Annotated in this window: 44 protein-coding genes, 2 tRNA genes and 3 rRNA genes (1 of these 49 running past the window's edge); 24 read left to right on the forward strand and 25 right to left on the reverse strand. The window is 56.5% G+C overall.

What is annotated here, in order from left to right:
- Positions 1-229: 229 nt before the first annotated feature.
- From AC0L6S_RS00005 to AC0L6S_RS00030, 6 genes are all read left to right on the forward strand, one after another.
- Positions 230-1,763 (forward strand): 16S ribosomal RNA (locus tag AC0L6S_RS00005).
- A gap of 235 nt (positions 1,764-1,998) precedes the next feature.
- Positions 1,999-2,075: transfer RNA gene (locus tag AC0L6S_RS00010), tRNA-Ile, on the forward strand.
- A 124-nt stretch (positions 2,076-2,199) separates the two neighbouring features.
- Positions 2,200-2,275: transfer RNA gene (locus AC0L6S_RS00015), tRNA-Ala, on the forward strand.
- Between the two features lie 468 nt (positions 2,276-2,743).
- Positions 2,744-5,755: ribosomal RNA gene (locus AC0L6S_RS00020) — 23S ribosomal RNA — on the forward strand.
- Between the two features lie 233 nt (positions 5,756-5,988).
- Positions 5,989-6,104, forward strand: a 5S ribosomal RNA gene (gene rrf, locus AC0L6S_RS00025).
- Together the 16S, 23S and 5S rRNA genes with 2 tRNA genes alongside form the textbook arrangement of a ribosomal RNA operon.
- Positions 6,105-6,439: 335 nt before the next feature.
- A complete protein-coding gene (locus AC0L6S_RS00030; protein ID WP_473426363.1) occupies positions 6,440-7,081 on the forward strand; it encodes a DVUA0089 family protein in 642 nt (213 codons plus the stop codon).
- A 279-nt stretch (positions 7,082-7,360) separates the two neighbouring features.
- On the opposite strand, the gene AC0L6S_RS00035 is transcribed toward AC0L6S_RS00030, so the two are convergent.
- Both AC0L6S_RS00035 and AC0L6S_RS00040 read right to left on the reverse strand, forming a co-directional pair.
- Positions 7,361-8,233: an oxygenase MpaB family protein gene (locus tag AC0L6S_RS00035; protein ID WP_473426364.1), complete on the reverse strand. Its 873-nt coding sequence runs from the start codon at positions 8,231-8,233 to the stop codon at positions 7,361-7,363.
- 17 nt (positions 8,234-8,250) lie between these two features.
- On the reverse strand, positions 8,251-10,578 hold the full coding sequence (locus tag AC0L6S_RS00040) for a TonB-dependent receptor (RefSeq protein WP_473426365.1): 2,328 nt from the start codon (positions 10,576-10,578) through the stop codon (positions 8,251-8,253).
- A gap of 492 nt (positions 10,579-11,070) precedes the next feature.
- Between AC0L6S_RS00040 and AC0L6S_RS00045 the strand changes: the two genes are divergently transcribed.
- Complete coding sequence (locus AC0L6S_RS00045) at positions 11,071-12,360, forward strand: isoprenylcysteine carboxylmethyltransferase family protein (protein WP_473426366.1); 1,290 nt, start codon at positions 11,071-11,073, stop codon at positions 12,358-12,360.
- Here AC0L6S_RS00045 and AC0L6S_RS00050 read toward each other — a convergent pair.
- Complete coding sequence (locus AC0L6S_RS00050) at positions 12,357-15,509, reverse strand: HD domain-containing phosphohydrolase (RefSeq protein WP_473426367.1); 3,153 nt, start codon at positions 15,507-15,509, stop codon at positions 12,357-12,359. The genes AC0L6S_RS00045 and AC0L6S_RS00050 overlap by 4 nt on opposite strands.
- A 295-nt stretch (positions 15,510-15,804) precedes the next feature.
- Positions 15,805-18,279, reverse strand: coding sequence for an Ig-like domain-containing protein (locus AC0L6S_RS00055; RefSeq protein ID WP_473426368.1), 2,475 nt, complete (start codon positions 18,277-18,279; stop codon positions 15,805-15,807).
- A gap of 361 nt (positions 18,280-18,640) precedes the next feature.
- On the opposite strand from AC0L6S_RS00055, the gene AC0L6S_RS00060 reads away from it, so the two are divergent.
- From AC0L6S_RS00060 to AC0L6S_RS00075, 4 genes are all read left to right on the forward strand, one after another.
- Positions 18,641-19,489: a glycosyltransferase family 2 protein gene (locus AC0L6S_RS00060; protein ID WP_473426370.1), complete on the forward strand. Its 849-nt coding sequence runs from the start codon at positions 18,641-18,643 to the stop codon at positions 19,487-19,489.
- A 61-nt stretch (positions 19,490-19,550) separates the two neighbouring features.
- Positions 19,551-20,273 (forward strand): hypothetical protein, encoded by a 723-nt coding sequence (locus tag AC0L6S_RS00065; RefSeq protein ID WP_473426372.1) that lies wholly within the window; start codon positions 19,551-19,553, stop codon positions 20,271-20,273.
- Complete coding sequence (gene rimI / locus AC0L6S_RS00070; protein ID WP_473426373.1) at positions 20,237-20,749, forward strand: ribosomal protein S18-alanine N-acetyltransferase; 513 nt, start codon at positions 20,237-20,239, stop codon at positions 20,747-20,749. The genes AC0L6S_RS00065 and rimI overlap by 37 nt, the downstream gene beginning before the upstream one ends.
- On the forward strand, positions 20,736-21,143 hold the full coding sequence (locus tag AC0L6S_RS00075; protein ID WP_473426374.1) for a hypothetical protein: 408 nt from the start codon (positions 20,736-20,738) through the stop codon (positions 21,141-21,143). The genes rimI and AC0L6S_RS00075 overlap by 14 nt, the downstream gene beginning before the upstream one ends.
- On the opposite strand, the gene AC0L6S_RS00080 is transcribed toward AC0L6S_RS00075, so the two are convergent.
- The 7 genes from AC0L6S_RS00080 to metG form a co-directional block, all read right to left on the reverse strand.
- Positions 21,140-21,853, reverse strand: coding sequence for an electron transport complex subunit E (locus AC0L6S_RS00080; RefSeq protein WP_473426375.1), 714 nt, complete (start codon positions 21,851-21,853; stop codon positions 21,140-21,142). The genes AC0L6S_RS00075 and AC0L6S_RS00080 overlap by 4 nt on opposite strands.
- 2 nt (positions 21,854-21,855) lie before the next feature.
- Complete coding sequence (gene rsxG / locus AC0L6S_RS00085) at positions 21,856-22,500, reverse strand: electron transport complex subunit RsxG (RefSeq protein ID WP_473426376.1); 645 nt, start codon at positions 22,498-22,500, stop codon at positions 21,856-21,858.
- Entirely contained in the window at positions 22,500-23,531 is a 1,032-nt protein-coding gene (gene rsxD, locus AC0L6S_RS00090) for an electron transport complex subunit RsxD (protein WP_473426377.1), read from the reverse strand. Before rsxD ends, rsxG begins: the two co-directional genes overlap by 1 nt.
- Before the next feature lies 1 nt (position 23,532).
- Positions 23,533-25,554, reverse strand: coding sequence for an electron transport complex subunit RsxC (gene rsxC / locus AC0L6S_RS00095; RefSeq protein ID WP_473426378.1), 2,022 nt, complete (start codon positions 25,552-25,554; stop codon positions 23,533-23,535).
- Positions 25,551-26,180: an electron transport complex subunit RsxB gene (gene rsxB / locus AC0L6S_RS00100; RefSeq protein ID WP_473426379.1), complete on the reverse strand. Its 630-nt coding sequence runs from the start codon at positions 26,178-26,180 to the stop codon at positions 25,551-25,553. The genes rsxC and rsxB overlap by 4 nt, the downstream gene beginning before the upstream one ends.
- 6 nt (positions 26,181-26,186) lie before the next feature.
- Positions 26,187-26,765 carry an electron transport complex subunit RsxA gene (rsxA, locus tag AC0L6S_RS00105; protein WP_473426380.1) on the reverse strand — a complete coding sequence of 193 codons (579 nt, stop codon included), beginning with the start codon at positions 26,763-26,765 and terminating at the stop codon, positions 26,187-26,189.
- Between the two features lie 140 nt (positions 26,766-26,905).
- The gene (metG, locus tag AC0L6S_RS00110; protein WP_473426381.1) at positions 26,906-28,966 is read right to left on the reverse strand and encodes a methionine--tRNA ligase; all 2,061 of its coding nucleotides are present in this window, start codon (positions 28,964-28,966) and stop codon (positions 26,906-26,908) included.
- Positions 28,967-29,277: 311 nt separating this feature from the next.
- On the opposite strand from metG, the gene AC0L6S_RS00115 reads away from it, so the two are divergent.
- The 3 genes from AC0L6S_RS00115 (at position 29,278) to dcd (ending at position 32,660) form a co-directional block, all read left to right on the forward strand.
- A complete protein-coding gene (locus AC0L6S_RS00115; protein WP_473426382.1) occupies positions 29,278-31,098 on the forward strand; it encodes a choice-of-anchor I family protein in 1,821 nt (606 codons plus the stop codon).
- A 151-nt stretch (positions 31,099-31,249) separates the two neighbouring features.
- A complete protein-coding gene (gene apbC / locus AC0L6S_RS00120) occupies positions 31,250-32,065 on the forward strand; it encodes an iron-sulfur cluster carrier protein ApbC (RefSeq protein WP_473426383.1) in 816 nt (271 codons plus the stop codon).
- A gap of 28 nt (positions 32,066-32,093) precedes the next feature.
- Positions 32,094-32,660, forward strand: coding sequence for a dCTP deaminase (dcd, locus tag AC0L6S_RS00125; RefSeq protein ID WP_473426384.1), 567 nt, complete (start codon positions 32,094-32,096; stop codon positions 32,658-32,660).
- A gap of 57 nt (positions 32,661-32,717) precedes the next feature.
- Here the strand turns inward: dcd and purN are convergent, their stop codons facing one another.
- Positions 32,718-33,371: a phosphoribosylglycinamide formyltransferase gene (gene purN / locus AC0L6S_RS00130; protein ID WP_473426385.1), complete on the reverse strand. Its 654-nt coding sequence runs from the start codon at positions 33,369-33,371 to the stop codon at positions 32,718-32,720.
- Complete coding sequence (purM, locus tag AC0L6S_RS00135) at positions 33,368-34,408, reverse strand: phosphoribosylformylglycinamidine cyclo-ligase (protein WP_473426386.1); 1,041 nt, start codon at positions 34,406-34,408, stop codon at positions 33,368-33,370. Before purM ends, purN begins: the two co-directional genes overlap by 4 nt.
- A gap of 165 nt (positions 34,409-34,573) precedes the next feature.
- Here purM and AC0L6S_RS00140 point away from each other — a divergent pair, with 165 nt between their 5' ends.
- Together AC0L6S_RS00140 and hda are read left to right on the forward strand one after the other, a co-directional pair.
- On the forward strand, positions 34,574-35,635 hold the full coding sequence (locus tag AC0L6S_RS00140; RefSeq protein WP_473426387.1) for a DUF2066 domain-containing protein: 1,062 nt from the start codon (positions 34,574-34,576) through the stop codon (positions 35,633-35,635).
- The gene (gene hda / locus AC0L6S_RS00145; RefSeq protein WP_473426388.1) at positions 35,626-36,357 is read left to right on the forward strand and encodes a DnaA regulatory inactivator Hda; all 732 of its coding nucleotides are present in this window, start codon (positions 35,626-35,628) and stop codon (positions 36,355-36,357) included. The genes AC0L6S_RS00140 and hda overlap by 10 nt, the downstream gene beginning before the upstream one ends.
- A 9-nt stretch (positions 36,358-36,366) precedes the next feature.
- On the opposite strand, the gene AC0L6S_RS00150 is transcribed toward hda, so the two are convergent.
- The 3 genes from AC0L6S_RS00150 to AC0L6S_RS00160 all read right to left on the reverse strand — a co-directional run bounded on the left by AC0L6S_RS00150 (position 36,367) and on the right by AC0L6S_RS00160 (position 39,112).
- Positions 36,367-37,137 (reverse strand): amidohydrolase, encoded by a 771-nt coding sequence (locus AC0L6S_RS00150; protein WP_473426389.1) that lies wholly within the window; start codon positions 37,135-37,137, stop codon positions 36,367-36,369.
- A complete protein-coding gene (locus tag AC0L6S_RS00155) occupies positions 37,125-38,267 on the reverse strand; it encodes a methionine aminotransferase (RefSeq protein ID WP_473426390.1) in 1,143 nt (380 codons plus the stop codon). The genes AC0L6S_RS00150 and AC0L6S_RS00155 overlap by 13 nt, the downstream gene beginning before the upstream one ends.
- 89 nt (positions 38,268-38,356) lie before the next feature.
- The gene (locus AC0L6S_RS00160) at positions 38,357-39,112 is read right to left on the reverse strand and encodes an SDR family NAD(P)-dependent oxidoreductase (RefSeq protein WP_473426391.1); all 756 of its coding nucleotides are present in this window, start codon (positions 39,110-39,112) and stop codon (positions 38,357-38,359) included.
- A gap of 62 nt (positions 39,113-39,174) precedes the next feature.
- Here AC0L6S_RS00160 and AC0L6S_RS00165 point away from each other — a divergent pair, with 62 nt between their 5' ends.
- Positions 39,175-39,657: a 6-pyruvoyl trahydropterin synthase family protein gene (locus tag AC0L6S_RS00165; protein ID WP_473428528.1), complete on the forward strand. Its 483-nt coding sequence runs from the start codon at positions 39,175-39,177 to the stop codon at positions 39,655-39,657.
- Between the two features lie 13 nt (positions 39,658-39,670).
- On the opposite strand, the gene AC0L6S_RS00170 is transcribed toward AC0L6S_RS00165, so the two are convergent.
- Positions 39,671-40,993 (reverse strand): aspartyl protease family protein, encoded by a 1,323-nt coding sequence (locus AC0L6S_RS00170; protein ID WP_473426392.1) that lies wholly within the window; start codon positions 40,991-40,993, stop codon positions 39,671-39,673.
- Positions 40,994-41,250: 257 nt separating this feature from the next.
- On the opposite strand from AC0L6S_RS00170, the gene aqpZ reads away from it, so the two are divergent.
- Positions 41,251-41,943, forward strand: coding sequence for an aquaporin Z (gene aqpZ / locus AC0L6S_RS00175; protein ID WP_473426393.1), 693 nt, complete (start codon positions 41,251-41,253; stop codon positions 41,941-41,943).
- Between the two features lie 7 nt (positions 41,944-41,950).
- Here the strand turns inward: aqpZ and prlC are convergent, their stop codons facing one another.
- The 4 genes from prlC to AC0L6S_RS00195 all read right to left on the reverse strand — a co-directional run bounded on the left by prlC (position 41,951) and on the right by AC0L6S_RS00195 (position 47,259).
- Positions 41,951-43,984 (reverse strand): oligopeptidase A, encoded by a 2,034-nt coding sequence (gene prlC / locus AC0L6S_RS00180; RefSeq protein WP_473426394.1) that lies wholly within the window; start codon positions 43,982-43,984, stop codon positions 41,951-41,953.
- Between the two features lie 74 nt (positions 43,985-44,058).
- Positions 44,059-45,306, reverse strand: coding sequence for a cation:proton antiporter (locus AC0L6S_RS00185; RefSeq protein ID WP_473426395.1), 1,248 nt, complete (start codon positions 45,304-45,306; stop codon positions 44,059-44,061).
- A complete protein-coding gene (thpR, locus tag AC0L6S_RS00190) occupies positions 45,299-45,856 on the reverse strand; it encodes an RNA 2',3'-cyclic phosphodiesterase (RefSeq protein ID WP_473426396.1) in 558 nt (185 codons plus the stop codon). The genes AC0L6S_RS00185 and thpR overlap by 8 nt, the downstream gene beginning before the upstream one ends.
- Complete coding sequence (locus tag AC0L6S_RS00195) at positions 45,856-47,259, reverse strand: DEAD/DEAH box helicase (RefSeq protein ID WP_473426397.1); 1,404 nt, start codon at positions 47,257-47,259, stop codon at positions 45,856-45,858. The genes thpR and AC0L6S_RS00195 overlap by 1 nt, the downstream gene beginning before the upstream one ends.
- A 176-nt stretch (positions 47,260-47,435) precedes the next feature.
- On the opposite strand from AC0L6S_RS00195, the gene AC0L6S_RS00200 reads away from it, so the two are divergent.
- On the forward strand, positions 47,436-48,410 hold the full coding sequence (locus AC0L6S_RS00200; RefSeq protein ID WP_473426398.1) for a quinone oxidoreductase family protein: 975 nt from the start codon (positions 47,436-47,438) through the stop codon (positions 48,408-48,410).
- Positions 48,411-48,424: 14 nt separating this feature from the next.
- Positions 48,425-49,024 carry a GNAT family N-acetyltransferase gene (locus AC0L6S_RS00205; protein ID WP_473426399.1) on the forward strand — a complete coding sequence of 200 codons (600 nt, stop codon included), beginning with the start codon at positions 48,425-48,427 and terminating at the stop codon, positions 49,022-49,024.
- On the opposite strand, the gene cysK is transcribed toward AC0L6S_RS00205, so the two are convergent.
- From cysK to AC0L6S_RS00220, 3 genes are all read right to left on the reverse strand, one after another.
- Positions 49,025-50,005, reverse strand: coding sequence for a cysteine synthase A (gene cysK / locus AC0L6S_RS00210; RefSeq protein WP_473426400.1), 981 nt, complete (start codon positions 50,003-50,005; stop codon positions 49,025-49,027). It lies immediately after the preceding gene.
- 398 nt (positions 50,006-50,403) lie between these two features.
- Complete coding sequence (locus AC0L6S_RS00215) at positions 50,404-50,811, reverse strand: TlpA family protein disulfide reductase (protein ID WP_473426401.1); 408 nt, start codon at positions 50,809-50,811, stop codon at positions 50,404-50,406.
- A 62-nt stretch (positions 50,812-50,873) separates the two neighbouring features.
- Positions 50,874-52,103 (reverse strand): YihY family inner membrane protein, encoded by a 1,230-nt coding sequence (locus AC0L6S_RS00220; RefSeq protein ID WP_473426402.1) that lies wholly within the window; start codon positions 52,101-52,103, stop codon positions 50,874-50,876.
- A gap of 185 nt (positions 52,104-52,288) precedes the next feature.
- Between AC0L6S_RS00220 and arsC the strand changes: the two genes are divergently transcribed.
- From arsC to sppA, 4 genes are read left to right on the forward strand one after another with little or no spacing between them, the layout of a single operon-like run.
- Positions 52,289-52,639: an arsenate reductase (glutaredoxin) gene (gene arsC / locus AC0L6S_RS00225; RefSeq protein WP_473426403.1), complete on the forward strand. Its 351-nt coding sequence runs from the start codon at positions 52,289-52,291 to the stop codon at positions 52,637-52,639.
- Positions 52,639-53,238 carry an NAD(P)H:quinone oxidoreductase gene (gene wrbA, locus AC0L6S_RS00230; protein WP_473426404.1) on the forward strand — a complete coding sequence of 200 codons (600 nt, stop codon included), beginning with the start codon at positions 52,639-52,641 and terminating at the stop codon, positions 53,236-53,238. Before arsC ends, wrbA begins: the two co-directional genes overlap by 1 nt.
- Positions 53,235-53,609 (forward strand): DUF2069 domain-containing protein, encoded by a 375-nt coding sequence (locus AC0L6S_RS00235; protein ID WP_473426405.1) that lies wholly within the window; start codon positions 53,235-53,237, stop codon positions 53,607-53,609. The genes wrbA and AC0L6S_RS00235 overlap by 4 nt, the downstream gene beginning before the upstream one ends.
- A gap of 3 nt (positions 53,610-53,612) precedes the next feature.
- The gene (gene sppA, locus AC0L6S_RS00240) at positions 53,613-55,460 is read left to right on the forward strand and encodes a signal peptide peptidase SppA (RefSeq protein WP_473426406.1); all 1,848 of its coding nucleotides are present in this window, start codon (positions 53,613-53,615) and stop codon (positions 55,458-55,460) included.
- A 15-nt stretch (positions 55,461-55,475) separates the two neighbouring features.
- Here sppA and AC0L6S_RS00245 read toward each other — a convergent pair whose 3' ends face one another.
- Positions 55,476-57,671 carry the 3' portion of an efflux RND transporter permease subunit gene (locus tag AC0L6S_RS00245; RefSeq protein ID WP_473426407.1) on the reverse strand. Its footprint extends 942 nt past the window's final position, so the window shows 2,196 of its 3,138 coding nt (coding positions 943-3,138); its start codon lies beyond the right edge, outside the window; it ends in the stop codon at positions 55,476-55,478.

The following is a 57,671-nucleotide window of genomic DNA, read 5'->3' on the forward strand; positions in this document are numbered from 1 at the left end:
CGGATATCTGAACCCCGGCGGTATCAGATGTTGTTTAACAATCAGATGAAGACAGATGTGTGGGCACTTGTTGGGATAGTTGTCGCAACTATTCAGATACAACAAGTGACTCATTAATTCATTGTAATTTTTGATTTTCGAATTGTATCTGAGCCTTAGATTTGGGTGTTGAAGTGGGGTTAACCACGTAAACATCCCCTCTTGTCTCTTGAGGCAGAGGTAAAAGATTAAACTGAAGAGTTTGATCATGGCTCAGATTGAACGCTGGCGGCAGGCTTAACACATGCAAGTCGAGCGCGAAAGCACTTCGGTGTGAGTAGAGCGGCGGACGGGTGAGTAACGCGTAGGAATCTACCTGGTAGTGGGGGACAACTTGTGGAAACGCAAGCTAATACCGCATACGACCTAAGGGTGAAAGTGGGGGACCTTCGGGCCTCACGCTATCAGATGAGCCTGCGTAGGATTAGCTTGTTGGTGAGGTAAAGGCTCACCAAGGCGACGATCCTTAGCTGGTCTGAGAGGATGATCAGCCACACTGGAACTGAGACACGGTCCAGACTCCTACGGGAGGCAGCAGTGGGGAATATTGCGCAATGGGCGAAAGCCTGACGCAGCCATGCCGCGTGTGTGAAGAAGGCCTTAGGGTTGTAAAGCACTTTCAATTGGGAAGAAAAGCTAAACGTTAATAGCGTTTAGCCCTGACATTACCTTTAGAAGAAGCACCGGCTAACTCCGTGCCAGCAGCCGCGGTAATACGGAGGGTGCGAGCGTTAATCGGAATTACTGGGCGTAAAGCGCGCGTAGGCGGTTTGTTAAGTCAGCTGTGAAAGCCCTGGGCTCAACCTGGGAACTGCAGTTGATACTGGCCGACTAGAGTATGAAAGAGGGAGGTAGAATTCCATGTGTAGCGGTGAAATGCGTAGATATATGGAGGAATACCAGTGGCGAAGGCGGCCTCCTGGTTCAATACTGACGCTGAGGTGCGAAAGCGTGGGGATCAAACAGGATTAGATACCCTGGTAGTCCACGCCGTAAACGATGTCTACTAGCCGTTGGGAGACTTGATTTCTTAGTGGCGCAGCTAACGCAATAAGTAGACCGCCTGGGGAGTACGGCCGCAAGGTTAAAACTCAAATGAATTGACGGGGGCCCGCACAAGCGGTGGAGCATGTGGTTTAATTCGATGCAACGCGAAGAACCTTACCAGGTCTTGACATCCTGAGAACTTTCTAGAGATAGATTGGTGCCTTCGGGAACTCAGAGACAGGTGCTGCATGGCTGTCGTCAGCTCGTGTCGTGAGATGTTGGGTTAAGTCCCGTAACGAGCGCAACCCTTGTCCTTAGTTGCCAGCACATAATGGTGGGAACTCTAAGGAGACTGCCGGTGACAAACCGGAGGAAGGTGGGGACGACGTCAAGTCATCATGGCCCTTACGACCTGGGCTACACACGTGCTACAATGGAACGCACAGAGGGCTGCAAAGGCGCGAGCTGGAGCGAATCCCACAAAACGTTTCGTAGTCCGGATTGGAGTCTGCAACTCGACTCCATGAAGTCGGAATCGCTAGTAATCGTGGATCAGAATGCCACGGTGAATACGTTCCCGGGCCTTGTACACACCGCCCGTCACACCATGGGAGTGGGTTGCAAAAGAAGTGGGTAGACTAACCTTCGGGAGGTCGCTCACCACTTTGTGATTCATGACTGGGGTGAAGTCGTAACAAGGTAGCCCTAGGGGAACCTGGGGCTGGATCACCTCCTTAAACGATAGTGACACTACCTGATGAGTGTCCACACATTTGTCTTCATCTAATCGGTTGATGCGAAAGAAATCACGAGCGGACCTGTGACCCACTGATGAATATCGGCGGGTTTTGGCGCAGGATGCTGGTGGGCTGGCAAGGCGCGATGCGAGAGAGGGAGGGAGCGTACATGAGTACGTGACTGACTGAACGAGTATTGCAACGCGGCCAGGCCGGCAGGCAGACAAGTCAAAACAGGCCTGTAGCTCAGTTGGTTAGAGCGCACCCCTGATAAGGGTGAGGTCGGCAGTTCAAATCTGCCCAGGCCTACCAAATCGCTCCAGCTCTTCGTTGCCGCAACGCTCATGTGCTGTTCGCACACTACGCGTCACGGCGCCTCGATCTGAAACGATTTGGTTTACTTGGCAGGCTTTGTGGTTGCTGGTGACGCTTTTGAGGGGCTATAGCTCAGCTGGGAGAGCGCCTGCCTTGCACGCAGGAGGTCAGCGGTTCGATCCCGCTTAGCTCCACCACTTCTTTTAGGTAACACCAGCACGTCTTCATTTGAATGTTCGTCTCGCATCACTGAGATCAGAACGAAGTCCATTGGATTGAATGGACTTCGTTCTGGTTTTAACAACCGGAAAGTTCTTTAACAAGGTAAATTAAGCTGATTCTTTGAATTGTAGCTTGGCAGTCGGAAGTCCTTCGGGGCTGATGGGTGACAAGAGCGATTCATAGATAAATTGTTCTGTAGTAGCGGGTTTCAATTCCCCGTTGCTACAACGAGTTGTAATAAACACTGTGACTTAAGCGTCACAAACATCCGGCGGGCAAAGACTTTGATCGGTCTTTGTCTACTAAGTACCTGGCCTGTGTTAAGGGGGTCGGGGAACTGTCTTCTTGGCGTTTGATTTGGTTTTGCAGTTTGAAGCCAAAGTGAGCGATCCGAAGGATCTTGCAGTTTGAGGTCTGAAGGGAACAGATAACTTCGGTTATATGGTCAAGTGACTAAGCGTATACGGTGGATGCCTTGGCAGTCAGAGGCGATGAAGGACGTAGTAGCCTGCGAAATGCTTCGGGGAGGTGGCAAACAACCTTTGATCCGGAGATGTCCGAATGGGGAAACCCACCTGGTGTAAGCCAGGTATCCTGCACTGAATACATAGGTGTAGGAGGCGAACGAGGGGAACTGAAACATCTAAGTACCCTTAGGAAAAGAAATCAATTGAGATTCCCCCAGTAGCGGCGAGCGACCGGGGAGTAGCCTGCAAGTGATAGCAGTTGTGTTAGTGGAACGGTCTGGAAAGTCCGGCGATAGAGGGTGATAGCCCCGTACACGAAAACACGATTGTGGTACTGAGCTTGCGACAAGTAGGTCGGGACACGTGTTATCCTGATTGAAGATGGGGGGACCATCCTCCAAGGCTAAATACTACTGACTGACCGATAGTGAACCAGTACCGTGAGGGAAAGGCGAAAAGAACCCCGGAGAGGGGAGTGAAATAGAACCTGAAACCGTATACGTACAAGCAGTGGGAGCCCCATCACTAAGCGATTTGGTGATGAGATTGTCACGAAGTAATTTGTTAGGGTTAGCGTCGCGTAGCGACGATCAACCGCCCTAAAGAAGCAGATTGCTTAGTGATGGGGTGACTGCGTACCTTTTGTATAATGGGTCAGCGACTTATTGTCTGTAGCAAGCTTAACCGTTTAGGGGAGGCGTAGGGAAACCGAGTCTTAATAGGGCGACATAGTTGCAGGCAATAGACCCGAAACCGGGCGATCTAGCCATGGGCAGGTTGAAGGTGCCGTAACAGGCACTGGAGGACCGAACTCACGTATGTTGAAAAATGCGGAGATGACCTGTGGCTCGGAGTGAAAGGCTAATCAAGCCCGGAGATAGCTGGTTCTCCTCGAAATCTATTTAGGTAGAGCCTCGCGTCTTACCCTGGGGGGTAGAGCACTGTTTGGGCTAGGGGGTCATCCCGACTTACCAACCCCATGCAAACTCCGAATACCCAGGAGTACAATCGCGGGAGACACACGGCGGGTGCTAACGTCCGTTGTGAAAAGGGAAACAACCCAGACCGCCAGCTAAGGTCCCTAATACCAGTTAAGTGGGAAACGATGTGGGAAGGCTTAGACAGCTAGGAGGTTGGCTTAGAAGCAGCCATCCTTTAAAGAAAGCGTAATAGCTCACTAGTCGAGTCGGCCTGCGCGGAAGATATAACGGGGCTAAATTGGTAACCGAAGCTGCGGATGCTTACTTCCTTCGGGTTGTAGGCATGGTAGAGGAGCGTTCTGTAAGCCGTTGAAGGTGAACCGGGAGGTTTGCTGGAGGTATCAGAAGTGCGAATGCTGACATGAGTAACGATAAGGGGGGTGAAAAACCTCCCCGCCGGAAGATCAAGGTTTCCTGTCCAACGCTAATCGGGACAGGGTGAGTCGGCCCCTAAGGCGAGGCAGAAATGCGTAGTCGATGGGAAGCGGGTTAATATTCCTGCACTTCTTATTATTGCGATGGAGGGACGGAGTAGGCTAGGCCATCAGGGCGTTGGTTGTCCCTGTTTAAGGTTGTAGGCTGGGGTTTTAGGTAAATCCGGAACCCCCAGGCTGAGAGCTGATGACGAGTGTCTTCGAAAGGAGACGCGAAGTGGTCGATGCCATGCTTCCAAGAAAAGCTTCTAAGCTTCAGATAATGAGGAACCGTACTGTAAACCGACACAGGTGATCAGGTAGAGAATACCAAGGCGCTTGAGAGAACTCGGGTGAAGGAACTAGGCAAAATGGTACCGTAACTTCGGGAGAAGGTACGCCGGCTTTGGTGATGGGACTTGCTCCCTGAGCTGAGGCTGGTCGAAGTGACCAGGTGGCTGCGACTGTTTATTAAAAACATAGCACTGTGCAAACACGTAAGTGGACGTATACGGTGTGACGCCTGCCCGGTGCCGGAAGGTTAATTGATGGGGTTATCTTCGGAGAAGCTCTTGATCGAAGCCCCGGTAAACGGCGGCCGTAACTATAACGGTCCTAAGGTAGCGAAATTCCTTGTCGGGTAAGTTCCGACCTGCACGAATGGCGTAACGATGGCCACACTGTCTCCACCCGAGACTCAGTGAAATTGAAATCGCAGTTAAGATGCTGTGTACCCGCGGCTAGACGGAAAGACCCCGTGAACCTTTACTATAGCTTCACAGTGGACTCTGACTTTACTTGTGTAGGATAGCTGGGAGGCTTTGAAGCAGTGGCGCCAGCCATTGTGGAGCCAACCTTGAAATACCAGCCTGGTAACGTTGGGGTTCTAACCCAGGTCCATTATCTGGATCGGGGACATTGTGTGGTGGGTAGTTTGACTGGGGCGGTCTCCTCCCAAAGAGTAACGGAGGAGCACGAAGGTTGGCTAATCCTGGTCGGAAATCAGGAGGTTAGTGTAATGGCACAAGCCAGCTTGACTGCGAGACTGACAAGTCGAGCAGGTACGAAAGTAGGTCATAGTGATCCGGTGGTTCTGTATGGAAGGGCCATCGCTCAACGGATAAAAGGTACTCCGGGGATAACAGGCTGATACCGCCCAAGAGTTCACATCGACGGCGGTGTTTGGCACCTCGATGTCGGCTCATCACATCCTGGGGCTGAAGCCGGTCCCAAGGGTATGGCTGTTCGCCATTTAAAGTGGTACGCGAGCTGGGTTTAGAACGTCGTGAGACAGTTCGGTCCCTATCTGCCGTGGGCGTTGGAGAATTGAGGGAAGCTGCTCCTAGTACGAGAGGACCGGAGTGGACGAACCCCTGGTGTTCGGGTTGTGTCGCCAGACGCATTGCCCGGTAGCTACGTTCGGACAGGATAACCGCTGAAAGCATCTAAGCGGGAAGCCCCTCCCAAGACTAGTTCTCCCTGAGACTTTACGTCTCCTGAAGGGCCGTCCAAGACCAGGACGTTGATAGGCTGGGTGTGTAAGCGTTGTGAGGCGTTGAGCTAACCAGTACTAATTGCCCGTGAGGCTTGACCATATAATCCAAGTTATTTGCTGTTGCAGGGCTTGTGTTATCAGGCAACGGACGCGAAAGCGCCGCTGCTGAAGTAATGCGAGGCTACGAGCAACACGCAAGAGAAGACAGCGGATGTTGTGACAAGTCCAGTGTAGCAACTCAGAAAGACAGAACAGACAGCTTGATTTACCACCCTATTTGTTGAGACGAGGCAGTCCCCCGGGACGTGAGACCGACGACGACAAGCCAGTTTGCCTGGCGACCATAGAGCATTGGAACCACCTGACCCCATCCCGAACTCAGAAGTGAAACGATGCATCGCCGATGGTAGTGTGGGGTTTCCCCATGTGAGAGTAGGTCATCGCCAGGCTTTAATACCAAACCCTGTAGTACATCGTGCTGCAGGGTTTTTTATGGAACACGGAAACGCATACACGTACTACAGTAACCGTCTGGTAATTTCAGCTTGAGCTTCCCGCAGGGTGAGTTGGCATAGAGTCCACTCCAAACTACGTGAACAGGACAAATGCATGCGAGATGCATAGGGCTAGGCAGCGTCAGGATTATTTACACAGTAGGGTCGCTTATGCAGAACAGAACTAGTAACCCTTTAATTAATATAACTAATATCTTGTTTGGCATAGCACTTGCTAATTCTTGTGCGTACAGACGTACAAATGGAATATTTAAAAAGGGTTATGGAATATGCGCAACTTACTTAGTGCGGCAGTTTTTTCAGGATTGATGACTACAGCGGGCACTGCGCTCGCGGTTCCTGCGGATTTCGATTTCAGCGGGACCTTCACAAACGACAATGACATTGTGCTTTTAGACTTCTCAGTCAATAGCGCAAGTAACATCACGATCTTTTCGTCTTCATGGCTCAGTGGGGATTCAGGGCTCGGTTTTGATCCCATCCTGGCGATTTGGGATGCCAGTGGAAACCTGGTGCAGGAACAGGATGATGGCAATAATACTGGCAGTACCCTGTCAAACGGCGTGTCATACGATCACGGCGAGTGGGATACCTATTTCAGTGTTTTCTTAGCCGCAGGTGACTATACAGCGAGCATTGGACAATTTGACAACTTCTCGAACAGTGCCCTCTTGTCCGATGGCTTTATGCATGACGGCAATCCCAATTTTACTTTTGACGAGGGGTATGGGCCGCAGGCCATGTTCAACGGCGTATGGAGCAATACTGATGCTCGATCAGCAAACTGGGAGTTCCATATACTCAATGTCGATCAAGCGTCAGGCCCTGGTACTGTACCCGCGCCGGCTTCGCTCGCACTATTCGGTCTGGGGCTCGCGGGCCTGAGCTGGTCACGGCGTAAGAAAGTATAGAGTGACGCCTGGTTTGGTAAGTAGCCCGCCCAGTGCGGGCTTTTTATATTCTGGATCCGCAAGCTTCTATTATTCACACCTGTCATGAGATGACGATACAGTTTCCCCCTGTGAGAGCAGGTCATACCCGGTGACGCGGGGTGGTGCCCACCCATATGCAGGGGCACGCTGTGCCCATAAAGAGGGGCAGGCTCTACCCATAAAGAGGGGCAGGCTCTACCCATAAAGCGGGGCACGCTGTCGCCAGACTTTAGTATCAAGACCCTTTAGTACATCGTGCTACTGGGCTTTTTTGTACAGGTAATTTGCCGGGAGTCCCATTCGTTGGCTGGCCTGAGCAGGTGGAGCAGAGCGCAGCGTGATTCGATCGGTCAACGCGCCGAGAGTACGAACGAGTAAGCGCTGCCAGCCACTGAGTTTATGGTAGCCGTCAAGATCGAGCCGACTGCGGACAGCGGGCGGGAGAATGGCAATGGCGGCTCGCAGAAATATAGGCTGCAGTGGCCGCAGTAAAAAGGGCAGGGCCTTGGTGCGTTTCATGATGTCCAGAAACTCGAACACAATGTCTGAGGCTTCCAGCCGCGGTAGCATGCGCTGGAACAGGGCTTCTTGCTGTGCCTCATTCTTTGGCGCTCCGGGAGCACCATACAACTCAGCGCTGGACTGTGCTTCAGAATAGAACCTGTCTCGTTCAGAGTCGGACAGGGGGGCAACGAAGTGGTGGTATGCCTGAACAAAGCCAAATGATGCAGTGACTTGCACCCAGTCCATCAGTTCCGGCTCCAGCGCCGAGTACGTGCGCCCGTCCGGTGTTTCGCCGCGAACCTTGCTATGCATGCGTGTAATACCTGCAATCATCTGCTCGGCCACACTACGGGCACCGTACACAGTGACCATCGCCGCCAGTCCGGTGCGTTGCATGCGCGCCAGTGGATCGGTGCGAAAGGTTGTGTGATCCCATACACCGGAGCGTACGCGAGGCTCCGCCAGTTCCAGCAGCACAGCGGTAGTTCCGCCGATATACAACGCAACCGGGTTCTTGAATACCCGCCAGGAAAGCGAGTCCGGCGGTGTCAGTGCTTGTTCACCCACTGGTTGCGTGAAATCGATGGTTGGCGTTACCCGGTTGCCAGATGTGGCTGCGCTTGTCATGGTGTGCCCCCTCAAGCTTAAAAGCGGTAGGTGAGGGAGGCGCCGTAAGTGCGCGTTTTGCCCGCAAAGCGCACGATGGTATTGGCGTTCTGGGAGACAGAGGGCCAGTAATATTCGTCCGTGATGTTATTGCCCCAGAGCGTGAAATCCCAGTGACCATCGAGCGTATGGATGCCAAGTGTGGCATTTGTCGTGGTGTAGCCGTCAACCTCTCCTACGGTAGTGTCGGTGAGATCAGCCTGTGATTTCGATTGGTAGTGCACATTCAAACTTGCGGTCACACCAAGCCCACTGCTGATAGGCCTGTTGTACATGAGCGTCATGTTGCCGGAGCGTTTGGGGCTGTAGAGAAATTCGGCGCCGTCAAAATCCTGTGGCTCTCCTTCAGCATTGATGCCCTGATAATTTTTCACTTCTGTATGCAGCAGTGTGCCAGCGAGAATTGCAGTCAGTTCGGGCGTGAGCGCCCAGGTCAACTGGGTATCAAGCCCATACGCTTCTGACTTTGGTACGTTATCCAGGCGGGCCAGCGTAGTGAAGATCGGGTCAGCAAAATACACAGCTAGTTGCTTGTCCTTGTAATCATAGTAAAAGGTGGACACGTTGAACTGCATACTCTGCTGCATCAGGGTGGCTTTAAGGCCCAGTTCGTAGGCCAGTAGTTGCTCCTGCTTCACCGGTGCATTCTGCACGGCCAGGTTCGCAGCGTTCACGGGTGTGGTGCCTGACTTGAAGCCCTCTGAAATGGACGCGTACATCAGAGTATCAATGTTGTACTGCCAGTTAAGTGCGACCCGCCAGGGCACATTGTCCTCGTCCAGGTGCGAGCGAACTTCACCAAACTGGCCGGTATTGGTATCGAAGGTATTGCACTCGCCCTCGGTGATTGGCTCCGCCAGTTGGCCGTAGAATGAATTGAACAGGAAGCGATTGGTGACATTGACGTTGGGCAACATATTGGTATTGAAGTCCGCGGAGCAGCCTTTGTAATCCTGCTGATCGCGGGTATAGCGCACACCAGTGGTGAGGCTGAGTTCGTCGCTCAATGTCCAGTCAGCGTTTGCGTACACGCTCCATGAATCTGAGTCGATATCAGCGTGGTCGCGGAACGTGCGAAATGACTGGTTGGCTTGTGTCTCGGTATAGCCGCCAGAATTGAAAGGTGAGCCGAGTAAGCTTACCGTGGTTGCTCGCACCAGGCCGACATTGGCGTTCTGCCCCAGCAGCGTGCGGTTGGAGTCGTATACCTGATCGTTAGTGTAATAGACGCCCACCAGCCAACGTACTTTGTCTGCTGCGCCTTCAAGTCGCAGTTCCTGGGAGAAACTCTCTATCTTGCCGTCGAGGTTCTGTAGCAGGATCTCATAGGGCGCCCCACTGAAATCGGTCAGGCCCTTGCGCTTCATGTCCTGGTAGCCGGTGAGGGATATCAGCGACAGTTCATCGTTGAATGCATAGTTTGCATGCAGCGCATAGGCATTGAGGTGGCTGTTCTCATCCAGATCGCCGGGCAGGCCGAGGCCGGTGCCGATGTCAGCGCCACGGACTGAGGCGGGTGCCCAGTCTGCTTCCTCTGCCCTGTCGGGCTGATTGTTTGCCAGGTAGTCGGTGAGGCCAGCGGCATTGTAGGGGCTGTTCTCGGTTGCCGGACTAAGGCCAATTGCCTGGGCTGCCAGCGTATCGGATTTAATTTTCCAGCCGTTGTACGACAGGCTGAGGTCGAGTTGATCCATTGGCCTGAACGAAAGCATCGCGCGATAGCCGTAGCGGTGCACCTCGCCGAGGTCATCGCTTCGCGTATTGGATTTCTGCCAGCCCTCATTGCTGTCTTCCGTACGAAATGCGAGTCGGCCAGCCAGTGTTTCGCCCAACGGACCACTGACCATGGCTTCGGTATTAACGGTCTCGTAGTTGCCACCCTCGGCGCGCACCATCGCTTCAAACTCGTCAGTCGGCTTGTTGGTGACCAGGTTAATCAGCCCACCGGTGGTGTTCCGTCCGAACAACGTACCCTGTGGCCCCTGTAGCACCTCGACACGCTGCATGTCATAGACGGGGCCGGCATTCAACACCGGGTAGGGGTAGGCCACTTCATCCAGATAGATACCGACAGTAGAGGTTGCTGACATGTTGACGGTATTGAAACCAATGCCTCGCAGCGTATAGGTTGGCACACCTTGATAGCTCTGAGACAGTGTGAAGGAGGGTACCACTGAAGTGAGGTCTGCCACGCTTGTAATACGTAATCTGTCGAGCTGCTCGGCGGTGAAGACCTGAATATCCATCCCGACTTCGTTGGCAGTTTGTTCTACGCGCTGCGCAGTCACCACTACGTTTTCAAGCACAGGCTGTTCCGCAACTCGACTCTCATTTGCCGTTTGTGCCCATACCGAACACGACAGCGCAAGCAGGCTAAAGGTACACCCATTTTTCAGACAGGATTTTGCATAAAAATTTGGTAATAACTCCATGTTATTCTCTCCATCTTATTAGCGTTATTAGATGTTATGAGTCCATTTTGCCAAGTGCATCAGTGGGAGTATTGAGGGCAGTCGCTACACTGTCAATTGCCCTGATGCCGAGCCGGTAGAAATTGACCGTAACCCTTATGATGCATTAACGTCTAGCACTATAGATGCAATTGGCAATGTCAGCCAATGGGCAGTGCAGTTGTATTGCCCTCTGCTCCATCGAATAATGTCTAGAGTTGGGCAGCGGAGTGGCTTCGCACCACCTACTAATGTGGGGCAGAACCCACACACCCAATCAAACTCAGGTGATAGTGTTGATGCTGCAGTATTACCAATTACTACCACAAACTGTTTGAGATGCGTTCTATGAAGGGCTCCAGCGCGCCCCCGGCTTCAGCCACCAGCATGACGATTAATGCCATCGGTCTGGTACTCTCCCTGCTTACCGGCTGGTGGTTGTTGGGTGCTGGAAAGGGCGTCGATGAACTGTTTGCCGTGGTGCTGCTTGGGGCATCCTATGCGCTACCTGTGATAGTGCTGGAGGCGATCTGGCTGAAACCCGGGCGCACAACCCTGGATAAACAACCTCGTGCGGCACTGAATGTGCCGCGCGTGTTGGTGAAACTGCTTGGGCTGGCCGCCACCCTGTGGTTGATTGTCGGTATCTATTCGCTGTTTCCCGAGTACCGGGGCGCGTTTTATGCCAAATATTATGCCGCCCTGCGCACGCTGGCGCCGTGGTGGTTGGCACTGGCAGTACCGTATTTTTTCTGGATGGATAGTCGCAGCGGTGGCGAGCGCGATGGCTATTGGCATGCGGGGCAGGTGGTGTTGCTGCGTTGGCAGCACGTCGATCGTGGGATACTTGGGCAGCACATGCTGGGCTGGTTGGTAAAGCTGTTCTTCCTACCCCTGATGTTTGTGTTTTTAGCCGGCAAAGTGCATTACTTTCGCGCGTATCACTTTGAAATCATTTTCCTCAATTTCCGATTCTTCTATGACTTCCTCTTTGATTTCCTCTTCTATATCGATTTGCTGATCGCATTTACCGGCTACCTGTGCACGTTCAAGGCGACGGACTCACATATCCGCTCAACCGAACCCACACTGCTGGGCTGGGCTGTCGCGATTATGTGTTACCAGCCATTCTGGGCGTTCTTTTCCTCGCATTACATCGACTATCAATCCGGCGGCGCCTCGTGGGGGAAGTGGTTGGGGGATTACACTGCGGTGTACATTGCGTGGGGCAGTACAATTCTGGTATTGGTTGCTATTTATGCGTGGTCCAGTCTCGCCTTCGGTATTCGATTTTCCAATTTGACACACCGCGGTATCCTTACCAACGGGCCGTACCGCTATTGCAAACATCCTGCTTATGTCTGCAAAGGCTTATCGTGGTGGCTGATCTCCATGCCGTTTATGCTCAACTCCACGGCCGATGAGTCGTTGCGTCATTGTATATTGTTGTTGCTGCTGAATATTATTTACCTGTTGCGGGCGCGCACAGAAGAGCGCCACCTGTCGCAGGATCCGGACTACTGTGCCTATGCGCGCTATGTCGAAGAGCACGGCGTATTGCGCAAGCTGGGTCAGTGGATTCCTTTGCTGAAATTCAAGCCCGGGCATCTGTTCAACGTATCAACCATTAAGGATTAACCCGCGAGGTACTGCTCCACGTCCACATGGTCAATCTGGCTCTCCGGCAGAAATTCCCTGGCGTATTGCAGATATACCTCGTCGCGTAAAAACAGTTCAAAGCAGTCCTTGTCGATATGGTTGTCCAAAACCATTCTGTGCAAGATCGCTATCGCCTCGCTCACTGGCTTGGCTTTTTTGTAGGGGCGGTCAGATGCTGTCAACGCCTCGAAAATATCGGCGATCGCGAGTATGCGCTCGGGAATACTCAGTGTTTCTCCGGGCAGCTTGCGGGGGTAGCCGGTGCCCTTTAATGTTTCATGGTGCGTAGAAGCATAGCGCGGTACGTTTTTCAGTTCTTCGGGGAAGGGTAAGCTTTCCAGCATCTTGATCGTGCTGATCATGTGCTCGTTGATTTTGAAACGGTCCTCTTCGGTCAATGTGCCGCGCGACACAGACAGGTTGTAAATCTCACCCTGGTTGTAGAGGTGCTCTGGAATAGACATATCGATACCGTATTCCGCTGGGTAGATGGCGGGGTGTTCACGGTCGATAATGTGTTCCGGCCTGTCACTTAAGAGCTGTTCTGTCGCTGGCAGCGTCGGTGCCGGGCCCGATGCGCGCAGTTCTTCCAGCGGGGAAAGGCCGATGCGGTTGTCGAAATGTCGCTGCCAGGTCTGGCGGGCGACTTCTTGCAGTCGATCGAGCTTATCCTGATCCAGGAATTCCCCGCCCACGTTGCAACTGGCAACGAAGGCAAATTGATCGAGCAACTCTCTCTGCCTGCGCTGGAGCGTTTCCAACAGTGTTGCGTCCATTTCGGGTGTTTGCAGGCGTTGTTTCCAGTAGGCAATTTCGGCATCACGCCACAGCACTTCAAAACGCATTCGAACTTCGTGCAGGCGATTGTAGATCACCTCCAGCTTACTGCCCTTGTCGACGATATGTTCAGGCGTGGTGATCTTGCCACAGTCGTGCAACCAGGCGGCTATGCGGTATTCGCGCCACTGGTCATCCGTCTCGAGTTTAAAATCACGGAACGCTGGTAAATCGCTCACTACAGCATGTTCGGCGAGCATCAGCGCCAGCTCCGGTACGCGTTTACAATGGCTGCCGGTGTAGGCGGATTTATCGTCGATGGCCTGTGCAATTAATTCGATGAAGGCATCCATCAACGCCCGTTGTTCCAGTTCATGCCTCTGTATGGCGGCAACCATACTAACCATGGAGCTGGACAACTCATGCAGCTCTTTCACATTCGAGTTCACATGCTTTACTTTGGCAAACTCACGCCGCTGAACTTTATCATTTTCACGTGCCAGTTGCCGGATTGGGCGGACAATCGGTCGAGCGAAAACCCAGGACAGCGGTAGCAGTATGAGCAAAAATAAAGCAGTGAGTGCGATGGAGATTTTTACCTGGTCCAGAAAGGGGGCTACCAACTCATCGCGTGGCGTGAGGATGCCGATATACAGGGGATTTTTGCCCTGCCCTGTGCGAGCGGCATAGGCGAGATAGGTTTCACCATTGAGCGGTGTCTCCAGAAGTTGGCCGTGCAGAGCGGGTTCCGCAGCAATCCGCGTAAGCATGTCACTGGGAACGGTATTGGATTGACCGGAGCCGGCGCTTCCATCGGATTCCAACCACTTGTCGGTCAGGTATCTACGCTGTTCTTCACCCAGCGCAGCAATGGCTTTGTCTATCAACTGTCGAAGCTGTGGCCGATCTTCGGGTACGACGATATGCAGCGTATCGGGCAGTTGGTTTTCGCCCAGGATAGCTTCTCCATGAAACTGTAAGCCGGGCAACGAATAGGTGCGTTCGAGGAATCGCATAATCGCCGCCGTATCCAGCGCGGCACTTGCACCTCCGGCCAGTACCATTTCCATCGCCTTTAATGTGGAGGCAGCCTCCACAATGTGAATCTGTGGGTAACGGGCACGCATAACAGGTATTGTTGACCAACCTGCAGGAATGGCCAGCCGTTTGCCATTGAGTTCGGTTATGCTGCTGATCGTGCCAAAGTTCTCGCGTGTCGCCAGGGCATAGGGGACTTTGGCATAACCCAGGCCGAACAGCCCCAGTGACGTATTGGTCTCGGTGGCTATCACCGATTGCAGTAGATCGATCTCGCCTTCCTGATAAAGGGCAACTAACTCCGGCCAGGTGAAACCATTGCTGAATCTGATTTTCAGGCCTGTCATCTGTGCAATCAGTTTGACCACATCAATGGAGTAACCGTTGGGCTGCCCCGCTTGCGCGTAATCGAACGGCGGCCAGTTCAGTTCATTGGATACTCTAAGCACTGGCTGTGCGGCAACAAACTGCTTCTCCTGCTCGGTAAGTACCAGGTTGGGAACCGGGAGCCGCCCCTCCTGTTTTTGCCGGTGGAGGCTGGAGGCGATAACATCACCCGACGCATTGAAGAGGTAGACATCCCCGTGCTGTGAGATCTTGTGCTCATTCAAAAACTCGGAGATTGTCGCCAGCGTCATATCGATAGCTACGACTGTGTCCGAGTTTTTCAGCCGCTTTGACATGGTGCGACCCGGTGCCCCCAGTTGAGCGAAAATATATGGCTCCGTCATTTGCACTTCATCAGACGCCATGGCACTGGCGTACCAGGGCCTGGTGCTTACCTCATAATCGGTGGGTTCAGAGCGTGAAAGCCGCGTTTGCATCTGCTCATCCAGGTACTGGTAGTGACGTTGCGGCCCATCCGCCGAGTTCTGCAGGGAGATGATGAGCCAGCGATCGTGGGGATGTGCTCGCAGTTGCGTGCGCGCAGTGTCACTGGTTTCAAGATTGATGACCTCGAAAAAACTGCCATCGTCGCCGCCCAGATAGATGCCGTAGTACAGTGGGTTTTTCAGCAACACCTGCGTAAATATCTCCAGGTGCGCTGCGCCCTGCTTGGGATCAGCGAGGACAGGGTTGTCAGCGAGCAAATCGATAACATTGGCATTGATCTGCGCGATATTGCGCAGTTCGCTGGCAATGCCGGAAGAGCCGGTTTCATAAAGGTCGGCGGCGACAGTTCTGGCCATGGACTGGCCGAAATAATACTGCAGGCCAATGGCAAGGGAGGCCGTCAGCGCCGTCGCAATCACAAACGCAATAACGACCGTGAGCTGTATTGATGTGCGCATATTGCCAAACAATGATTTCATTGACGGTTTGGACCCTCAGTCCTTGGCGCTTGCCTTGGTGGAGCATAGCATGCTCAAACCCGCGTGTGTGGGTGCCCGCGTGGCCCCCCATGGATGGGCTGGTGCAATGAGTTTGAATACGGCTTGACCCTGTTTGCCGGAGGATCGGTGGCAGAGGCGTAGGTAAGGAATCAACTTGGGGATTGGCGGCTCATTCCATTGGCGAATGCTGTCGATCGGGCGCATCCATTCTTTGCCGCTTGTTGCGAGAAGAGGGTTTGAGGCGCGTCCAAAAGACGCGCCTCGTGCGGCATTGCTAGTAGCAGTCTCGGGGCCAGGTCAAAGTGGATTCTGGAGTGGAGAGTGTCACATTCACTGTACCCGTCTCAGGTGGATCCTTGACTTCACGGGAAGTTTTGTACGTGAATTGGAAGGCGCCACTCCCTGACTGGTTAAAGACATCGGAACTCGAAGGCCCTTCTATTTTACAATTATCTACGGCTGCCACCGTTACGGTGGAACCTGCAGGTGGCGGATTGTTGTAATAGTCCGCAAAATAGACAGTGACGGTCTCTGTATTTCCAGTTTGGTTTTCGATGACAAAACGAGGGGGGGTGAAGTTGGGTCCATCACCCAAAGTGATAACCTGCGAGCCCCTGACATTGATCAGGGTTCGGCTACACCATATGCCGTCGCCTTCAACTGGGCAGAGTAGGCCATTGTACCACTCGGGGTCATCATTGTAGTCATAGACACCGTTCGAATTGAAGTCGACAAAAGTCTCTTCCTGACCCGCGATGCAGCGCAGCGGGCCGGAATTCAGCTCTGGAGGGCAAATATTCAGCGCAGGTGTGTAAACACCGTCCTCATTTTCATCAAGAAAGGCTTCAGGCATATTCTCAAATAGAGTCGACTCATCCTGATCCATCACGCCATTTCCGTTGCGGTCGATGAAAGACTCTTCGCCAAGCGCTGTTACCAGAATCGTTGAGCGCCCACCTCGAATCCATCCCAGATCATCGGGGCAAGGAATAGGACCAGAGTTAGAGTTTGGAAAGCTGGGGCAGGTGACAGATGAGTTTATGCCTACAACATAAGTTTGCCCTGTGAGCGTCGGAAACCGGGGCTCCTGACTGCTCCACTCGACAGAGCATGTACCCCCGACTGTTGTACAAGAGCTCTCGATTGAACCGTACTCTGTGGTGAACACGGCAGCCGTGCCATCTACCACCGGATTGTTGAACTTGTCTGCCATAGCGACCGTCAACAATCGGCATAGACCATCGGTGGTCATCCCGCCGGCGACGACAAAGCTACCGCCGTCGCCACAATCGCCAACGGAAAGGCTGATCGAGTTTTGATCGGGTAATCCGGTTGTCACGGTAAGCAAGTCCGATACGGTCGTGACTAGGTTGCCGCTACCACTATCGACTGATGCCAGAACCCGCACTACTGTTGGAATTTCTCCTGATTGAACGGTAACACTCACCTGGCCATCACCATCGCTGAGCGTAGACGTTTTTGACAACGAAAGTCCGCCAACACTGGTTGTAAGCGAAAATCCAACCGTCACACCTTGCAGCGGACTGCCAGACCCATCAACTACACGGAACACAACCGTGGATGTTTCATCCCGGCCCTGGCCTCCGGTGCCCTTTAGCACAATCAGCAGCGGTTCTGCGCTGACAAACTCAATGGCATTTGCTGTCGGGCCAGCGACAGTCAGTTGGCCAAAAGCCTGTGCATCCGCGCCTGCCAGACTGGCGGTGATGTTGTCCACTCCGGAGCAGCCGGTCGCAGAATACAATGTGGACGCCTGCCCGTTGATAGATTGTGCAACTTCCGGGTTTATTGTCGCCAGTGAGGCTGCGATACAGCCGCTGTTGAACCTCACTTCTTCCGCGGTTGTTACCCGGTCACCTTCTTCATTCAGGACGACTACCGACAGTTGGGCATTGCCCCCTGCAGAAACGGTGGAAGCGGGTTCAATTAAAATTTGATTTTCGACGAACTGATTGTTGTCATCGTAATATCCAAGTCGCAGCCCACTGTCGCCCACCTGAAATGCCAGGTCGCTGGAAATCGTGCCCGCGTCGGTAGTTGCGGTCGCCGTAACGTTGCCAGCACCCTTTTCAGCGCCTGCTTCAATCTGAAAGGTTGCTACACCGGCTTCATTCGTCAATGCTGTTCCTGATTCAGGAAAAAGCACACCAACTTCGGTGGTCGCAGAGACCAGAACATTCGCGCCACTGCCTTCGACCGTTGCTCTCAAAGTACCCGGAGACGAGGACGTCACCGTATTGGTTTCATTGCCCTCAGGGTCATACAATGCAAGCGAGATCGAACCGGCCTCCACGTTTATCGTCAGGAAGCCTGTGTAGTCACCGTCGGCGGTTGTTGCCGTAGCGGTGACAGTGCCACTGCCGGAGTCCAGGCCAGCGGTTATCTGGAAGGTCGCTTCGCCACGCAGATTGGTTAGAGCTGTGCCTGATTCGGGCAAGAGGGTACCTATGTCTGTTTCAGCTGTTACCAGCACATTCCGGGTTCCCCCTGGCATGCTCACTACGAGCGTTCCGGGTGTTCCAGACGTCACGGTATCTGTCGGTTCTCCCTCGGCGTCAAACAGTGCTAAAGACAACGAGGGGGTGGGGTCGCCACCGCTGCTGCTGGCGCCGTCTTCATCGTAGAACGTGCTGCCGCCTCCGCCGCCCCCGCCACAGGCGGCGAGCGTGAACAGAAATGCAGTTAAAACAGCCAGACGGCTGACAAGCGTAGCGCCCCGATTGATCATGTTTATCCCCTGTTGCCCGCCGTGCAGCGGTTTTTATTGGTGTTGCCTGTTAACGTTGTCTTGTCGTCCCTGATTCGGGGTTTTGCCCCAGCCTCGACCACTGAATGTGTTACCGGTATCAGCTTAACATCACATTGCCTGAAAACTCGATTAATAACAGGGTGATAGGCAACTTTTGTGATTTTTTACACAAGGTTGGCTGTGCCGGAGCATTGCCGTCTCATCACGGGGAGGCGAGGTGGCGCCTGTTTACATTCCAACTGGGTATATGAAACCAGGATTGTGCCGATTTCCGGCCCTGTCTGTCAGCTTCGGGTGATCCCGTATTGCGCGGTGCCGGCTAGCTGTTACCATCTGCGCGATGAATGACAGCACCCGTGCCCAGGCTCGCCTCTCCGTGTCCATAGTGCTCTACAACAGCTCACTGGAGCTGGTGTGCGCCACTGTAGACAGCCTAAGGCATTCAGCTCGGCAAGCGCGAGAAGCGGGCCTTCTGGGGCCGGTGACGGTCTGGCTGGTCGACAATGCATCCGACATGGCCTATCGGGGTGACTTGCAGTCGCAACTCGACGGCTGGCCAGAGAGTGAGTGGTTCGACGTTCGTTATGCCCCCCAATCCAGCAATATGGGCTTCGGACACGGCCATAATACGGTACTGCCTGGGCTTACCAGTGAATATCACCTGGTGCTCAATCCCGATGTAGAATTACAGGACGATACACTGCAAGCGGGCCTGACAGCATTGCGCCAGTCCAGTGATATCGTGCTGCTCAGCCCCGGTGTTGTGGGCAGTGACGGCAAGCAGGAGTTTTTGTGCAAGCGCTATCCAACGGTGCTGGTGCTGTTGTTACGCGGCTTTGCGCCCGCTGTTGTGCGCCGCTTGTTTCAGCGGCAACTGGCCAGCTACGAAATGCGCGACCTCTGCAGCGGGAAAGCTACCGCTGAAGTCGAGATCGCCAGTGGCTGCTTTATGTTGATGCGCACAGCAGCGTTGCGCGCTGTGAACGGCTTCGATGAGGATTTTTTCCTGTACTTTGAGGATTTTGACCTGTCGCTGCGCCTGGCAACGCAGGGCCGGCTGGTGTTTGACCCGGCTATGCGCATTGTGCACCACGGCGGGTATGCGGCCAGCAAAGGCCATCTTCACCTGCGCTATTTTATCCGCTCCGGGATACGGTTTTTTAATCGCCACGGTTGGCGTTTCCTATAGCAGCGATGGAAATGCTGTTAGACTCTCACCCGGATAAACACCGGAAAACGTGAGACCTCCGATGAATGAACTGCGGCGCATGGCCTATCTGGATGCACTGGAAATCGACAGCTATGTGTCGCGTACCCAGTTGCCCGGTGCCGCAGTCACACCGCGTTTGGCCATTGTGCCGACTGCGGGGTTGATGCCCGCCGATACGGCCCCGGAATTGGCCGATGTTTCTGGTGATGCTGCTGGATCAAGGCAACAGCCAGCGGGCTTCACCCGCCCGGATTTCGACCTTGGAACCCGAAAGAAGCACCCTGAAACCGAGCCGCCACCCCAGGTCTCCCCGGGCGCAGAGGTGGTGCCGCGATTCAGCCTGAGCGCCATTGTTGCCGGGGGATGGTTGTGGCTGGAGGAGTTGCACGGCATGCCGCTGGCTACGGAACAGGTACACCTGGTGCAGGCCATGGCTCATGCGCTCGCACTTTCTTCGGGCGCAGGACTCCCTGTGCCTAAACCCGAGATGGCGCAGTTTGACTGGCCACTTCATAGCAATCGCCAGCTCGATCAGGGCGAGGTGTCCGCGCGTGCCAGTGTGGCGGCATTTGTCAGTCGGCGTCTGGAGCAGTGTGGGTGTCGCGGGCTGGTCCTGATGGGGGAGTCTGCAGCCAAGCGCCTGCCGCTGTCACAGCTGGACGTTCTTTCTGTGAATACGGCCAGTAGTGCTGAGATTCTGGCCGACCCCACGCTCAAGCAACAGGTATGGCGCGATCTGCAGCCGTTGCTCGGGACGTCGTGACGCACGCATTCCGGCCAGCCGCTGTGGCCGATGCCCAGAGACTCGCGGCGATCGATGCCGGCGTCAATATCCACCCCTGGAGTGAGGCGCAGTTTGCCGCCGCATGTGCGGCGAGCGAGGGACATTCCTCGTGGGTGCTGGTGGCTGAAGAGGTCTCGCAGATCGTCGGGTTTGTGGTGGTATCCCTGGTACTGGACGAGGCCACGCTGCTGAGTATCGCTGTAGACCCGGTATACCAGCGAAGGGGGCTGGGCCGGGCGCTGTTGTTGGCAGCCCTCGATCGCGCCGAGCACGAAGGTGCGCTGCGCTGTCTGCTGGAAGTCCGTGAATCCAATACGGCTGCCAGAGTTTTGTACACAGCCAACGGTTTTTCACTGGATGGCATACGCAAAAATTACTACCCTCGTGGCGATACGCGCGAGAATGCGCTGTTAATGTCCAAACCGCTAAAAGGAACTGCGAATGAATGTGCTTGAAACCGAGTGGTGGAGCATGGCGATTCCGCCGGAATGGTGGGCTGACTCGGAAGAAGACAGTATTCTGGTCGGTGATCGGGACGATGTCGGTTGTATTGAAATCAGCACCCTGCACAAGGAAGAGGGTGAGTTTGACGCGCACACTGTCCTCGATATCGCACGGGAGGAATCTGAACAGCCACTGGACTGGCAACCGGTCACGCTGGGGGACTTCCGCGGTGTGCACAGTCGCTATATTGAAGAGGAGACGGGGGTTCGCGAGTGGTATGTGTTCCACGGCGCGCTGCTACTCTTTATCACCTACAGCTGTGACGAGGACAACCACGGCATGGATGATGCAGCCGTGGATGAACTGCTGGACACCCTGATGGTGTTGAGCGGGGAGAAAACCTAGGACACGGTGCCGGTGACGCGTACGCGTTTGGCGCCTTTAACCGGTTTGGCTTTCAGCGCGGCTTCACGCTTTTTGATCTGGTCATCGATGATATTTTTTACCGCGATAATCAGGCCGGTGAAGATAAACGCCCCCGGTGGCAGAATCGCCAACAGGAACGGCTGGTAATCGCCGAAGAACTCAATTTTCCAGTCGGCTGCACCGGGGCCGAACAGTAAGTCCATATTGGCAAACAATGCGCCGGTACCGGTCAGTTCGCGCAGTGCGCCCAGCAGCACCAGTACCGCCGCGAAGCCCATGCCCATGATAAACCCGTCGTAGGCCGAGGGGCCGAGCGAGTTTTTGGCGGCAAAGCCGTCGGCGCGGCCGAGGATCACGCAGTTGGTGGTAATCAGCGGCAGGAATATACCCAGAATCTCGTACAGCTCGTAGGTGTAGGCCTGCATCAGCAACTCAATACAGGTGACGGCCGCGGCGATAATCATCACGAACGCGGGCAGTCGAATCGCGTCGGAGACGATATTGCGAATCAGTGATACCGCCGTGTTGGACGTGATAAGCACCATGGTGGTGGCTAACCCCAGACCGATGGCATTGACCACCGTGCCGGTGACAGCCAGTAACGGGCACAGGCCCAACAGCTGCACGATGGCGGGGTTGTTCTTCCACAGGCCGTTAAGCGAGAGGTCTTTATAGCTGACTTCTGCCATTCTCAATCTTCTCCAGTGGGCGCGGGGTCCGGTTCGTCGAACAGGAGCTGTCTATTGGCCTGGGCGAATTGTAAGGCGCGAAGGGTGGCTGCGACAACCGCTCGCGGTGTGATGGTGGCGCCGGTAAACTGGTCGAAAACGCCCTTGTCTTTCTTCACCGCCCAGCCCTGCAGTGTTGGATTGCGCAGCGAGCGGCCGGCAAAATCCAGTATCCAGTCGGATTTCTTGACGTCGACCTTGTCGCCCAGCCCCGGCGTCTCCCTGTGTGTCAGGGCGCGTACGCCGGCAATGGTGCCATCGGTGTTTACGCCGACAATCAATTCGATCTCACCGGTGTAACCGTCGGGTGCTACCACCGGGATAATGGCCGCGATCACTTCTCCATTCTGGCGCGCAATATAGATCCGCTTATCCTCGCGCAGGCCCAGCCCCTCATCTGCAGGGCCAACCGCGATGGTGTCGTCCAGCATGGAGTTATCGTGGCGTTCCCGGGGGATGATTTCCAGCAGTGCCTTCTCTTCCGCCAGCCGCTTCTGTTCCGCGATATCGTCCCGGGTCAGCAGGTAGGTGCCGGCGATCAGCGCCGTGGTGCACACGGCGAAGAGTGCCAGCAGCAGGCTGTTGCGTGTTATCGACTGCCCGAGCATTACTTCTCTCCCCGTTTGTCGCTGTGACCATATGTGCGAGGCTGGGTGTAGTAGTCGATAAACGGCGCGGAAAAATTCATGATCAACACGGCAAAGGCAATCGCGTCGGGGTAGTTGCCCCGCACCCGTATCACGTACACCAGCACCCCGATCAGCGCGCCGTAGATCAGGCGGCCGCGAAGAGATACAGCGGAGGTGACGGGGTCGGTTACGATGAAGAAGGCGCCGAACATCGTCGCGCCGCTAAACAGGTGAAACAGGGGTGAACCGCCGCTGGCGGAACTGCCGCCATCATAAAAAATTGCGGCGAGGAGACTGAGGCTGGCCAGCATCGCGACCGGGGCATGCCAGGTGAAAATCCGCTTGTATAGCAACCAGGCTCCGCCAGCCAGAAACGCGACATTCGCCCACTCCCAGCCGATGCCGGCAAAGGTGCCAAACTGCGGGCTCTGCTGCCACAAGTCATCAATCAGCAAGCTGTTGTTCTGTTTCAACACGTCCAGCGGTGTCGCCATGGTTACCGCGTCATACTGGCCGGGGGTGAAACAAGCCTGCAGCGCCTGCCACAGGCCGGGCACTTCGCCGCCCGCGCCCAGTGGCGCCGCCCATGTTGTCATCTGTACCGGGAAGGAGATAAGCAGGATCACGTAGCCGGCCATCGCCGGATTGAAGGGGTTGTAGCCCAAGCCGCCATACAACTGCTTGGCCAGCAGTATCGCGCTGGCGATGCCGACAGCGATCAGCCACCACGGGGAGTAGGGCGGTAGCGCAATACACAGCAAAAACGCCGTGACCAATGCACTGCAATCTTTCAGGTAAAACCCCAGCGGACGACGCCGGAGCTTGAGCGCCAGCGATTCGCAGGCGACAGCGACCACACAGCCCCAGAGAATATTGACCAGTGTGCCAAAGCCGAAGAAGTGAGTGAGCACGATAATGCCCGGCACGGTGGCCAGCAGCACATACTGCATGACGCGCTGCGTGCTCATGGGGCCGTGGGCGTGGGGCGAGGTGAGGCGTATCAGGGCCATGTCAGGCGTCCTCTGCCGATTGCAGCACTTGCTCGGTGGCGCTGATTTTTTCGGTCAGGCGCACCACAGTGGATTCCAGCGCCACAATAATTTTCTCCTCGTCGCCATTGGCTTTGCTCTGGGCCAATTTCTCTTCGGTTTTTTGCAGGCGCTGCTGCAGTTTGGCGAGATCGGCCTGCGCCTTCTCTGTCGGACTCAGTGCGGCCTCAGCCTTGCGTTTTGCCATCGCTTTTTCGATTGCGGCCTTGGCTGCGTCTACCGGTGGCTCAGCCTCTGCGGTGGTCTCCTGATTGTGCGACTTCTGATACTCACTGAGCGCCTGTTCGGCGGTGGCCAGTTTGGTGCGGGTTTTGTCTACACCAGTCTGCAGGGCCTCCACCAGGTCGCTGCCTTCAGCTTTGGCCTGCTCCAGTTTGGCCGTCGCGGTATCCAGCCGTTTCTGCGCAGAGACCACCGCTTTTTCCAGTTTTTCCAGTTCGCTCTGCTCACCATCGCCACTCTGTTGTGCAGCTTTCTTTGCCTGGGCGCGCGCAATGGCTGCCTGTATCGGATCTTCGCCACTGTCGCTGCTCGCAGTCTGGGCGCGCTTCTCCGCGGCCTTTTTGCGTGCGGCGCGCTTGGCTTCTTTCTCTGCTTCCGCCTGTTCCAGGCGACGCTGGCGTGACTCGAAACGGATGCGAGACGCCTCCGCCTTTTCATGATCGCGACGCTGCTGCAGAATTTCGGCTTTCGATGCGCGGTAATACTGCACCAGCGGTATATTGCTGGGACAGGCGTAGGAGCAGGCGCCGCACTCGATGCAATCGAACAGGTTGTGATCTTCCAGTTTTTCGAATTCCTTGCCCTGGGCGAACCAGAATAGCTGCTGTGGCAACAGGCTTGCCGGGCAGGCCTCGGCGCACATGCCGCAGCGGATGCAGGCCTGGGCCGGCGGCGGTGTCGGCAATTCAGCTTCGGTGGGCGCGAGCAGGCAGTTGGTGGTCTTCACAATGGGGACGTCGCTGTCGGGAACCGTGAATCCCATCATCGGCCCACCCATAATCAGGCGCCGGTTCTTCTCCGGATGGTAACCGGCTTTCTCCAGCAAATAGCGCATCGGGGTACCGAGCAGTACCTGGAAGTTCTGCGGATCGCGCACAGCATTGCCGGTGACAGTGGTCACCCTGGATATCAATGGCCTACCGTGAACCACGGCATCATAGATTGCCACCGTGCTGCCAATGTTCTGGCAGACCACGCCCACCTGTGAAGGCAGGCCGCCACTGGGTACCTGCTTGCCGGTGAGTATCTCGATCAGCTGCTTTTCGCCACCGGATGGATACTTGGTAGGGAAATCAACGACTTCAATGCCGCTGCCCTGTGCTGCCGCGCGCAGCGCGGCGATACCCTCGGGTTTGTTTTCTTCAACGCCGATCAGTGTTTCCTGAGGGCCGATGATATAGCGCAGAATTTTGGCGCCCTCTATGATCTGCTCCGCGCGCTCGCGCATCAGCGCGTCATCGGCGGTGATATAGGGTTCGCACTCGGTGCCATTGATAATCAGGGTTTCAATATGAGTGCCGGTTTTGACCGAGAGTTTGACTGAACTCGGGAAACCGGCGCCGCCCATGCCCGCCACGCCGGCATGGCGGATAAGCTCAATCAGTTTTACCTTGTCCAGCGTCTCATAGTGCGGTGTGCCTGTGCACTCGATCCATTCATCTTTGCCGTCGGGCACGATGACGATACACGGGGCGAGATGCCCGGAGGGGTGGGCGATGAGCCTGTCCTCTATCGCCTGAATGGTACCCGAGGTCGGTGCGTGTTTGGGCACGCTGACAAAGCCCTGCGCCTCGGCGATCATTTGACCCTTTAGCACGTGTTGCCCAATTTCAACGACTACACCGGCCGGTGTGCCGATGTGCTGGGACAATGGGATGACCAGTTCCGGCGGAATGCCGGCGTCGGCAATTGGGGTGCGCATGGACTGGTGCTTGTTCTCCGGCGGATGGATGCCGCCGTGGAAACCAAAGATCTTTCTCATGCTGCGCGATCCCGTGGTGGCTCGTCCCGCGGGGCATCCGTAGCGATGATGTCCACGCTGCGGCTGACCGGATCGGGCAGGTTCCAGTGCCAGGTCTGTAAGGTTTCCTGAGGGGGAATCATATCGATACAGTCGACGGGGCAGGGTTCCACGCACAGGTCACAGCCGGTGCACTCACTAATGATGACAGTGTGCATCTGCTTGGCCGCGCCGACGATGGCATCGACCGGGCAGGCCTGGATACACTTGGTACAGCCGATACATTCCGCTTCGCGAATAAAGGCAACAGACGGTGCGGTGGCGACCTCGCCGTGTTCCGAGTCCAGCGGCAGCGGCTCAACGTCCAACAGGTCTGCCAGCGCCTGAATTCCGGCCTCGCCACCGGGCGGGCATTTATTGATGTCTTCGCCATTGGCGATCGCCTCGGCATAGGGCCGGCAACCGGGATAGCCGCACTGACCGCACTGGGTCTGGGGCAGGATGTTGTTGATCTCATCCGCAATCGGGTTGCCCTCTGCCTTGAACCTTACTGCGGCAAAACCCAACAGCGCGCCAAACACAGCGGCCAGCCCGACCAGAGCGAGCAGGGCGGCGAGCAGCGGATACTGGGTAAGAAAAGCAATCACAAGCGTTTATACCAGTCCCGCAAAACCCATAAAGGCCAGCGACATAAGCCCGGCGGTAATCATGCCGACGGCGGCGCCTTTGAAGGGTGCCGGCACATCCGCGACCGTCAGGCGCTCGCGCATTGCGGCAAACAGGACCAGTACCAGCGAAAAGCCGGCGCCGGCACCAAAGCCGTAGAACAGGGCCTGAAGAAAGCTGTGATCCTTGCTGATATTGAGCAGGGCAACGCCCAGCACGGCGCAGTTGGTGGTGATAAGGGGCAGATAGACACCCAGCACGCGGTGCAGCAGTGGGCTGGTCTTACGCATCACCATTTCAGTGAACTGTACCACCACTGCGATTACCAAAATAAAGGCGATCGTTTTTAGATAACCCAGGCCCAGCGGCAGGAGCAAAAAATGGTAAGTCAGGTTGCTGCAGGCTGAGGCCAAAGTCAGTACGAAGGTGGTCGCCATGGACATGCCCATGGCGGCCTCGAGTTTGTTGGACACACCCATAAACGGGCACAGCCCCAGGAACTGTACCAGTACGAAATTGTTGACCAGTATCGCACTGACCAACAATATGGAATAGTCTGCCAACATTGTTGTGCTCTCAACAGGCACCGGTGTCGATCACGGTGCTCACTCTTTTTTTCTCAAGCTGCCTATTCTAGCGTTTACAGGAAATTTAGGCAGTCTGAATTTGCGAACTAATACCCATTAGTCTGTAAAAAAACGTCCGCTTATTTTACCTGCATACCGGGCTTCGCCCCCGCGTGTGGCTCCAGCAGGAATATTTCCTTGTCGCCGGGGCCTGCCGCTAGCACCATGCCCTCTGACACGCCGAAGCGCATTTTTCGCGGCGCCAGGTTGGCCACAACCACCGTCAGCTTCCCCACCAGGGCTTCCGGTTGGTAGGCCGACTTGATGCCGGCGAATACCTGTTTCTGCTCGGCGTACTCACCGAGGCTCAGTGTCAGGCGCAGCAGTTTATCGGCTCCCTCAACATGATCTGCTGCAACGATTTCGGCAATCCGCAGGTCAATCCTGGCGAAGTCATCAAACTCGATGGTATCCGCAGGCGCTGCATTGGCAGCGGGTTTCGCTTTCTTTGACTTGGCTTTGGTTTTGGCTGTCGGTGCTGCGGCCTCAGCCTGGGTTTCTCTGCTCGCGTCTACCATTGCCGCCACCTGCTTTGGATCGATACGCGTCAGCAGGAGTTTGAACTCGGCCAGCGCATGCGCCGTCAGAGGAGATTGCAGTGTGGTCCAGTCCAGTGAACACTGCAGGAAGGCCTCGGATTTTTCTGCCATCGCCGGCAGCACCGGTTTGAGATAGGTCATCAATACACGGAACAGGTTGATGCCTACACTGCAGACATCGTGAACCTCCTGTGCTGTGCCCTCCTGTTTGGCCAGGGCCCAGGGTTTTTTCTCGTCGATATATTGGTTGGCGCGGTCCGCCAGCGCGATGATCTCACGGATCGCCTTGTTGAATTCGCGCTGCTCGTACAGTTCAGCAATGCCTTCACCGCTGTCGATAAAGGATTCGACCATGGTTTCTTCCGCACAGCGTGTCGACAGCTTGTTGTCGAAGTTGTTGCGCAAAAAACCGGCACAGCGGCTGGCGATGTTGACTACTTTGCCGACTACATCGGAATTGACCCGCTGTACAAAGTCTTCCAGATTCAGGTCGATGTCATCGACAGAGCCACTGAGCTTGGCGGCAAAATAGTAGCGTAGATACTGTGCGTCAAGGTGCTCCAGATAGGTGCTGGCCTTAATGAAGGTGCCGCGGCTCTTGCTCATCTTGGTGCCGTTGACCGTGAGGAAGCCGTGTGCATAAATCGCAGACGGCGAGCGCAGCCCGGCTGATTGCAACATGGCCGGCCAGAACAGGCCGTGGAAATTGATGATGTCCTTGCCGATGAAATGGTACAACTCGGTATCACTGCCGGACTGCCAGTATTCGTCAAACGGGTGCCCGGTGCGATCACAGTAGTTCTGGAAGCTGGCAATATAGCCGATAGGTGCATCCAGCCAGACATAGAAATACTTGCCGGGTTCGCCGGGAATTTCAAAACCGAAATAGGGTGCGTCACGGCTGATATCCCACTCCTGCAACCCGGCTTCGACCCACTCCCGCAATTTGTTTGCCACCTGCGGTTGCAGACTGTCCGAAGCCAGCCATTCCTTGAGCATGCCCTCGAACTCGGGCAGCTTGAAAAAGAAATGGATGGATTCCTTGTCGATGGGTTTTGCGCCGGAGATCGCTGATACTGGGTCGATCAGGTCGGTGGGGCTGTAGGTCGCGCCGCAGGCCTCGCAGTTGTCGCCATACTGGTCTGCTGTTTTACAGCGCGGGCAGGTGCCCTTGATAAAGCGGTCTGCCAGAAACAGTTGTTTTTCTGGGTCGAAGGCCTGTGTGATTGCGCGTGACGCAATATGGTCGTTGTCCTTAAGGCGCTGGTAGATGGTTTCACTCCAGACGCGGTTCTCTTCGCTGTGCGTGGTATGGAAGTTGTCGAAGCCGATCAGGAAGCCGGCGCTGTCACGCATATGCTCGCGCTGGATATTCTCGATCTGCTGTTCCGGTGTGATGCCGAGCTTCTCTGCGGTCAGCATGATTGCGGTGCCGTGGGCATCATCGGCACAGACATAGAGGCAGTGGTGTCCCCGCGATTTCTGAAAGCGCACCCAGATATCGGTCTGTACCTGTTCGAGGAGGTGTCCGAGGTGCAGGGAACCATTGGCATAGGGCAATGCGCTGGTTACCAGGATTTTGCGTGGAGCCGATGCAGGCATGGCGATTGTCTGTGTCCGAAAAAAGGGGCGTTACTATAGCGTTTTTGTCCGTGTGTTTCACCCGCCCGATGACGTTGCCTGGTTCGATACTGGGTTCGCACCTTGTCCGCTAGCGAATACAGGGGTAATTCCACCTGGGCTCGCAGTGCGTCCTGTGCTGTCACTGATTTGTCACAGTACCAGTGTTAAACCGCTCTCCGGCACTAATCCTTCACTTTTCCTTCATCGTTCTTTCACCAGACGTTCACGGGGAGCGACTAACTTCTCGGGCTGCAATACAACACACAAAAAACGTAATCTGGAGTGAATCAATGAATTGGAAGAAAATGCTCGCGCTGTCGGCTGTAAGCCTGCCACTGGTACTGATGGGCTGTAACGGTGACGACGGTGATGATGGCCCCGTAGGCGCGACGGGTCCCGCTGGTCCCGCGGGGCCGGCAGGCTCCGATGGCAGTGATGCCACAGTGACGACAATATCCCTGTCGTTGATGGGGCGCTATGAAACTGGTGTCTTCGATGAGTCCGCGGCAGAGATTGTAGACTATGACCCTGCAACGCGCATGACCTATGTTGTCAATGCCAATTCGGGTCAGATCGATGTGATTGATGCCTCAGCACCGTCATCGCCGACGTTGACGATGACGCTGGATGTGGCGGCAGATGTTGCCAGCGCGCTTGGCATGGGTACCAGCGACCTCGGCGCAGCCAACAGCGTAGCGGTTAGCAACGGCGTTCTGGCGGTGGCGATCGAAGCAGACAATAAGCAAGCCAATGGCTATATCGCGTTCTACCAGACAGATGGCACCTTCCTCAGTGTTGTGGAAGCCGGAGCCCTGCCCGATATGGTGATCTTCACGCCCGATGGCAATACTGTGTTGGCGGCCAATGAGGGCGAGCCCAATAGTGACTACTCTGTCGATCCTCCGGGTTCTATCACCATTATCGATGTCTCTGCCGGGGTTGCCAGTGTTACGCAGGCCAATGTGACGCAACTGGATTTTACCGCGTTTAACAACGGCGGATTAACCGGGCCAGTGCGTATCTCGGCCAAGGCCGCATCGGTCGCCCAGGACCTCGAGCCGGAATACATTGCCGTCTCTGCCGACAGCAGCACCGCCTGGGTTACGTTGCAGGAAAACAATGCCTTTGCCGTGGTGGATATCACCACCAACAGCATCGAGAAAGTGATGGGTCTGGGTTACAAGGACTACTCTGTTCCCGGCAATGAAATAGATCCCAGCAACCGCGACAATGGCGTAAATATTCGCAATATACCGGTGTTCGGAGCTTATATGCCGGACAGTGCGGATGCCTTCGAATTTGATGGCGTCACATATGTCGTTACAGCCAACGAAGGAGATGGCCGCGAATACCTGACGGATGCCGACAGTTCCGATGATTGTGAGGCGCAAGGTGGTTTCGATTACGATGACGGTGACTGCTTTCACTACCTCGACGAAGTGCGAATTAAGGATATATCCGATAACGGCGCGGGCTTTGATCCCGATCTGGTCGCTCTGGCCGGCGAGGATTTTGAAGAGGATGAAAAACTGGGTCGTCTGAAGGTGATTGCGAATCTCGGTACCACCGGCACCTGCGCTTCGCTGGCGACGACCGGGCAGCCTGAAGCTGACTGCACCTATGAAGCACTGTATGCCTACGGCGCGCGCTCATTCACGATCTGGAATACGCAGACGGGTCAGCCGGTGTTCGATTCCGGCAGCGATTTTGAGGTGATTACCTCTAATCGCCTGGGAGAGCATTTCAATGCCAGTAATGACGATAATGAAGGCGATGACCGCTCCGACGATAAAGGGCCGGAGCCCGAGGCGATTGAGATTGCTGAAATCGAGGGTCGCACCTACGCATTTATTGGCCTGGAACGGGTCGGTGGCATTATGGTGTACAACATCACCACGCCGGAAGCGTCCGAGTTTGTGCAGTACATCAATACACGCGACTTCAGTGTGGATGATGTCGAGGATGACCTGGCGCTGGTCGGTGATCTGGGCCCCGAGTCCATCAAAGTCGTGGCAGCGCAGGATAGCCCTACCGGTAACCCCATGCTGATACTGGGTAATGAGGTTAGTGGCACAACCAGCTTCTTCAATATCGCTGTAGTAGGTCAGTAGTCAGCCCCGCGCGGTCGGAAAGTCGAATTCCGGCCGCATCAGCGCTTCGGCGCTCCCGCATTGTTGTATCGTTGCCATATCCCTATACTAGCGGGCCGGGAAAACACCGGCCCGATTTTCGGTCCAGGGCCCATGCGCATCACAGGTACACATGAACCAGATCAAACACATTATCGCAGTCGCCTCCGGTAAGGGCGGCGTTGGCAAATCCACCACCGCTGTCAATCTCGCGCTCGCACTCAAGGCGCAGGGCGCCAGTGTCGGTCTGCTGGACGCGGATATCTACGGCCCCAGCCAGCAGTTGATGCTGGGCTTGCCGGCCGATACCCGCCCGGAGCAACAGGGTGGACAGTATCTGCTGCCGGTTCAGGCGTACGATCTCAAAACAATGTCAATGGGTTATCTAGTCAACGACCGCACGCCTATGGTGTGGCGTGGCCCGATGGCCGGCGGTGCGCTCGCTCAAATGCTGGAGCAGACGCTCTGGGGTGAATTGGACTACCTGGTGATTGATATGCCGCCCGGTACGGGCGATATACAGCTCACCTTGTCGCAGAAAGCCAAGGTGTCGGGCGCGGTCATTGTCACCACGCCGCAGGACATCGCACTGCTGGATGCGCGCAAGGGTATCGAGATGTTTCGCAAGGTCGATGTGCCGGTGCTGGGTGTGATCGAGAATATGGCGGTGCATATCTGCAGTAAATGCGGGCACAGCGAACATATCTTTGGCGAGCACGGCGGCGAGCGTATCGCTGCAGATTATGGCGTACCCCTGCTGGCCAGCCTGCCGCTAAAACTGTCGATACGGGAACAGACAGATGCCGGAACGCCCACTGTGGAAAGTGAACCCGATTCAGACGTCACCCGCATTTATCTGGATGCGGCGGCGGCAGTGATGGAGGCATTGGCTGCGCCAAGCGACGGCGTTGTGAAGCAGTTTCCCGAGATAAAAATTTCCGACGACTGAACTGATTTCAATTACAGGTGACCGACGCGTGAGTATCAAAGCAGACAGATGGATCCGGGAAATGGCGGCCGAGCACGGCATGATAGAGCCGTTTGAGTCCGGCCAGGTACGCGCCAGTGGTGGTGAGCGGCTGATTTCCTACGGCACATCCAGTTATGGCTACGATGTGCGCTGTTCCCGCGAGTTCAAGGTGTTTACCAATATCAACTCAGCGACGGTGGACCCCAAGGGCTTTGACGAGGGCAGCTTTGTCGATGTAGTCAGTGATGTCTGCGTGATTCCGCCGAACTCGTTCGCACTGGCCAGCACGGTGGAGTATTTCCGCATTCCTCGCAATGTCCTTACCATCTGCCTGGGCAAGTCCACCTATGCGCGCTGCGGCATTATCGTGAACGTCACGCCACTGGAGCCCGAGTGGGAAGGCCATGTCACACTGGAATTCTCTAATACAACAACCTTGCCGGCAAAGATCTATGCCAACGAAGGCGTGGCGCAGATGCTGTTTTTTGAATCCGACGAGGTCTGCGAAGTCAGCTATAAGGATCGCGGTGGAAAATATCAGGGTCAGCGCGGCGTCACACTGCCCAAGGCCTGACGACCTTACCTCACCCGACCAGGCGTCGGAGAGGACAACATGCATACAAGTAGCCTCTCAGGTGTGGGCTATGCCCGTCGCCGGTATAGGCTCGCCATCGAGCGTCGCCCGCTGCCCGCACAGCGTCAGTCGCCCTTCAACAAACCAGCGCGCAGCGATCGGGTAGATCACATGTTCCTGTTCTGCCACCCGACTTGCGAGGCTGTCAGCGGTATCGCCGGGTCGGATGGGTACGCGAGTCTGGATAATTGGCGGGCCGCCGTCCAGTTCCTCGGTGACAAAGTGCACCGTCGCACCGGCTTCGGCATCACCGGCATCCAGCGCCCGTTGATGTGTGTTCAGCCCCGGATATTTGGGCAGCAGCGAGGGATGTATATTCAGCAACCGCCCGAGGAAGGGCTCAATTAACACGGGTGTCAGGATGCGCATAAAGCCGGCCAGGATGACCAGGTCGACGGAGTGCGCGCGCAGCTCCTTTACCAGTGCAGCGTCGAATGTTTCGCGACTGCTGAAATCGCGGTGATTGATACAGCGGGTGGCAATACCGGCCAGCTCGGCCCGCTGCAGGCCGGCCGCGTCGGGGTTGTTACTGATGACGAGGCTGATGTGCGCCGGCAGCGTACCGTCCTTACAGGTGTCGATGAAAGCCTGCAGGTTAGTGCCGCGCCCGGAGATCAATACAGCCAGACGGGGTAGTTCAGCTGTGCTCACGGCAGGAGTTCAACCCTATTTTCACCGGCGGCGATACGGCCAATTTCCCAAGTGTTGTGCCCCGCTTTATTGAGCAGCTCCAGCGCTTTGCTGGCATCTTCCGGCGCCACGCACAGCACCATACCCACACCGCAGTTGAAGGTGCGGTACATCTCGTTGGTATCGACATTGCCGTAGCTCTGTAACCACTCGAAGACGGCGGGCCACTGCCAGCTGCCGGTGTCGATCTGGGCATTGCAGTCTGCCGGCAGCACACGAGGCAGGTTTTCCAGTAACCCGCCGCCGGTAATATGGGACAGCGCCTTCACTTTCACGTCCTTGAACAGGGACAACAGCGCCTCGACGTAAATCGTAGTGGGCGTCAGCAGCGCCTGTCCAAGCGTGGTGTCGCCCACGGGTTGCTCCAGGTCGGCCACGTTGACCTCGAGAATTTTGCGAATCAGCGAGTAGCCATTGGAGTGGGGACCGCTGCTGGCAATGCCGAGCAATACATCGCCAGCGGCGACTGTGCTGCCATCGATAATCCCGGATTTTTCCACCACACCGACACAGAAGCCGGCCAGGTCGTAGTCTTCACCCTGGTACATGCCGGGCATCTCGGCCGTTTCACCGCCAACCAGCGCGCAGCCCGCGAGTTCGCAACCTTTGCCAATTCCAGTGACGACATCCACAGCGGTATCGACGTTGAGGGCGCCGGTGGCGTAGTAGTCGAGGAAGAACAGGGGTTCTGCTCCTGCTACCACCAGATCATTCACACACATCGCGACCAAATCGATGCCGATCGTGTCGTGGATGCCCATGTCCATAGCCAGGCGCAGCTTGGTGCCGACACCGTCGGTGCCGGACACGAGAACCGGCTGGCTGTAACCAGCGGGAATCTCGCACAGAGCGCCAAATCCGCCCAATCCACCCAGTACCTCGGGCCGTTTGGTACGGCCGGAAACGCCCTTGATCCGCTCGATCAGTGCATTGCCGGCGTCAATGTTGACACCTGCATCCTTGTAGCTCAGGGCCGTTTTGCCGTTGTCATCGCTCATTGCGTGGAGTCCAGTCAATATTTGGTGGGGGTTGAGGCCGGGTATTTTATCGTGCATGCGGGGCAAGCGCACTCTCATTTTGGCTCATAGCCTGTTTCTTGGCTATGCGCAGTAGCGCTTAGTGCTGCTACAATGCGCGCTTGGCAAACCCTGTGGGAGAAGGCTGTGAAAAAAGCGTGCGTGGCGCCGTTGTTGACAGGATTATGTGCATGGCTCGCCCTGCTGTCAGCGCAGAGCACAGTGGCCGAAGTGGTCGCCGATCTCTACGCGGCGAGCGTGCCGGTGACCGAGCAGAGCTCTAAAGTACTGGATTCAGCGTCTAAAGAGGCGATGGCGGAGGTGCTGGTCAAGGTGTCAGGCTCCAAGCGTGTACTGCAGTATCCGGGTATCGCGGCGGCGCTGAAAGATGCCCGTAGCCACGTTCTGCAATACTCCTATCTGCGTGGTACGCCACCCGCTCCGGCACTGTCGCTGCGCTTCGAGTTCGATGGCCGCTATATCACCGACCTCGTGACAGAGTCCGGTGCGCCGTTGTGGACGGCCAACCGCCCTGCGGTGCTGGTCTGGATCGTGGTTGAGGATGAACAGGGCAGGCACTTCATCAATCAGGAAACTGCACCGAACGAGGCGCAGCTGCTCGTGGATACGTTTTCGCGGCGCGGCGTGCCGGTACAGTTTCCTGTGTTCGACCTCCAGGATACTGCGGCAATCAGTACCGCGGACGTCTGGTCGCTGGATGCCACCTCTATAGAGCGCGCCTCCGCCCGCTACAATGCGCAGGAAGTGGTGGCGGGGCGTCTGGCAGTTACCAGCGCAGGTACATCGCTGGGTGACTGGAGTTATTTTCGTGAGGATGACCGCATCAACCGGTCAGTGACCGTGCCCGATTTGCAGGCGTTCTTGAACAGCGGCGTGAATATTGTGGCCGCGGATATGGCCTCGCGTTATGCCGTTGCGCCCACCAGTAGCGCAGACGACAGCGGCTTGCGCCTGACGATCAATGGCATTTCGAACTACAAGGATTACGCAGCACTTGCCAACTGGTTGGAAAATCTGGAGCTGGTTGAATACGCCAATCTGGAAAGCTTACAGGGCGAGCGTGTTGAATTCCGTTTGTTGGCGAAAACCGATGCCGCGCGCCTCGCAGGTATTATCGAGCTAAACGAGCGATTGACCGCTATCCCCACACTTGGCGATGCCACGCAATTGAATTATCAGTGGCGGTGACCGAGCCGAAGTCCACATCCGCAGTGGCTCCCCGTCAGCGCCAACTGTCGCTGGCGGTGCACTTGCGCGATGATGCCACGATGGATAATTTTCTGGCGTTGCCGCAGGCGCAGCCACTGCTGGATGCCGTCAAACTGCAGATGCAGCCGGGCGGTGAGGCGGTCATTCATCTGTATGGGACTGCCGGTACCGGAAAATCACATTTGCTGCAGGCGTCCTGCCATGTGACAGGCGCCGAGACGCTGTACCTGCCACTGGCGCAGTTGCGCGAATACCCGCCAGTGGAGGTATTGCAGGGGGTGGAGCGCATGGATCGCGTGTGCCTGGACGATATACATACCGTGCTGGGCGATCCCGACTGGGAACTGGCGTTGTTCAATCTCTACAACAGTGCACGGCAGCAGGACTGCCGTCTGTTGCTGGCTGCTGATGCACCGCCGCGCGCGCTGCCGGTGGCGCTGGCGGATCTGCGTTCGCGCCTGAGCTGGGCGGTGGTTTACCAGTTGGTGGAGGGCGATGACGATGCAAAGTCCGCGATACTGCAATTTCGAGCGATGCGCCGGGGTTTATCGCTGTCTGCGAGCGTCGCCAGTTATATCGTCAGTCGCGCGCCGCGCGCGATGGAGCAGTTGCTGGGCGTGCTGGATACGTTGGACGAAGCCTCCCTTGCCGAGCAGCGCGCGCTGTCGATCCCGTTTGTGAAACAGGCGATGGGCTGGTAAGCGCGCTACTCAATCAAGATGGAAGCGATCGGCATCCAGATGGCAGGGAAACCCCTCGCGGTACTGTTGTAGTGCGTCGGCATCCAGCGCAATGGTCGTGGCCACACTGTTGCTTTGGGCATCTTCGAGCAAGTGACCATCAGCGGCGATCGCCAGACTGTCGCCGCTGTAATCCAACCCTTTGGCATCCTTGCCGATACGATTCACACCCACCACACAGCACAGGTTTTCGATAGCTCTGGCGATCAATAACTGGCGCCAGTGATAGCGTCGCGCCCCCGGCCAGTTGGCGACGTAGAGCGCGAGATCGTAATCCTCGCGGTTACGGCTGAATACCGGAAAACGCAGGTCGTAGCAGACTTGCAGCAGAATGCGCCAGTCGCGCCACTGTACAATCACGCGCTGCTCTCCCGCCTGATAGCGCTTGTGTTCGCCTGCCATGCGGAACAAGTGGCGTTTGTCGTAGTGTTGTATGCCATCGGGGGTGGCAAAGAGCATGCGGTTGTAAACACCCTGTTCCACACGTACGGCGATACTGCCGGTCACGGCGCAGTCATACTCTTTCGCCAGTCCGGTCATCCACGCCTCGGTTGCGCCGCCTGGTGCTTCTGCGTTTTCCAGCGCGTTCATCGAGAACCCTGTCGTGAACATTTCCGGTAGTACGATCAGGTCGGTGTTGGGATCTGAGTTGGCGAGGATATCGCCAATCTGTCGCCGGTTGTCTTCGGGTTGTTCCCAGGCCAGTTCGCACTGCACCAATGTGACGTTCAAATTTTGCATAGTCGCTCAGCCGCCTGTAACAGCACCTCGTCGGTCTTTGCAAAGCAAAAACGCAGGTAGTGCTGCTCGAACGGTTCCTCGTAGAAAACGGAGATCGGTATGGATGCGATGCCGTGCTGGTGGGTCCAGTCCACGGCCAGTTGCCTGTCCGGCGTGCGGGTGATCGCACTGTAGTCCAGCAGTTGGAAATAGGTACCCGCGCTGGGTGTAATCCCGAAGCGCGAACCCTGCAGGGCATTGCAGAAGAGATCGCGTTTGCGCTGGTAAAATGCGGCCAGCGTCGCGGGATACTCCGGTTCGGCTGCCATGAAGTCCGCCAGCGCGAACTGCACCGGTGTTACCGCTACGAAGCACACAAACTGGTGCACCTTGCGCAGTTCTGCGGTCAGCGCCCGGGGCGCGACGCAGTAGCCTGTTTTCCAGCCGGTGACGCTGAAGGTCTTGCCGAAAGAGAACAGTGCAAAGCTGCGCCGGCGCAGCGCCGGAAATTGCAGTGCGCTGTGATGCTGACGGCCGTCGAATACCAGGTGCTCGTAAACCTCGTCGCTGACCACCAGCAGATTGTGCTGTTCCACCAGCGCTTGCAACTGCAGCATATCGTCGGTTGAAAGCGTTGCACCACAGGGGTTGTGTGGCGAATTCACCATAATCAACCGGGTGCGGGATGTGATGGCGGCTGTCACCTTCTGCCAGTCGACGGCGAAGCTGCCCGGCTCAAGCGGAACATGTACGGCGCGCCCACCGGCCAGTGCGATGGCGGGCTCATAGCTGTCATAGCTGGGATCCAGCACAATCACTTCATCGCCCGTGTGCACGCAGGCCATCACTGCGCAGTAAATGCCCTCGGTAGCGCCCGGTACCACGGTGATCTCGCTTTGGGGGTCGCAGTGCACACCGCGATGCAGCAACAGTTGGGCGGCAATCTGCTCGCGCAGCGCGGGCAGGCCCGCCATCGGCGCATACTGGTTGTGTCCTGCCATCACGCGCCTGGCCATCGCCTCCAGCAGTGCTGGCGGTGCGTCGAAATCGGGAAAGCCCTGCGACAGATTCAGCGCGTTACACGCGTTGGCCAGCGCCGACATTTCGGTGAAAATGGTAGTGCCGACGGCGGGTAGTTTGGAGCTGATCATGGTGCGGGTTGCACCGCGCAGAGAGGCGTTAGTCCGCGCTGGGGTCCACGGCCGTTTGGTGCGCTGGTCGCGGTGTTGAACATCGGCTGTCAGCTCTCCTTCTGGCCCAGATTGGCATGCAATACGGCGCCGTTGATCACCGGATTGTGATGTGCCCAGCGGATTAGCTCGGCAATTTCTTCCGGTTCGATGAAGCGCGCGAAACTGTTCATGCCGGCGATAGCCTGAGCCACCTCCGGGTCATTGCCCAGATGCGTGCGCAGCATCTCGGTATCAGTGAATCCCGGACAGATCATTGCGGTGTGAATGCCGCTGCCCATCAGGTCCTGACAACTGGCGCGCATCATGCCCAGTTGCGCATGCTTGCTTACCACGTAGCTGAACGAGTTGGCGACTGCCTTTTCAGCCAGTGTCGAGCCCACGTACAGCAGGCTGGAGGATGCCGGCATCAGCGGCAATAGCTGTTGGTTGAGGCTGTTGATGGCGATGACATTGGTCGCCAGCACAGCCTCAAGGCTGTCACTCGCGCAATCGCCAGCACTGTCCTTGCGCATCTGGCTGGCGTTGTGCACCAGCGCGACTTCACTGCAGTCTGCCAGTGTCGGGACCAGCGTTGCGATGCAGTGCTCAATCGCCTGTGCACTGGCCAGATCGCACGCCAGGTTGGTCACGGCTTCAATTGGACATTCGCGCCGGGCCAGATTGAATACGTTGAAGCCCTCGTCCAGGAAAGCCTGGGCAGTGGCGCGTCCGATGCCGACACTGGCACCGGTTATGATGGCTACTTTCATATAACACGTCTCGTCTGTCGCGCGGGTGTCGACGCCCGGCATTATGTCTGTCACAGTCTGTGAGGCTCCGTGATTTCTGCAGTGACGTCAAGGTGCGCCTTGGTTAAACTGTGGCGATGGAACAATTGACCACGCTGTATATCGACAAGGAAAGCCACAAGTTTTCCGCCGCCCATTACACGATCTTTTCAGCCACTGAGCGAGAGCGTTTACACGGGCATAACTATTCCGTGTCGGCCAAAATTGTCGCCCCGATGGGCAACAATGGCTTTTCTGCGGATTACAACGTGTATAAAAACCGGCTCGCCGCGCTCTGCGACGCACTGGATGAGTATATGCTTCTTGCCGGCGACTCGCCGTATCAGACGGTTACCGAGGAGGGCGCCTGTTATCGCGTCAGTTTTGCGGGCGAGGAAATGCTGTTTCTGTGCAGCGACACACTGGTGCTACCCATCCGCAACGCCACCGTTGAGGAGTTTTCAGCCTACCTGTTGCAACAGCTGTTGGCGGACAGCGCGGCCGACGATTTGCGCGAGATCGAGCTTTGCGTGGCATCCGGGCCTGGGCAGAAGGGCTGCGCCAACTGGCGCAGCAGCTGAGCCGAAGCGAGCCTTATTGCCCCGACAGCAGAGGCGTTCTGGCCACCTGCACCGTTTTTTTCACCCCGTTGCGTAATACTGTGACCGCGATGGTCGCGTCGTTCGAGCCGTAGAGTCCAATCTCATCCAGCAGACTACAGACGGATTCAAAGTCAGGTGCGGTGGTGTCCCTATTGTCGATGGCCACGAGCCTGTCACCCAGTTCAAGCCCCGCTTGCGCCGCCGCTCCCTCGCGCCATAGCGCACCGACAATCAGCCCGCCGTTGTGCGCCTTTGGCGCGAAGCCATAGGTGTCGAAGTCATCATAAAGTGCGCTTGAAGGCTCGCGCAGCTCCAGGTAGAGATCATTGTTCACCCAGTCGAGTGTTACCCGAAAGTGGCGCAGGAACTCAATGCCGACATGAAAGTCCGAAACAGCCGTGCCGGTAACCACCGGAAAGTTTTTCAGTCGCAGTGTTCCCAGACGCAGTTCCTTCAGTCTGGTGATTTGTACGGTGGACGCCTTGCTGTCGAAGACTGTCGAGGACGCCTGTCCCACTTCAGTTGGCGCTGAGTCAGAGATGCTGTCACCGGCCGTTTCCAGCAGCGCAGTGGGTATTGCAATCGAGCCGTTGAAGCCTAGGTCGATCAGCAGGGATACATTCTCGGCATCGCTCACACCGACTGCAATGCGCGGAGACCCAGCAGCATCAGAGCGCTTGAACGGAAATTTGCTGGCGTCCATGAGTCCGGACAAGCCATTGAGGGAACTGCTGATGGTGATTTGCTTGCTGTGGAAGTCGATCTGCCAGATCGCAGCCTGTAACAGGCTTGCACCCATTAACCCTGCAGTGGAGAGGCAGGCAAGCGGATCGGGCGGTTGCACCCAGTCCACTACGGCTCCGACATTCTGAAAGACCAATCCGGCGATCGAGATCTCCGGTATGCGAACCACGGGCACCTCGCTGCTGCCGCCCTCGGGTCCTGCCAGTGTGGCCTTCGCCATCGGTGTCAGGCCCAGTTCGCTCACAAGCGGTGCGGCGAGAGTCATTGGCGCTCCAGAATCGAGAATAAAGGTGCTTTTTGCTGCGGTATCTGTAAACAGGGTTTGCAGTTGGATAGTGTTCTGGATGAGGTGAAACCCGGTAGTGGCGTTGAAATTATCCTCCACGACTCTGCTGCCGGAGAGCAACTCACTCGCCGTTGGAATGTGCTGCCCAACGCTTGAGGTATCAGCATTTGCGGACAATGCCATAGCGGGGAGCACGGCACCCAACAGGAGTGTCACCAGACGGGTGGTGAAATTGGTATTTGATGGCCGCATCAGAGTGGGAAGAAGGTTTGTGGTCGTAGACAAGCTGTGCGCTCCAGAGGATGAGGTTCGCCCGGCTCGGCCTAATGGCGGCCTGTGCCGAGCCTGCGCAGATTCTAATTCCAAGACCGGCAGAGAAAATAGGTAATTTTTAACTATTATTCAGGTTATCTGCACGCCTTCGCAGCAGTGGGCAGTACCCAATCGGGTGTATTTCTGCCGCTGGCTTCCTTCCGTGGCTATGCTAGGCTTTCACGAGTGCACAGGGAAGAGCAGGTTTAACCATTGTCGGAGATATGATCATGAGCATGAGTAAAAAACTCGGTGCGGAGTTTATCGGGACATTCTGGCTGGTTCTGGGCGGTTGCGGCAGCGCGGTATTGGCTGCAGGTTTTCCGGGCCTGGGCATTGGTTTTTTGGGCGTTGCCCTCGCGTTTGGTCTCACCCTGCTTACGATGGCGTTTGCCATCGGACATATATCGGGCTGTCATATCAACCCGGCTGTCTCTGTCGGCTTGTGGGTAGGCGGCCGCTTTCCGGCGTCGGAGCTTATACCCTACATTGTGGCCCAGGTACTAGGCGGTGTTGCTGGCGCGGCTGTCCTGTATGTGATCGCCACGGGTGCACCCGGATTTGAGATGGGTGGTTTTGCCTCCAACGGTTACGGTGTTCACTCGCCCGGTGGATACACCCTGACCGCGGCACTGGTGACGGAAGTGGTGATGACCTTTATGTTCCTGATTGTGATTCTGGGCGCCACAGACAAGCGTGCACCCGCGGCCCTGGCGCCGATTGCGATAGGCCTCTGCCTGACCCTGATCCACCTGATCAGTATTCCGGTGACCAACACCTCCGTCAATCCGGCGCGTAGCACCGGGGTGGCGCTGTTTGAAGGCGGTTGGGCGATCTCCCAGCTTTGGCTGTTCTGGGTGGCACCCATTGTGGGCGCCGCTCTGGCCGGTATTGTCTATAACTGGTTGGGCAGTGAGGAATAACCGGGGCTCAGCCGGTTATCCCACAGTGCCGCAGCAGCGGCTTGATACTGGGCTCGCGGCCACGGAAGGCGACAAATACATCCATTGGCTCTCTGGAGCCGCCGACTTCCAGTATGTGCTTGCGGAAGTCCTCACCGGTGGCTTCATTGAAAATGCCTTCTTCCTCAAAGCGGGAGAAGGCGTCAGCTGACAACACCTCGGCCCATTTGTAACTGTAGTAACCGGCAGCGTAGCCGCCGGCGAAGATGTGTGAGAAGGCATTCTGGAAGCGATTGAACGGGGGTGGTGTAATCACGCCAACTAATTGGCGTACCTCATCGAGCAGGCCCTGTACCGAGTCAAAGCTGTCGCTGCCCCATTCGCGGTGCAGGCGGAAATCAAACAGTGAAAACTCCAGTTGCCGGACCATCATCATGCCGGACTGGAAGTTCCGCGCCGCCAGCAGTTTATCGAGCAACTCTTCCGGCAGCGGCTCGCCGGTTTCCCAGTGTCCGGAAATAAATGCCAGTGCCTCGCGCTCCCAACACCAGTTCTCGAGGAACTGACTCGGCAGTTCCACGGCGTCCCAGGCCACACCATTAATGCCGGAGACTGCAGCCACAGTTTGGCGGGTCAGCATATGGTGCAGTCCGTGCCCGAACTCATGGAACAGCGTTGTGAGTTCGGTATGGGTGAGGAGCGCAGGCTTGTCTTCCACCGGTGCGGTGAAATTGCACACCAGATACGCCACGGGTATCTGCAGGCCCTGATCGGTCAGGCGGCGTACCCGGCAGTTGTCCATCCAGGCCCCCCCGCGCTTGTCTGCCCTGGCATACAAGTCGAGGTAAAAGCGGGCGATAACCTCCCCGCCGCGCAGCAGCTCAAACAGTTTCACGCTGGGGTGATAGTTATCGAATGCCTCTACCTCCCTGACATCGACGCCGTACAGGCGCTTTACAACGTCGAACAGGCCCAGTAGTACCCTATCAGCTGGCAAATAGGGGCGGATGTCTTCCTGCGATACCTGGTATCGGCTCTGGCGCAGCTTTTCACTGTAGTAGCTTACGTCCCAGGCCTCCAGCGAAGTGAGTTCACTCTGCGCGCTGGCAAACTCTACCAGTTCACGGAACTCGGCCTCTGCCTGTGGTAGGGACTGTGCGGCCAGTTGCTGCAGAAACTCCATCACGGTATCCGGGTCGTCTGCCATCTTGGTGGCGAGTGACAGTTCGGCGTAATTGTCGAACCCCAGCAGCTTTGCCAGCTCTGTGCGCAACTGAAGAATTTCGACGATGATATTGGAATTGTCCCACTGCCCGGCGTGAGGGCCCTGTTCCGAGGCCCTGGTGCAGTTGGCGGTATACACTTCTTCGCGCAGTTCGCGGTTGTCGCAATAGTTCAGTACCGGAGACAGTGAGGGGAACTCAAGATTGATGAGATAGCCCTCCACCCCTGCCTGTTTCGCGGCTTGCTGGGCGCTGGCAAGTGCCGTCTCCGGCAAACCGCTCAGATCTTCCCGTGACACCTGTTTGGACCAGGCATTAGTCGCATCCAGTACATTCTCTCCAAAGGTACTGCCCAGTTTCGACAGGCGCTGGCGCAGTTCGCCGTACTGTTTCTTTTTGGCGTCCGGCAGGGCAACACCGGCCAGGCGGAAATCGCGCAACGCGTGCTCGATGGCCTTGCGTTTTGCGGTGTCCAGCTTGTCGAAGATATCGCTATCGGCAATCTGCTGGTAGGCAGCGCACAAGCCGGTGTGCTGACCTGTCCATGTACCGTATTCAGACAGTAGTGGTAGACAGGCGTTGTAGGCCTCGCGCAGTGCATCGCTGTTGCAGACGCTATTCAGGTGCGAAACGGGAGACCAGGCTCTGGACAGCTCATCATCCAGCTCCTCAATGGGCTGTAGAAAATTGTCCCAACTGTAGGCGTCGGTACTGGCCAGCAACTCATCAATACGTTGTTTGTTGCGCTCGATCAATTGCCGGATAGCGGGCTCCACATGCGCCGGTTCAATGCGAGAAAAGGGTGGCATCGTGTGTGATTCGAGCAGCGGGTTGGACATGGTACCGGGTTCCTTTTTGATGATGATCCGCGATAGTACCGCAATCGACCGTAGGAAAATATCCGGGTGTCAGGTCAGTTGTTCCGGACTGGGTTGGTAGCCCCGTTCGCGCGCACAATCTGTCGCCGCCGACCATAAGCCCTGGCCCAGGCGTTGGCCGTGATGCCGTGACAGATGATGCTGAGCACAATGGTACAGACGACGGTCATCGCAAACGCCCCGGTGTCGGGTAGGCCGCTGTTCACTACCATTACCGTAAACACGATACTGGCCAGGCCGCGCGGCCCAAACCAGCCGATAAAGAGCTTGCCTTCGGTATCGATACCGCTACCTCGGAGGCAAAGGAACACTGGCAGCATGCGGATGATGGTGAGACTCAGGAAGGCGTAGAGCAGAATCATCCAGCTGAAATGCCCGAGCGCCTGACCCACCACGGCCGAGCCGAAAATGACCCAGGTCACCAGTGCCAGTGTATCGCCGGTGCCCTCTGACGCGAGTAGATATTCCTCCCTGACTTCACGGGACAGATGCGTATCCATAAAGGCCATCAGCAGACCACCGCTGAACGCGGCAACAAACCCACTGCCACCGAGGTACTGTGCCACCGCAAAGCAGCTCAGTGCGAGGGCAGCGATCGGTATCTGTATCCAGGTTCGGGTCAGCCACTGGTGGTGCCAGCAGAATTTTAAGAGATTGATCGCGAGAAAGGTCAGTACAAGCCCGGCGGCCAGGCCGATCCCAATTTCCTCGAGCACCAGCTTCGCTGCCAGTGCCAATGGTGCGGCATTGCCTGCCTGGTCCAGTGCCAGTGTCAGAAACAGCAGCAAAACCGGTACACAGATACCGTCATTCAACCCGCTCTCTACATTAAGACTCTGGCGTATTTCATCCGGAACTGCTTCGTTGGTGACAACCGCTTTGCCCAGCGCCGCATCGGTGGGAGCGAGTACGACTGCCAGTACCGCAACCGCCAGCAGGGATGTGTAATCAATCAGCGCCACACCCACGGCGAAGCCCAGTGCGATGGTCAGCGGTAGCCCTAGCAACAGCAGCCGGGCCGGTATCGCGCTAAATTTTTTCAGTGTCCCGATATGGGCGCCGGCCGCATCAGTGAATAACACCATCGCGAGCGTTATCTCGGCCAGGCTGCGCACCAACTCCATGTCTGTTTCCCAAACGAGCAGGTCGAAACCGGGTGGGCCGATCAACAAGCCGAACGCGGTAAAAATCATCGGGCCGCTGATCCAGCTGCGTTCAATGCGACCGGCGACGGCGCTGTAAACCAGTACAAACAGGGCGAGCACCGCCAGGGTTTCATACATTGCGTGCAGACTCCGCAGTCTCCGCACTCGGCAGCGTCCAGTCCTGCAGCACGTGATAGCTGACGCCCTTCCTGCCGCGTCGTGATTCAAACAGGGCGAAACCCGTATATGTCATCGGTATTACCGGCGTCTGCAACGCAGCCGGCGGCGCGTCGCTGCACTGGCGGAACAGGGTGATATGCGGACGGAAAGGGTTTCTGTCGCGTTTGGCACCGGCTGCACTGCCAAAGCTGTTCAACTTCTGCGCTAGCCGAGTGAGGTTATCGGGCCAGTGCTCAGGCCCCAACCAGTAGATGCCCTGTTTGTGCCAGTACCCTGTGCTATTGAGCTGTACTGTTGCCCCCGGCACTGTATGTTGCCGCAGCCAGGCGTCGACGGACAGGCACAGCCGCTCAATGGCTGAGTCTTCCAGTGCACCGATAAACGCCAGTGTGATATGGAAGTTGGCAACAGTTACCGGTGACCCTGTGCAGAGTAATTGCCGGTCGCGCCAACTCGCGATCTGCATCGCAGTAGTTGGGTCTGGTAACAGGCCAAAAAACACGCGCATCAGCTACGTGGCTTCTTTTTCTTCAGTGGCGCGAAACCGTCGTTGGTCACGGTTGTATCAGCGCTGGATGATGTCCGCCGCTTGCCGACGTTTTTCTTGTTGCGCGCACGCGTCTTCTTTTTCTCGGCGGCACTTTTCGGTACTTTTTTCTTGCTGCCGGCCGCCTTGCCGGATGATTTCAGCTTTTTCGGGCCGTTGTACTTCGCCTTCAGGCCGGGCAGGGTGCGCCGTTCAAAGCGCATCGCGAGGTAGCGCTCAATACTGGCCATCAGATTCCATTCCGAGGCGCTGGCCAGCGATACGGCCAGCCCGCGCTCACCGGCGCGACCGGTGCGGCCGGTGCGGTGCAGGTAGTTGTCGCCGCTGTAGGGGATGTCGTAGTTCACCACCAGGTCGACACCACTGACATCGATACCGCGTGCTGCCAGGTCGCTGGCACACACTGTAGTGACTTTGCCCTCGTGAAACTGGTGCATGACCTGTTTGCGTTCCTCGGTGCTCATCTCTCCGTGCAGCGCGGCACAGCGCAATTTCTGGTATTTGAGGAGGTTGGCGAGGCGCGTCGCAGTGTTGCGTTTATTGGCGAAGACCAGCGCACGGTGAAAGCCTCCCTGATCCAGCAGCGCGAACAGCAGTTTGTCCTTGTGTTCCTGGCTGTCTGCGAGAATCAGTTGATGGTCGATACTGCTGTGTGCCTGGCGCACCTGGCCTACCGTGATGGTCTGCGGCGACTGCAGCAATGTTGTCGATATGGCCCCCACGCCGCGGTGCGAAAGCGTGGCGGAGAGCAGCATGACCTGCTTGCCCGGTGCGGCAAATTCGGCGATCTTCAGTACATCTTCGCGAAAGCCCATGTCCAGCATGCGGTCCGCTTCATCCAGCACCAGGGTCTGCAAGTTGCGCAGGTCGGCACTGCGCGTCTGGCAATGCTCCAACAGGCGGCCGGGGGTTGCCACGACAATTTCCGGGTCTTTGCGCAGTTGGGCTTTCTGGTATTTGAAATCGGCGCCACCGGTAATGGCCTGCGCTTTCAGCGGCGATTGCGCCAGTAACTCGCGACACTGCTTCAACACCTGACGTGCCAGTTCGCGCGTTGGTACCAGAATCAGCGCCAGTGTGCCCGCGCGTTTGGCGGTATCGGCGGCGAGAATTTTCTGCGACAGCGGGATCAGGTAGGCCAGCGTTTTACCACTGCCCGTTTCAGCACTCACCAGCAGGTCTTTTCCCTCAAGCGCCGCTGGTACAGCCAGTTGCTGGACTTCAGTCGGGGTTGTCAGTTCAATCGCATCGATGCCGAGGCGCAGTTGACGATCAAGCTCTAGTTCTTCGAACACGTTCATGCGCTCCGCTGTAAACTGGTTGATGGTGTCGGGCGTTTCGTCTATTGAAACTGGTGCTGCCATGCCCGCGAATGTGGCTGATATCGAAACAGTAGCGCTGCCTCAGCACAGAGCATTACCCTGTCACTGCGTAGTTGCACGTTCCGCGGTATTATATCCCCGGATTGCATGCAGCGGGTATATTAGCGAGTAAAGAGTGCGTCAGACGCTGTAAGCGGATGTGCAACACAGGAGAGAGTATGATGGTACAGGCGGTGAGAATACATCAGACAGGTGGCCCCGAGGTAATGCAGTTGGAGGAGGTTGATCTCGAGCCGCCAGCTCCGGGTATGGTTACCGTGGCCAACAGGGCCATCGGGCTCAACTATATCGACACCTATCACCGCAGCGGTCTGTACCCGTTAGCGCTGCCAACCGGAATTGGCCTGGAGGGCGCCGGCGAAGTACAGGCTGTGGGAGAGGGTGCGGGGCTGGCAGTCGGTGACCGTGTGGCTTACTGCTCGGCTGGCTTTGGCGCCTATGCGCAGGCGCTCAATCTGCCCGCATCACGCCTGGTAAAAATTCCCGATGGCATCGACTTTGAACAGGCGGCGGCGTGCCTGTTGAAGGGGCAGACCACAGAGTACCTGCTGCAGCGAACCTTTCCGCTGAAAGCGGGTGACACCTGCCTGTTCCACGCCGCTGCCGGTGGTGTCGGCACGCTGTTCGGGCAATGGGCAAAGAGCATCGGTGCGACGGTTATCGGCACCGTCGGCTCGCAGGAGAAGGCGGAACTCGCGCTTGCCCACGGTTTCACCCATATCATCAACTACCGCACGGAAGATGTGGTGCAGCGGGTGCTGGAGATCACCGGTGGTCGCAAGGTCCCGGTGGTGTATGACGGTGTGGGTAAGGATACCTTTGATATATCACTGGACTGCCTGCAGCCGCGTGGGCTGATGGTCAGTTTTGGCAACGCATCGGGCGCACCGGAGCCACTCGATTTGCAGGTTTTGGCCAACAAGGGCTCATTGTTCATCACACGGCCGACCATGCTCACCTACACGATGACGACCGAAAAACTGCAGCAATCCTCGGATGATCTCTTTGCGCGTGTACTGAGCGGCGACGTGTGTATTGAAATCAATCAACGCTATGCGCTGACAGATGTGCAACAGGCGCACCGTGATCTCGAAGGTCGTAAAACTACCGGTTCAACAGTGCTGATACCCTGACAGGAGAAACTCACGTGTCACTACGGATTGGCCCCGTTGTCCTTAAAGGCGATGCTGTGCGCCTTGAACCACTGAGCCGCGAGCATGCTCAGGGGCTGTACAACCGGGGTCGGGTTAAAGCGGATTGGGCCTACTTGCCGCGCAGTTGCTTTGTCGATATGGCGGATGCGCGCCACTGGGTCGATGAGGCTCTGGCCACACCCGGGCAACTACCGTTTGCCATTATCGAAACGGCCCGGGGACGGGTGGTCGGCAGTACCCGCTACCTTGCCATCCGCCCTGAGCATCGCGCTCTGGAGATTGGCTGGACGTGGTTGGGCCAGGAGTGGCAGCGCACCGCTGTCAACACGGAGACGAAACTGTTGCTGTTGTCACACGCCTTCGAGCGCCTCGGTTGTGTGCGGGTAGAATTCAAGACGGACAGCCGCAACCAGCGTTCGCAGCAAGCCCTGCTGCGAATCGGTGCCACCCGTGAAGGCGTGCTGCGTAACCATATGATTGTGCAGAACAACTATCTGCGAGATTCGGTTTATTTCAGTGTGATTGAAGCCGAGTGGCCCGATGTGAAAGCGCGCCTGCAAGCCCTTGTCAGGCGCGCGGTTACCACCGACTGATCAGGTGACCGTCGCTTGTACAGTCTCATTGTCAGTGAAGGTATCGGCGAACAGGGCAGAGGTCAGATAACGCTCGCCGGAATCCGGCAGTATCGCAACAATCATCTTGCCCCGATGCTCTTCCTGTTGCGACAGACGGTGTGCCACCGCCATTGCAGCACCCGATGAGATGCCCGCTAGTATCCCTTCCTGCTGCATCAGTTTGTGCGCCCATGCGATAGCCTCATCGCTGGTGACCTGCTCAACCTGGTCGACCATGGAGAGATCCAGGTTCTTGGGTACGAAACCCGCCCCGATACCCTGAATTTTGTGCGGCGCATGGCGCGGCTCCTCCCCGGCTTTGGCGGCTGTAATCATGGTGCTGGTATCGGGCTCTACAGCGACGCTCAGCACATTCTTGCCGCACGTGTTCTTCAGGTAACGCGAAACACCCGTGATGGTGCCGCCGGTGCCCACGCCAGAGACGAGAATGTCGACCGCGCCGTCAGTGTCCTCCCAAATTTCCGGACCGGTGGTCTTCTCGTGCACCTCAGGGTTGGCGGGATTTTCAAACTGATGTGGACCCCAGTATTTTTTGGGGTCGGAAGCCAGGATTTCCTCTGCTTTTGCGATCGCCGCGGCAACGCCCTTGGCGCCATCTGTCAGTATCACTTCTGCGCCCAGCGATTTCATCAGCATACGCCGCTCCAGGCTCATCGTATTGGGCATGGTAAGGATGCAGTCGTAGCCTCTGGCGGCGGCGACAAACGCCAGCGCGATACCAGTATTGCCACTGGTGGGCTCGACGATGCACATGCCGGGCTTGAGGCTGCCTTCGCGCTCAGCGGCGCTCACCATGCTCGCACCGATGCGGCACTTGACGGACATCGCCGGGTTGCGATTCTCCAGCTTCGCGAAAATGTTCCCATCGCTGATGTGGTTGATCTTGACCAGTGGAGTGCCGCCAATTGTTTCGGCGTTGTCACTGTACAGTTTACTCATAACGGATACCTTTCAGTTCGCTGGGTGCGGAAGTCCAAATGTGTACTAGAGTAGTATCGCTGCGTCTCCCTGTCCAACCCTCAGGAGTCGCCGGACCGTGGGTTCGGAGTGATCAGGGACGAGTTCAGGTGTTTGGGCTTTGTCTGAACACTCCCGCTCCGTCCAGATGGCGGTTCAATCTGTGCTAGTGCCAAATCAGAGGTTTAATCGCGAATGTCAGATTGACAATCGTGTGATCAGGCCGCCGTACAAATTATTTTTCTAAATCCGGGAACAAAGGCGTGGGTTCATAGTCTTACTGGGTACAGTTGATGAACTGCTGGATTCCATCCAGGTCTCTTACTTCCCGCGTTGTTGATAAAGAACGCTCACCGGCCCTCTGGGCCGGTTTTTTTTGATCAATTTTTGACCTGCGTTGCAGGCTGTCCTGCTTCCTGTTTCGCGACCTGCTGTGTGGCCTCCAGCAGCGATTCCAGCGTTTGCGGACCCACCAGTTCCTCGGCAAGCTTGCCTTCAGGATTTACGATAAAGGTGGTGGGCAGCACGATGGGGCGCGATTTGCCCAGCTGCTCTGCAGGGTCATCAGTCAAGCTGGTGAAGGTCACGCCCAGCTGCTGGCGTTGCGCTTCAAGGTCCTCGCCGCTGGCACCGTCGTAGTTTACGCCGAGCACGGTTACCTGCGGGTAATCCCTGTCCAGCGTATTGAGTTCCGGTATCTCCTCAATGCAGGGTTTGCACCACTGCGCCCAGTAGTTGATCACCACCCACTGCCCGCGAAGGTCCTGCAGAGATGACGTCGTAGTCATTGGCCCCTGCGCTTGTCCGCAGGCCACTAGTGCGAGTAGGGTGCTGCAAAGAATCAGGTATTTCACTGGCTGAATAACTCCGCGAGGTTGATGTTCAATCGCTCTCTCTGGTCCCTGCGCTGGTCGAGTAGCAGTTGATAGGCATTGCGCTGCCAATCCGTATTGAGTGCCAGATCCTGCCCTTCGAGGGAGAGCTCGTTTTCGATCCACTCCTTCAGTTGCCAGAGTGGGACGCTGTGCAGGTCTCTGGCGAGCAGGTAGTGCCCCTTGTTGTTCTCGGTGATGACATTCTCTCGCAGGAGAATGTCGCGCAGTTTACCCCAGGTCTCGCTGTCCAGCCCGCGGATAAAATCGTGCCTGCGCTTGAGCAGTTCCATTTCGCGCACCGTCTCGCCCGACTGCTGCTTCTCCCAGAATACATACAGTACGTTGAGTGCTTTGAGCACTATCGGTCGTTTGGCCTGCTCATCGCTTTCGTAGGCAGTCAGGCTGTGAACCAGCACGCCGCCGATCAGGACGATATTCCATGACAAATAGACCCATAGCAGGAACAGCGGCACGGCGGCAAATGCACCGTAGATAAAAGTATAATTGGAGCCGACCATCAGTTTGGTAAATAGACTGCGCGCGGCATGAAAAGCCAGTGTTGTGAACAGTCCCCCGACAAGTGCGTGCTTGAACGGTACCGGGCAGTTGGGGACGGCTGCGTAGATCAAGCTAAACCCCAGCAGGCTCAGCAACAGCGGTGTGGCGTGCACCAGCATCGCCTTGATGCCCAGAATGTCGAGGCTTTCCAGCACGTCAGCAGCGGACGAAAGATAGGTGCTCAGCCCGAGCGCCAGACCGATGGTGACAGGTGTCAGGGTCAGTACCACCCAGTACAACATAAAACTGGACAACGCACTGCGGTTCTCCCGCGAGCGCCAGATATTATTCAGCGCGTGTTCGATATTGCGCAGCATGATGATGGATGTCACCAACAGAAAGCCGATGCCGGGCCCGGTGAGGTTTTTGGCCTGCTGCGAGAATTCGTTGAGATACTGCTCCAGGCTTGCGCTGCTCTGCGGCACGATGTGCTTAAAAAGCAGTTCCTGCATCTGTTCTTCCGCTCCCTGAAACGCAGGGACGGCGGAGGCAATCGTATACAGCACTGTCAAGAGCGGCACGAGGGCGAACAGGCTCATATAGGTCAGTGCCTGGGCATTCTCCGAGCAGCGGTCAGAGAAAAACCGATCGACCAGATACCGCACCCTGTGGGATATCTCGCGGAATGTGAGTGTGGGGAGCTTCATGCGGGCATTATGGCATGATCGCTTAATGGGTTACACGGGCTCGATCGTGAGCGGAGTTCTGTCGCCATGACAATGTCAATTCCAGTCATCTCAGCACACTAATTGACCGGTAAGAGACACAGCCAAAGGTTTGTTATACTCTCCCGCAAGTTATTGTCATCTTTAATATACGCCGGAATTTGTCTATGAGTGCAGTTACCATCTACCACAACCCACGCTGTTCCAAATCGCGGAACACACTGGCCCTTTTGCAAGAGAATGGCATTGATCCCGATGTTGTGCTTTATCTTGAGACATCGCCCGATGCCGGCGAGATAAAAGCCCTGCTAAAAAAGTTGGGAATTACCGCTGCCGAGCTGGTGCGTCGTGGCGAAGACGACTACAAGGCCAGCGGCCTGAGTAAGGACTCCAGCGAGGCCGATATCATAGCGGCAATGGCAGAACATCCGAAGTTGATCGAGCGGCCCATCGTCGTGCGGGGAAACAAGGCAGTGCTGGGCCGTCCTCCCGAAAATGTGCTGGCATTAATTGATTAATGGCTGAACCCTATGTGCTGGTCCTGTACTACTCCAGGCAGGGCTCAACTGCCGCGATGGCGCAGCAGGTTGCGCGCGGCGTAGAATTGCAGGCCGGGGTGAGTGCGCGTCTGCGCACTGTGCCGGCTGTATCGGCGACCTGTGAACAGGTAGAGGACGATATTCCCGCCGAAGGCCCGCTGTTCTGTGAATTGGATGACCTGGCCGGTTGTGCCGGGCTGGTGATGGGCAGCCCCACCCGGTTCGGCAATATGGCCGCGCCGCTGAAATACTTCATGGATCAAACCTCTTCCCTGTGGCTGGGCGGCGCGATGATCGACAAGCCCGCCGCTGTTTTTACCTCGACCACCAGCATCCACGGTGGCCAGGAGTCCACGCTGCTGAGCATGATGCTGCCGCTGCTGCACCACGGAATGGTTATCGCCGGGCTGCCCTACAGTGAACCGGGGCTGATGAAGACCACTACCGGTGGCACACCCTACGGCGCCTCGCACTGGGCCGGCGGCGACAGTAAACGGCCGCTTGATGAGACCGAGGCGAGCCTGTGCCGGGCGCTGGGCCAGCGGGTGGCGCGGTTGTCACTGCGAATGCACACGTGAGCGCGTCCCGAAGCTCAGTGGCAGCGCGACTGACCTGGCTAAGCTGGTCGACCTTGCTATTGCAGCAGGCAGCGGATGCGTGGTCGCATCAGGCGCCCTGGTTTATCTGGGTATTGAAGTTACTCCCCCTGCTGCTTTTCCTGCCCGGCATGCTAAAAGACAATTTGCGCAGTTTTATCTGGTTATGTTTCGTGTGCCTGGGGTATTTTCTTATTCTGGTACAGCGCATTTTCGCGCAGCCCGACAACTTGCTGGTGATCAGCGGGCTGAGCGCGGTTGTCGTTTTGTTTATTGCGGCCATGCTGTATGTGCGTTGGCGCGCCCGCGAAATGCGGACATCTGGGCCGTCTGAAACAGGTAGTGGGGATTAGTGTATGAGTAGACCGTCGCTGTTGCGTCGTTTCTTTTCCGGGATATGGGGTGTCATCACCCGTGTCAGGTTGGCGATGTCCAATATCCTTTTTCTGGTGATGATCGCCTTTATCTACTTTGTCTACATCGGAGGTACACCGGAGCCACTGCCCGAAAAAGCCGCGCTGTTGCTGAATGTCAGCGGCAAAGTGGTGGATCAGAAAACCGAGATCAATCCACTGTCGCCATTGCTGGGTGCAGCGTCACCCACCGATCACGAGGTGTTGCTGCGCGATGTCATCGAGTCGATAGATTACGCTGCCAGGGATCCGGCGATCAACTCACTGGTGATGGATCTGGATGACCTCGTCAGCGTCGGCATCAGTAAAACCCAGGAGATTATTCCGGCACTCGACAGGTTCCGCGAAACCGGCAAACCTATCGTTGCGATTGGCGATTACTACACCCAGGATCAATACCTGCTGGCCAGTTACGCCGACACAGTCATCGCGCACCCCATGGGAGGAGTGTCGCTGGAAGGGTACAGCAACTACAACAACTACTTCAGTGACGCCCTGAAAAAGGTATCAGTGAATGTTCATATCTTTCGCGCGGGTGACCATAAATCAGCGGTAGAGCCGTTCGTGCGTGACGATATGTCGCCCGGTGAGAAACGAGTCACGAGTCGGTGGTTGAACAATTTGTGGGGGCAATACACGCAAATGGTGGAGTCCCAGCGCGATCTGCCCTCCGGCGCGGTTGACGATTTCGTGATAAATTTTTCCGAGTATATGGCGGCCGAAGGTGGTGATGCTGCCCAGGCGGCGGTGCAAGCCGGGCTGATTGATAAATTGCTCGGGCGTAGTGACGGCAATGAATTTTTGGTTGAATTGGTGGGAGCCAGCAATGAAGACGGCCTTTACGAGGCGGTTGAGTTCGAGCGCTATCTGTCGCGCAAACGGCCGCTTGAACTGGGCGGCTCCGAGGCAGATCGTGTGGTGGTGATTACCGCGCAGGGCAGTATCGTGCCGGGGGATCAGCCGCCCGGGACCATCGGTGGTGATACGCTGGCGCGTATGATCCGCGGTGCGGTCGAGGCGGACGGCGTCAAGGCTATTGTCCTGCGGGTGAACAGCGGCGGTGGCAGCATGTTCGCATCGGAAATCATCCGTCAGCAATTGCTGTATGCTCAGGAAGCGGGTATTCCCGTTGTTGTCTCCATGGGTACCGTTGCCGCCTCGGGTGGCTACTACATTGCCGCCGACGCCGATGAGATCTGGGCGACGCCCACTACCATTACCGGGAGTATCGGTGTGTTTGCGGTATTTCCTACCTTTGAAGAGCTACTGCGTCGCGTCGGTGTTTACACCGACGGTGTCGGAACTACCCCGATGGCCGGTTCGATGCGTTACGATCGCACGCTGAGCCCGGAATTGGTTTCAGTGCTTAATAGCAGTGTGGATTTTGCCTATACCAGTTTTCTGGAAATCGTCTCGGAGGGGCGGGATATGAGCATCGCACAGGTTGACCCGCTGGCCGAAGGCCGCGTCTGGTGTGCCGAGGATGCCCTGAAATCTGGCCTCGTCGATAAAGTAGGCAGTCTGGACGATGCCATTGCCTCCGCGGCGGAGATCGCCGGCGTGAGCGACTACGAGGTGGAGTATCTCGAGCGGCCGCTGTCACCGAGGGACATGTTGATGAAGCAGCTGGCTAAAAGTATCGGCAGTTTCGATGTGGCTGGCATATCCACTGTCAGCGCCACCCTGGCGACGCTGTTGGAACCTGTGCGTGGCGCGGTAGAGGAACTGGGCAGTTTGCAGGATCCCGCACATCTCTATATGCGCTGTCTCAGCTGCGGCGCAGTTCGCTAGCGGGTGATTTAACCCTTAGTTCTGGCCCACCGCGCGGTGGCTCTCGTCACCTCTGCGGGACTGCCATTGCGCCAGATCTTGCAATATCATGTACAGGCAGGGTATCAGCAGCAAGGTGATGACCGTGGCGAACACGATGCCATAGGCCAATGAAATCGCCATCGGTACCAGCATCTCGGCCTGCGCTGTGCGCTCGGCGAGCATCGGGATGAGTCCGAAGAATGTTGTCAGGGACGTCAGCAGAATCGCCCGGAAACGCCTTGTTCCAGCGTCGACTACAGCGGTGAGGCGATCCACGCCAGCGGCAATCGATCTGTTCACGAAATCCACCAGTATCAGGCTGTCATTGACGACAACACCGCTGAGTGCGATTACGCCCATCAGCGACATCATGCTAAGTGGATACCCCGACACCCAGTGACCGAAAATTGCCCCAATCATGCCGAACGGTATGACACCCATAATAATCAGCGGCTGCAAATACGATTTTGTCGGGATCGCGAGCAGCGCATAGATGCCAAACAGCGCCAGTGGAAAGCCGACCATCATGCTGATGGCCATTTTGGATTCTTCTTCGGCCATACCCGAAATGGCGTAACGCAGCCCCGGGTACTTCTTCTGCAGTTTTGGCAGGACATTGGCTTCGATATCCGCGATCACCTTGTCGGGCTCGACCTCTCTTTTGTTCGCCTCTGCGGTGATTTCCGCCGCGCGCTGGTAGTTGATTCGTGTCGCTTTCAGTAGCCCCTGTTTGACCTCCAGACGCGCGACAGTCTCAAAGGGCACCTCATCACCCGAGGGCGTGCGAATAAACATGTTATTCAGGCTGCTGACGTTTTCGCGATCGGCCTTCGGGTAGCGGACCATCACCTTGACTTCATCGATGCCGCGCTGCACTCGCTGTGCCTCCGCACCGTAGAACGCGTGCCGTACCTGGCTGCCCAGGTCATAGCGAGTGATGCCCAGGGATTCGGCTTCGGGTAGCAAGTCGAGGTGGAACTCGTCGGCCGTGTCGCTGACCCCATTGCGGATATCGAATACGCCAGTGTAGTGCCCCATTGCCTCTTCCAGATCGTTGGCCGCTTCGCGCAGTGTGTCGATATTGTTGTGCATCAGGTCAAACGCGATAGCTGGCCCCATTTGTGGGCCATCGGCGCTGCGGATGGCAAACACATCAGCGCCGTGGACTCTGCCCACCGCTTCGCGCCAGCGCTCCTGCACATCTCTGGTATTGATGGTGCGCTCGTCCTCCTTGGTCAGTTCCACATCAATCCGGCCGTTGATGCGGTCGTAGCCATAGGTTGCCATATGGTTCAGCAGGCGTTCATCGGTGCCGCTTTCCTTGCGGTAGTTCTCCTCCATAGTGTGAAACGCGTTGGCAATCCGCGCCACGGCTTCAAGGGTTCGCTCTTCCGCTGTGCCCTCGGCCATTCGCAATTCCACCTGCAGGAACTCACCGGGAGTATCGGGGGACAATACGGTGCGCACGGTGCCGCCAGCCAACAGTCCGCAGGACAAAATCAGCAGGGACAAAAACACCGCGAGTGTCACATAGCGGTTATTCACGCATTTCAGCATGAAGGGTTTATAGCGGTACTGCACGAAATGGTATAGCAGCCAGTTCACTTCTTCCTGAATGCGGTCAATGCGCAGTAACAGGCGGTTCTTGGTAGGTGTGCTGTGCGCGAGGTGAGCGGGCAGAATCCACTTGGATTCTACCAGCGAAAAGCACAGACAGAGGATCACCACCCAGCCGCAAGCGGCGGGGAAGGCACCGAATACGCCCTGCACAAACAGGGTCGGCAGAAAGGCCATGATGGTGGTCAGAACGCCGAACGTGGCCGGGGTAGATACGCGATACACGCCGGTCACGACGCTTTCCACGCTGTGACCGTGCTTCTCCTGCTCCGAGTAGGCGCTCTCGCCCATAATGATGGCATCATCCACGACGATACCGAGTACCAGGATGAAGCCGAAGATACTGATCATATCCAGGCTGGCATGGATATAGGGTGTATTGATCATCGCCATCGCGCCGAGGAAGCACACGGGTATGCCCATCATCACCCAGAACGCTAGCTTGATTTCCAGAAACAGCGCCAGAATGATAAATACCAGCAAAGCGCCCATCGCCAGGTTTTTCAGCATCATGCCCAGCCGGCCATTTAGGTAATAGGTGGCGTCGTTCCAGATATCCAGTGTGACACCTTG

It is taken from the genome of Halioglobus sp. D3-4 (genome assembly GCF_055809315.1).

Bases quoted from the DNA above. Each gene is read 5' to 3' on its own strand.
- AC0L6S_RS00045 (WP_473426366.1), top strand. From the start codon at position 11,071: ATGAAGGGCTCCAGCGCGCCCCCGGCTTCAGCCACCAGCATGACGATT.
- AC0L6S_RS00050 (WP_473426367.1), bottom strand. From the start codon at position 15,509: ATGAAATCATTGTTTGGCAATATGCGCACATCAATACAGCTCACGGTC.
- AC0L6S_RS00200 (WP_473426398.1), top strand. From the start codon at position 47,436: ATGATGGTACAGGCGGTGAGAATACATCAGACAGGTGGCCCCGAGGTA.
- AC0L6S_RS00060 (WP_473426370.1), top strand. From the start codon at position 18,641: ATGAATGACAGCACCCGTGCCCAGGCTCGCCTCTCCGTGTCCATAGTG.
- arsC (WP_473426403.1), top strand. From the start codon at position 52,289: ATGAGTGCAGTTACCATCTACCACAACCCACGCTGTTCCAAATCGCGG.
- purM (WP_473426386.1), bottom strand. From the start codon at position 34,408: ATGAGCGATGACAACGGCAAAACGGCCCTGAGCTACAAGGATGCAGGT.
- thpR (WP_473426396.1), bottom strand. From the start codon at position 45,856: ATGCGCGTGTTTTTTGGCCTGTTACCAGACCCAACTACTGCGATGCAG.
- AC0L6S_RS00080 (WP_473426375.1), bottom strand. From the start codon at position 21,853: ATGGCAGAAGTCAGCTATAAAGACCTCTCGCTTAACGGCCTGTGGAAG.
- AC0L6S_RS00055 (WP_473426368.1), bottom strand. From the start codon at position 18,279: ATGATCAATCGGGGCGCTACGCTTGTCAGCCGTCTGGCTGTTTTAACT.
- AC0L6S_RS00185 (WP_473426395.1), bottom strand. From the start codon at position 45,306: ATGTATGAAACCCTGGCGGTGCTCGCCCTGTTTGTACTGGTTTACAGC.
- AC0L6S_RS00035 (WP_473426364.1), bottom strand. From the start codon at position 8,233: ATGACAAGCGCAGCCACATCTGGCAACCGGGTAACGCCAACCATCGAT.
- AC0L6S_RS00155 (WP_473426390.1), bottom strand. From the start codon at position 38,267: ATGATCAGCTCCAAACTACCCGCCGTCGGCACTACCATTTTCACCGAA.
- AC0L6S_RS00030 (WP_473426363.1), top strand. From the start codon at position 6,440: ATGCGCAACTTACTTAGTGCGGCAGTTTTTTCAGGATTGATGACTACA.
- AC0L6S_RS00220 (WP_473426402.1), bottom strand. From the start codon at position 52,103: ATGAAGCTCCCCACACTCACATTCCGCGAGATATCCCACAGGGTGCGG.
- rsxD (WP_473426377.1), bottom strand. From the start codon at position 23,531: ATGGCCCTGATACGCCTCACCTCGCCCCACGCCCACGGCCCCATGAGC.
- cysK (WP_473426400.1), bottom strand. From the start codon at position 50,005: ATGAGTAAACTGTACAGTGACAACGCCGAAACAATTGGCGGCACTCCA.
- aqpZ (WP_473426393.1), top strand. From the start codon at position 41,251: ATGAGCATGAGTAAAAAACTCGGTGCGGAGTTTATCGGGACATTCTGG.
- rsxG (WP_473426376.1), bottom strand. From the start codon at position 22,500: ATGCTCGGGCAGTCGATAACACGCAACAGCCTGCTGCTGGCACTCTTC.
- metG (WP_473426381.1), bottom strand. From the start codon at position 28,966: ATGCCTGCATCGGCTCCACGCAAAATCCTGGTAACCAGCGCATTGCCC.
- rsxC (WP_473426378.1), bottom strand. From the start codon at position 25,554: ATGAGAAAGATCTTTGGTTTCCACGGCGGCATCCATCCGCCGGAGAAC.
- rimI (WP_473426373.1), top strand. From the start codon at position 20,237: ATGGCGCGATCTGCAGCCGTTGCTCGGGACGTCGTGACGCACGCATTC.
- rsxA (WP_473426380.1), bottom strand. From the start codon at position 26,765: ATGTTGGCAGACTATTCCATATTGTTGGTCAGTGCGATACTGGTCAAC.
- sppA (WP_473426406.1), top strand. From the start codon at position 53,613: ATGAGTAGACCGTCGCTGTTGCGTCGTTTCTTTTCCGGGATATGGGGT.
- AC0L6S_RS00215 (WP_473426401.1), bottom strand. From the start codon at position 50,811: ATGACTACGACGTCATCTCTGCAGGACCTTCGCGGGCAGTGGGTGGTG.
- wrbA (WP_473426404.1), top strand. From the start codon at position 52,639: ATGGCTGAACCCTATGTGCTGGTCCTGTACTACTCCAGGCAGGGCTCA.
- AC0L6S_RS00195 (WP_473426397.1), bottom strand. From the start codon at position 47,259: ATGGCAGCACCAGTTTCAATAGACGAAACGCCCGACACCATCAACCAG.
- prlC (WP_473426394.1), bottom strand. From the start codon at position 43,984: ATGTCCAACCCGCTGCTCGAATCACACACGATGCCACCCTTTTCTCGC.
- AC0L6S_RS00075 (WP_473426374.1), top strand. From the start codon at position 20,736: ATGAATGTGCTTGAAACCGAGTGGTGGAGCATGGCGATTCCGCCGGAA.
- apbC (WP_473426383.1), top strand. From the start codon at position 31,250: ATGAACCAGATCAAACACATTATCGCAGTCGCCTCCGGTAAGGGCGGC.
- AC0L6S_RS00165 (WP_473428528.1), top strand. From the start codon at position 39,175: ATGGAACAATTGACCACGCTGTATATCGACAAGGAAAGCCACAAGTTT.
- AC0L6S_RS00150 (WP_473426389.1), bottom strand. From the start codon at position 37,137: ATGCAAAATTTGAACGTCACATTGGTGCAGTGCGAACTGGCCTGGGAA.
- AC0L6S_RS00065 (WP_473426372.1), top strand. From the start codon at position 19,551: ATGAATGAACTGCGGCGCATGGCCTATCTGGATGCACTGGAAATCGAC.
- AC0L6S_RS00115 (WP_473426382.1), top strand. From the start codon at position 29,278: ATGAATTGGAAGAAAATGCTCGCGCTGTCGGCTGTAAGCCTGCCACTG.